This is a genomic window from Methylobacterium sp. R2-1, from assembly GCF_014191355.1.
Lineage (GTDB): Bacteria > Pseudomonadota > Alphaproteobacteria > Rhizobiales > Beijerinckiaceae > Methylobacterium.
Map to the genome: position 1 here is coordinate 113,764 of NZ_JACHWM010000010.1, position 56,551 is coordinate 170,314.

Annotated in this window: 52 protein-coding genes and 1 riboswitch (2 of these 53 running past the window's edge); of the genes, 25 read left to right on the forward strand and 27 right to left on the reverse strand. The window is 68.4% G+C overall.

Going from position 1 to position 56,551, the window contains the following annotated elements:
• From FHU13_RS15275 to urtA, 5 genes are all read left to right on the forward strand, one after another.
• A protein-coding gene (locus tag FHU13_RS15275) for an urease subunit gamma (RefSeq protein WP_183436714.1) crosses the window boundary here: on the forward strand, nt 1-659 show its 3' portion. It extends 37 nt beyond the left edge of the window; 659 of the gene's 696 nt are visible here — the last part of the coding sequence; its start codon lies beyond the left edge, outside the window; its stop codon occupies nt 657-659.
• A gap of 13 nt (nt 660-672) precedes the next feature.
• Nucleotides 673-2,385: an urease subunit alpha gene (gene ureC / locus FHU13_RS15280; protein ID WP_183436715.1), complete on the forward strand. Its 1,713-nt coding sequence runs from the start codon at nt 673-675 to the stop codon at nt 2,383-2,385.
• Nucleotides 2,382-3,032: an urease accessory protein UreG gene (ureG, locus tag FHU13_RS15285; protein WP_183436716.1), complete on the forward strand. Its 651-nt coding sequence runs from the start codon at nt 2,382-2,384 to the stop codon at nt 3,030-3,032. Before ureC ends, ureG begins: the two co-directional genes overlap by 4 nt.
• On the forward strand, nt 3,032-3,931 hold the full coding sequence (locus tag FHU13_RS15290; RefSeq protein WP_183436717.1) for an urease accessory protein UreD: 900 nt from the start codon (nt 3,032-3,034) through the stop codon (nt 3,929-3,931). The genes ureG and FHU13_RS15290 overlap by 1 nt, the downstream gene beginning before the upstream one ends.
• A gap of 186 nt (nt 3,932-4,117) precedes the next feature.
• Nucleotides 4,118-5,359, forward strand: coding sequence for an urea ABC transporter substrate-binding protein (urtA, locus tag FHU13_RS15295; RefSeq protein ID WP_183436718.1), 1,242 nt, complete (start codon nt 4,118-4,120; stop codon nt 5,357-5,359).
• Between the two features lie 16 nt (nt 5,360-5,375).
• Here the strand turns inward: urtA and FHU13_RS15300 are convergent, their stop codons facing one another.
• Complete coding sequence (locus tag FHU13_RS15300; RefSeq protein WP_183436719.1) at nt 5,376-6,542, reverse strand: DUF1624 domain-containing protein; 1,167 nt, start codon at nt 6,540-6,542, stop codon at nt 5,376-5,378.
• The gene (locus FHU13_RS15305) at nt 6,542-8,782 is read right to left on the reverse strand and encodes a TonB-dependent siderophore receptor (protein ID WP_409518504.1); all 2,241 of its coding nucleotides are present in this window, start codon (nt 8,780-8,782) and stop codon (nt 6,542-6,544) included. Before FHU13_RS15305 ends, FHU13_RS15300 begins: the two co-directional genes overlap by 1 nt.
• 105 nt (nt 8,783-8,887) lie before the next feature.
• Nucleotides 8,888-9,095: riboswitch (cobalamin riboswitch) on the reverse strand.
• Nucleotides 9,096-9,453: 358 nt separating this feature from the next.
• Here FHU13_RS15305 and FHU13_RS15310 point away from each other — a divergent pair.
• Nucleotides 9,454-10,614 carry a DUF2778 domain-containing protein gene (locus FHU13_RS15310; protein WP_183436720.1) on the forward strand — a complete coding sequence of 387 codons (1,161 nt, stop codon included), beginning with the start codon at nt 9,454-9,456 and terminating at the stop codon, nt 10,612-10,614.
• A 127-nt stretch (nt 10,615-10,741) separates the two neighbouring features.
• Here FHU13_RS15310 and FHU13_RS15315 read toward each other — a convergent pair whose 3' ends face one another.
• Together FHU13_RS15315 and FHU13_RS15320 are read right to left on the reverse strand one after the other, a co-directional pair.
• On the reverse strand, nt 10,742-11,125 hold the full coding sequence (locus FHU13_RS15315) for a YybH family protein (RefSeq protein WP_183436721.1): 384 nt from the start codon (nt 11,123-11,125) through the stop codon (nt 10,742-10,744).
• A gap of 32 nt (nt 11,126-11,157) precedes the next feature.
• Nucleotides 11,158-11,601: an OsmC family protein gene (locus tag FHU13_RS15320; RefSeq protein WP_183436722.1), complete on the reverse strand. Its 444-nt coding sequence runs from the start codon at nt 11,599-11,601 to the stop codon at nt 11,158-11,160.
• Nucleotides 11,602-11,867: 266 nt separating this feature from the next.
• Here FHU13_RS15320 and FHU13_RS15325 point away from each other — a divergent pair, with 266 nt between their 5' ends.
• The 4 genes from FHU13_RS15325 (at nt 11,868) to FHU13_RS28400 (ending at nt 15,190) form a co-directional block, all read left to right on the forward strand.
• Nucleotides 11,868-12,317: a PAS domain S-box protein gene (locus tag FHU13_RS15325; RefSeq protein WP_183436723.1), complete on the forward strand. Its 450-nt coding sequence runs from the start codon at nt 11,868-11,870 to the stop codon at nt 12,315-12,317.
• A 101-nt stretch (nt 12,318-12,418) separates the two neighbouring features.
• The gene (gene frc, locus FHU13_RS15330) at nt 12,419-13,669 is read left to right on the forward strand and encodes a formyl-CoA transferase (protein WP_183436724.1); all 1,251 of its coding nucleotides are present in this window, start codon (nt 12,419-12,421) and stop codon (nt 13,667-13,669) included.
• A gap of 313 nt (nt 13,670-13,982) precedes the next feature.
• Nucleotides 13,983-14,693: an HPP family protein gene (locus tag FHU13_RS28395; RefSeq protein WP_312889593.1), complete on the forward strand. Its 711-nt coding sequence runs from the start codon at nt 13,983-13,985 to the stop codon at nt 14,691-14,693.
• Nucleotides 14,690-15,190 (forward strand): CBS domain-containing protein, encoded by a 501-nt coding sequence (locus FHU13_RS28400; protein ID WP_312889594.1) that lies wholly within the window; start codon nt 14,690-14,692, stop codon nt 15,188-15,190. The genes FHU13_RS28395 and FHU13_RS28400 overlap by 4 nt, the downstream gene beginning before the upstream one ends.
• Nucleotides 15,191-15,256: 66 nt before the next feature.
• On the opposite strand, the gene FHU13_RS15340 is transcribed toward FHU13_RS28400, so the two are convergent.
• The 4 genes from FHU13_RS15340 to oxlT (FHU13_RS15355) form a co-directional block, all read right to left on the reverse strand.
• A complete protein-coding gene (locus FHU13_RS15340) occupies nt 15,257-15,976 on the reverse strand; it encodes an alpha/beta hydrolase (protein WP_183436725.1) in 720 nt (239 codons plus the stop codon).
• 268 nt (nt 15,977-16,244) lie between these two features.
• Entirely contained in the window at nt 16,245-17,999 is a 1,755-nt protein-coding gene (gene oxc, locus FHU13_RS15345) for an oxalyl-CoA decarboxylase (RefSeq protein ID WP_183436726.1), read from the reverse strand.
• Nucleotides 18,000-18,590: 591 nt separating this feature from the next.
• Entirely contained in the window at nt 18,591-19,916 is a 1,326-nt protein-coding gene (gene oxlT / locus FHU13_RS15350) for an oxalate/formate MFS antiporter (protein WP_183436727.1), read from the reverse strand.
• Between the two features lie 273 nt (nt 19,917-20,189).
• The gene (gene oxlT / locus FHU13_RS15355) at nt 20,190-21,485 is read right to left on the reverse strand and encodes an oxalate/formate MFS antiporter (protein ID WP_183436728.1); all 1,296 of its coding nucleotides are present in this window, start codon (nt 21,483-21,485) and stop codon (nt 20,190-20,192) included.
• Nucleotides 21,486-21,915: 430 nt separating this feature from the next.
• Here oxlT (FHU13_RS15355) and FHU13_RS15360 point away from each other — a divergent pair, with 430 nt between their 5' ends.
• From FHU13_RS15360 to FHU13_RS15375, 4 genes are all read left to right on the forward strand, one after another.
• On the forward strand, nt 21,916-22,359 hold the full coding sequence (locus FHU13_RS15360) for a cyclic nucleotide-binding/CBS domain-containing protein (RefSeq protein WP_183436729.1): 444 nt from the start codon (nt 21,916-21,918) through the stop codon (nt 22,357-22,359).
• A 163-nt stretch (nt 22,360-22,522) separates the two neighbouring features.
• Entirely contained in the window at nt 22,523-22,804 is a 282-nt protein-coding gene (locus FHU13_RS15365) for a hypothetical protein (protein ID WP_183436730.1), read from the forward strand.
• 37 nt (nt 22,805-22,841) lie between these two features.
• Nucleotides 22,842-24,689, forward strand: coding sequence for a hypothetical protein (locus FHU13_RS15370; RefSeq protein WP_183436731.1), 1,848 nt, complete (start codon nt 22,842-22,844; stop codon nt 24,687-24,689).
• Nucleotides 24,690-24,914: 225 nt separating this feature from the next.
• On the forward strand, nt 24,915-25,082 hold the full coding sequence (locus tag FHU13_RS15375) for a hypothetical protein (RefSeq protein WP_183436732.1): 168 nt from the start codon (nt 24,915-24,917) through the stop codon (nt 25,080-25,082).
• Here the strand turns inward: FHU13_RS15375 and FHU13_RS15380 are convergent.
• Nucleotides 25,064-25,279, reverse strand: a complete 216-nt coding sequence (locus FHU13_RS15380) for a hypothetical protein (protein WP_183436733.1) — start codon at nt 25,277-25,279, stop codon at nt 25,064-25,066. The genes FHU13_RS15375 and FHU13_RS15380 overlap by 19 nt on opposite strands.
• Before the next feature lie 139 nt (nt 25,280-25,418).
• Nucleotides 25,419-26,696 carry a formyl-CoA transferase gene (frc, locus tag FHU13_RS15385; RefSeq protein ID WP_183436734.1) on the reverse strand — a complete coding sequence of 426 codons (1,278 nt, stop codon included), beginning with the start codon at nt 26,694-26,696 and terminating at the stop codon, nt 25,419-25,421.
• Nucleotides 26,697-27,079: 383 nt separating this feature from the next.
• Between frc (FHU13_RS15385) and FHU13_RS15390 the strand changes: the two genes are divergently transcribed.
• The 4 genes from FHU13_RS15390 (at nt 27,080) to FHU13_RS15405 (ending at nt 31,466) form a co-directional block, all read left to right on the forward strand.
• Nucleotides 27,080-27,763, forward strand: coding sequence for a GntR family transcriptional regulator (locus FHU13_RS15390; RefSeq protein WP_183436735.1), 684 nt, complete (start codon nt 27,080-27,082; stop codon nt 27,761-27,763).
• A gap of 395 nt (nt 27,764-28,158) precedes the next feature.
• Nucleotides 28,159-29,253 carry a glycosyltransferase family 4 protein gene (locus FHU13_RS15395; protein WP_183436736.1) on the forward strand — a complete coding sequence of 365 codons (1,095 nt, stop codon included), beginning with the start codon at nt 28,159-28,161 and terminating at the stop codon, nt 29,251-29,253.
• Between the two features lie 5 nt (nt 29,254-29,258).
• Nucleotides 29,259-30,347 carry a glycosyltransferase family 2 protein gene (locus tag FHU13_RS15400; protein WP_183436737.1) on the forward strand — a complete coding sequence of 363 codons (1,089 nt, stop codon included), beginning with the start codon at nt 29,259-29,261 and terminating at the stop codon, nt 30,345-30,347.
• Nucleotides 30,348-30,416: 69 nt separating this feature from the next.
• The gene (locus FHU13_RS15405; protein WP_183436738.1) at nt 30,417-31,466 is read left to right on the forward strand and encodes a glycosyltransferase; all 1,050 of its coding nucleotides are present in this window, start codon (nt 30,417-30,419) and stop codon (nt 31,464-31,466) included.
• A gap of 54 nt (nt 31,467-31,520) precedes the next feature.
• Here FHU13_RS15405 and FHU13_RS15410 read toward each other — a convergent pair whose 3' ends face one another.
• The 8 genes from FHU13_RS15410 to queD form a co-directional block, all read right to left on the reverse strand.
• Nucleotides 31,521-31,805, reverse strand: coding sequence for a hypothetical protein (locus FHU13_RS15410; protein ID WP_183436739.1), 285 nt, complete (start codon nt 31,803-31,805; stop codon nt 31,521-31,523).
• Between the two features lie 28 nt (nt 31,806-31,833).
• A complete protein-coding gene (locus tag FHU13_RS15415; RefSeq protein WP_183436740.1) occupies nt 31,834-32,142 on the reverse strand; it encodes a hypothetical protein in 309 nt (102 codons plus the stop codon).
• 68 nt (nt 32,143-32,210) lie between these two features.
• Nucleotides 32,211-32,438, reverse strand: coding sequence for a hypothetical protein (locus tag FHU13_RS15420; RefSeq protein WP_183436741.1), 228 nt, complete (start codon nt 32,436-32,438; stop codon nt 32,211-32,213).
• Nucleotides 32,439-32,621, reverse strand: coding sequence for a hypothetical protein (locus FHU13_RS15425; protein WP_183436742.1), 183 nt, complete (start codon nt 32,619-32,621; stop codon nt 32,439-32,441). It lies immediately after the preceding gene.
• 594 nt (nt 32,622-33,215) lie between these two features.
• Nucleotides 33,216-34,079, reverse strand: coding sequence for a glycosyltransferase family 2 protein (locus FHU13_RS15430; protein WP_183436743.1), 864 nt, complete (start codon nt 34,077-34,079; stop codon nt 33,216-33,218).
• Between the two features lie 90 nt (nt 34,080-34,169).
• Complete coding sequence (locus tag FHU13_RS15435) at nt 34,170-34,907, reverse strand: PIG-L deacetylase family protein (protein WP_183436744.1); 738 nt, start codon at nt 34,905-34,907, stop codon at nt 34,170-34,172.
• A 10-nt stretch (nt 34,908-34,917) separates the two neighbouring features.
• Nucleotides 34,918-35,649: a 7-cyano-7-deazaguanine synthase QueC gene (gene queC, locus FHU13_RS15440; protein WP_183436745.1), complete on the reverse strand. Its 732-nt coding sequence runs from the start codon at nt 35,647-35,649 to the stop codon at nt 34,918-34,920.
• Between the two features lie 2 nt (nt 35,650-35,651).
• Complete coding sequence (gene queD, locus FHU13_RS15445) at nt 35,652-36,008, reverse strand: 6-carboxytetrahydropterin synthase QueD (RefSeq protein ID WP_183436746.1); 357 nt, start codon at nt 36,006-36,008, stop codon at nt 35,652-35,654.
• An 88-nt stretch (nt 36,009-36,096) separates the two neighbouring features.
• Between queD and FHU13_RS15450 the strand changes: the two genes are divergently transcribed.
• A complete protein-coding gene (locus FHU13_RS15450; protein WP_183436747.1) occupies nt 36,097-37,053 on the forward strand; it encodes a hypothetical protein in 957 nt (318 codons plus the stop codon).
• 4 nt (nt 37,054-37,057) lie between these two features.
• Here the strand turns inward: FHU13_RS15450 and queE are convergent, their stop codons facing one another.
• A complete protein-coding gene (queE, locus tag FHU13_RS15455) occupies nt 37,058-37,690 on the reverse strand; it encodes a 7-carboxy-7-deazaguanine synthase (RefSeq protein ID WP_183436748.1) in 633 nt (210 codons plus the stop codon).
• A gap of 271 nt (nt 37,691-37,961) precedes the next feature.
• On the opposite strand from queE, the gene FHU13_RS15460 reads away from it, so the two are divergent.
• Nucleotides 37,962-39,434 carry a D-alanyl-D-alanine carboxypeptidase family protein gene (locus FHU13_RS15460; RefSeq protein ID WP_183436749.1) on the forward strand — a complete coding sequence of 491 codons (1,473 nt, stop codon included), beginning with the start codon at nt 37,962-37,964 and terminating at the stop codon, nt 39,432-39,434.
• A 178-nt stretch (nt 39,435-39,612) separates the two neighbouring features.
• Nucleotides 39,613-40,737: a GTP-binding protein gene (locus FHU13_RS15465; protein ID WP_183436750.1), complete on the forward strand. Its 1,125-nt coding sequence runs from the start codon at nt 39,613-39,615 to the stop codon at nt 40,735-40,737.
• A gap of 4 nt (nt 40,738-40,741) precedes the next feature.
• On the opposite strand, the gene FHU13_RS15470 is transcribed toward FHU13_RS15465, so the two are convergent.
• The 5 genes from FHU13_RS15470 to FHU13_RS15490 form a co-directional block, all read right to left on the reverse strand.
• Nucleotides 40,742-41,065, reverse strand: a complete 324-nt coding sequence (locus FHU13_RS15470; protein ID WP_183436751.1) for an HPr family phosphocarrier protein — start codon at nt 41,063-41,065, stop codon at nt 40,742-40,744.
• Between the two features lie 132 nt (nt 41,066-41,197).
• On the reverse strand, nt 41,198-41,599 hold the full coding sequence (locus FHU13_RS15475) for a PTS sugar transporter subunit IIA (protein ID WP_003606016.1): 402 nt from the start codon (nt 41,597-41,599) through the stop codon (nt 41,198-41,200).
• Nucleotides 41,600-41,725: 126 nt separating this feature from the next.
• Entirely contained in the window at nt 41,726-42,265 is a 540-nt protein-coding gene (locus FHU13_RS15480) for an HPr kinase/phosphorylase (RefSeq protein WP_409518505.1), read from the reverse strand.
• Nucleotides 42,262-44,109: a stimulus-sensing domain-containing protein gene (locus tag FHU13_RS15485; protein ID WP_183436752.1), complete on the reverse strand. Its 1,848-nt coding sequence runs from the start codon at nt 44,107-44,109 to the stop codon at nt 42,262-42,264. The genes FHU13_RS15480 and FHU13_RS15485 overlap by 4 nt, the downstream gene beginning before the upstream one ends.
• A 28-nt stretch (nt 44,110-44,137) precedes the next feature.
• Nucleotides 44,138-44,851, reverse strand: coding sequence for a response regulator transcription factor (locus FHU13_RS15490; protein WP_183436753.1), 714 nt, complete (start codon nt 44,849-44,851; stop codon nt 44,138-44,140).
• A 305-nt stretch (nt 44,852-45,156) separates the two neighbouring features.
• On the opposite strand from FHU13_RS15490, the gene FHU13_RS15495 reads away from it, so the two are divergent.
• The 4 genes from FHU13_RS15495 (at nt 45,157) to FHU13_RS15510 (ending at nt 52,768) form a co-directional block, all read left to right on the forward strand.
• Entirely contained in the window at nt 45,157-45,972 is an 816-nt protein-coding gene (locus FHU13_RS15495) for a HugZ family protein (protein ID WP_183436754.1), read from the forward strand.
• 160 nt (nt 45,973-46,132) lie between these two features.
• Nucleotides 46,133-47,938: a translation elongation factor 4 gene (lepA, locus tag FHU13_RS15500; RefSeq protein ID WP_183436755.1), complete on the forward strand. Its 1,806-nt coding sequence runs from the start codon at nt 46,133-46,135 to the stop codon at nt 47,936-47,938.
• A 300-nt stretch (nt 47,939-48,238) separates the two neighbouring features.
• Complete coding sequence (locus FHU13_RS15505) at nt 48,239-49,498, forward strand: efflux RND transporter periplasmic adaptor subunit (protein WP_183436756.1); 1,260 nt, start codon at nt 48,239-48,241, stop codon at nt 49,496-49,498.
• Nucleotides 49,499-49,603: 105 nt separating this feature from the next.
• Nucleotides 49,604-52,768, forward strand: a complete 3,165-nt coding sequence (locus FHU13_RS15510; protein WP_183436757.1) for an efflux RND transporter permease subunit — start codon at nt 49,604-49,606, stop codon at nt 52,766-52,768.
• A gap of 16 nt (nt 52,769-52,784) precedes the next feature.
• Here FHU13_RS15510 and FHU13_RS15515 read toward each other — a convergent pair whose 3' ends face one another.
• From FHU13_RS15515 to FHU13_RS15525, 3 genes are all read right to left on the reverse strand, one after another.
• A complete protein-coding gene (locus tag FHU13_RS15515; protein WP_183436758.1) occupies nt 52,785-53,768 on the reverse strand; it encodes a LacI family DNA-binding transcriptional regulator in 984 nt (327 codons plus the stop codon).
• 739 nt (nt 53,769-54,507) lie between these two features.
• The gene (locus FHU13_RS15520) at nt 54,508-55,569 is read right to left on the reverse strand and encodes a hypothetical protein (RefSeq protein ID WP_183436759.1); all 1,062 of its coding nucleotides are present in this window, start codon (nt 55,567-55,569) and stop codon (nt 54,508-54,510) included.
• Nucleotides 55,570-55,618: 49 nt separating this feature from the next.
• Nucleotides 55,619-56,551, reverse strand: the 3' portion of a protein-coding gene (locus FHU13_RS15525; RefSeq protein ID WP_183436760.1) for a penicillin-binding protein 1A. Its footprint extends 2,106 nt past the window's final position; 933 of the gene's 3,039 nt are visible here — the last part of the coding sequence; its start codon lies beyond the right edge, outside the window — the gene reads right to left on this strand; the stop codon is at nt 55,619-55,621.

The window sequence follows — 56,551 nt, forward strand, 5'->3', positions numbered from 1 at the left end:
TCTTCACCGCCGCCGAACTCGCCCGCAAGCGGCGGGCGCGGGGGCTGAGGCTGAACTACCCGGAGGCGGTGGCGATCATCACCGACGAGATCCTGGAGGGCGCCCGTGACGGGCGCTCTGTTGCCGACCTGATTGGCTGGGGCTCGACCATCCTGACCACCGGCGACGTGATGCCAGGGGTGGCCTCCATGATGCCGATCCTGCAGGTCGAGTGCGTTTTCCCCGACGGCACCAAGCTCGTGACCGTGCACGAGCCGATCCGGCCCGCGGAAGGCGCGGAGCCCGATACGCTGGAGCCCGGCGCGATCCTGCCGGCGGAGGGCGAGATCGAGCTCGCCGCCGGGCGCCCGCGGGTGAGCCTCGATGTCGTCAACACCGGCGACCGCCCGGTGCAGATCGGCTCGCACTACCACTTCTTCGAGGTCAACCGGGCGCTCGACTTCGACCGCGGGCGGGCGCTCGGCTTCCGCCTCGACATCCCGGCGGGCACGGCGGTGCGGTTCGAGCCGGGCCAGCGCAAGACGGTGACGCTCACCGGCTTCGGCGGCGCCAAAGAACTCACCGGCCTCAACAACCTGACGCAGGGCACGCTCGACTCCGACGCGGCCCGCGCCGAGGCGCTGGCGCGCGCGAAGGCTCGCGGCTTCAAGGGCGCCTGAGGGAGACACGCACATGGTCACGATCCCTAGGCGCGATTACGCCGCCCTCTACGGCCCCACCACCGGCGACGGCGTGCGGCTTGCCGACACTTCCCTTGTCGCGGTGGTCGAGCACGACCATGCGGTCTACGGCGACGAGTGCCTGCATGGCGGCGGCAAGACCCTGCGCGACGGCATCGGCATGGCGCCGGGCGTCACGGCGGCGCAAGGCGCGCTCGATTTCCTGCTCTGCAACGTGCTCGTGATCGATCCCGTCCTCGGCATCGTGAAGGGCGACCTCGGCATCAAGGACGGGCGCATCGTCGGCCTTGGCAAGGCCGGCAACCCGGCGATCATGGACGGCGTCGATCCGCGCCTGATCGTGTCGGCTGGTACGACCGTGCGCGACTGCGAGGGGCTGATCGCGACGCCGGGCGCCATCGACGTCCACGTGCACTTCGATTCCGCTGGCCTGCCCGACCACGCCATCGCGTCCGGCATCACCACGCTGCTTGGCGGCTCGCTCGGGCCGATCACGGTGGGGATCGATTCCGGTGGACCGTTCAACACCGGAAAGATGCTCCAGGCGGCAGAAGCCTGGCCCGTCAATTTCGGCTTTCTGGGAAGAGGCAACACCCACAAGCCTGCGGCGCTCAAGGAGCAGCTCGAGACCGGCGTGCTCGGCCTGAAGATCCACGAGGATTGGGGGGCGATGCCGGCGGCGATCGATTCCTGTCTCGCCTTTGCCGACGAGCACGACTTCCAGGTCCAGCTCCACACCGACACGCTGAACGAGTCCGGCTTCGTGGAGGACACGCTCGCGGCGATCGGCGGCCGCACCATCCACATGTACCACACGGAAGGCGCCGGCGGCGGGCACGCGCCGGACATCATCCGCGTGGCGGGGCTGCCCCACTGCCTGCCCTCCTCGACGAACCCGACCAATCCCTACACGGTCAACACGTTCGACGAGCACCTCGACATGACCATGGTGTGCCACCACCTCAACCCGTCCCTGCCGGAGGACGTGGCCTTCGCCGAGAGCCGCATCCGGGCGCAGACCATCGCCGCCGAGGACGTGCTGCACGATATCGGCGCGATCTCGATGCTCGGCTCCGACAGCCAGGGCATGGGCCGCATCCACGAGGTGATCTGCCGGACATGGCAGCTCGCCTCCAAGATGAAGGACCAGCGCGGGAGCCTACCCGAGGAGCGGCCGGGCTTCGGCGACAACGCCCGGATCAAGCGCTACATCGCCAAGTACACGATCAACGCCGCGCGCACCTTCGGCATCGACGCCCATATCGGCTCGCTGGAGCCCGGCAAGATGGCCGACATCGTGATCTGGCGCCCGGCCTTCTTCGGCATCAAGCCGGAGCTGGTGATCAAGGGCGGCTTCATCGCCTGGGGCGCCATGGGCGATTCCGCGGCCTCCTTGATGACCTGCGAGCCGATCCTGATGCGCCCGCAATGGGGCGCCTTCGGGCTCGCCAAGCAGGGGCTGTCGGCCTGCTTCGTCCACCCGCTCGCGATTCAAGGCGGGCTTCGCGAGAGCCTGGGTCTTCGCAAAAGTCTGCTGCCGGCCAGCGGCACCCGCCGGCTCACCAAGGCCGACATGCTCTGGAACGATGCCTGCCCGGAGATCCGGGTCGATCCCCAGACCTTCGAGGTCTTCGTGGACGGCGAACTCGCCACCTGCGAGCCCGCGACCGTCCTCCCGCTCGCCCAACGCTACATGCTGCGATGACCGCTTCCGTCCTCCCCTCCCCCGCCATCCCCGAGTCCGTGACCGCCGCCCGTATCGGCATCGGCGGCCCCGTCGGTTCGGGCAAGACCGCGCTGATCGAGCGGCTGATCCCGGCGCTTCAGGCCCGCGGCGTCGATCTCGCCGTCGTCACCAACGACCTCGTCACCAAGGAGGATGCCGAGCGCCTGCGCCGCTCCGGGCTGATCGACCCGGCCCGGGTCGAGGCGGTGGAGGCCGGCGCCTGCCCGCACACGGTCATCCGCGAGGACCCGACCCTCAACATCGCCGCCGGCGACGATCTGGAGGCGAAGTTTCCGGGGCTCCAGCTCCTGATCTTCGAGTCCGGCGGCGACAATCTCGCCTCGACCTTCTCCCTCGATCTCGTCGATTGGTGGATCTTCGTGATCGACGTGGCGGGCGGTGACGACATCCCGCGCAAGCGCGGCCCCGGCGTGCTGCGTTGCGACCTCCTCGTCATCAACAAGACCGACCTCGCGCCCCATGTCGGCGTCGATCTGCCCGGCATGCTGGCAGAGGCCGCGCGAGTGCGTGGCACGAAACCGGTGGCCGCCACCAATGCCCGCTCCGGCGAGGGCGTCGAGGCGGTGGCCGACGCGATCTGCCGCGCCGTGCTGTTCGCGCCCTGATGGCCTTGTCGCTGGACGGCCTGCCCGAAGATCCCGGCCCGAAGACGTCCGTCCCGACCGAGGCGCCCTCCGCTCCGGTCGGGCGCCGGGTCCAGGCGTCCCTCGTCTTCGCCCGCGGCGGGGGCACCACCGTGCTGTCGCGGCAGGTGGTGCCCTACCCGTTCCACATCACCCGCGCCTTCCGGATGCATCCGGAGAGCCCCGACCTTGCAACCCTCTACCTGCAATCGGCCTCCGGCGGCCTCTACGCCGCCGACCACCTCACCCTCGACATCGCCGCACGGACGGGCGCGCGGGTCCACGTCACGACCCAAGCCGGTACGGTGGTGCATCGCGGCGGCCCCGAGCCCACACGCCAGGAGACGCGGCTGACCATCGCGGCGGACGCCTTCCTCGCAGTCAATCCCGATCCGCTGATCCTGTTTCCGGGCGCGCATCTCGCGGTCTCCACCGACATCACGGCCGAACCGGGCGCCCGCGCCATCGTCACCGAGAGCGTAGCCTGCCACGACCCTCTCGGCGAAGGTCGGCCGTTCGACCGGCTCGATCTCGGCCTGACGATCCGTGACCCCGAAGGCCGGGCGCTGGTGCGGGAGCGCGGCCGGATCGACGGAGCCGCGTTCATCGCACCGGCCTCGCCGATGGGACATCATCGCGCCTACGGCACGATGGTCGTACTCGGCGCCCCCGCCGATGATCGCTTGGCCGGCCTCCACCTGAGACAGGCGGCCGATGCGGCGGGTTGCTTGACCGGTGTGAGCCCGCTGCCCAACGGGGCGGGACTGGGCCTGCGCCTGCTCGCGCCGGACGGCGGCGCTCTCTCGGCCGGTATGGAGGCGGTGTTCCGGACCGTGTTCGAGGTGTTGAGCGGGTGCGAGCCGGGTCGACGCCGCAAGTAATATACTTCCAAAAGGCCAACGAGGCGGCACATCGCAAGGAATATGGGCAGGACGCCCAGCGAATATCCTTGATGCAGATCGATTTCCTGAGACGAAATACGGACGGGGGCACGGCCTCGTCTGGCGACCGGATGGCCGTCATTCGAGCCAATCTACCGGATGACGTTCGAAGGATTTCGAAGAGACATGCGCTCGCGTGACCGAAACGACGCCGACTTCCATCTCCGCCGCCGGCTTCTCCTGGGCCTCGCCGCCTCGCCGCTGCTGAGTGCCCTCCCTGGGCGCGCCTTCGCGGAGACCGGCGCCGGCGCGCTTGCCGTCACCGACAAGGAGGTGACTGTCGGCATTCTGCACTCGCTGACCGGCACCATGGCGATTTCCGAGACCGGAACGACGCAAGGCGAAAAGCTCGCCATCGAGCAGATCAACGCGGCCGGCGGCGTGCTCGGCCGGCAGATCAAGATCATCCAGGAGGACGGCGCCTCGGACTGGCCGACCTTCGCCGAGAAGGCGCGCAAGCTCGTCGTCAACGACCACTGCGCCGCCGTGTTCGGCTGCATGACGTCGGCTTCGCGTAAGGCGGTGCTTCCGGTCTTCGAGCAGTATAACGGCCTGCTCTACTATCCGACCTATTACGAGGGCCTGGAGCAGTCCAAGAACGTCATCTACACCGGCCAGGAGGCGACCCAGCAGACGCTGGCGGGTCTGGACTGGGTAGGCAAGGAGAAGGGCGCCAAGACCTTCTTCATGGTCGGGTCGGACTACATCTGGCCGCGCACCACCAACAAGATCGCCACCAAGCACATCACCAGCGTGCTGAAGGGCACGGTCTCGGGCGAGGAGTATTTCCCGCTCGGCCACACGCAGTTCAACTCAGTCATCAACAAGATCAAGCTCAAGAAACCGGACGTGATTTTCTCCACCGTCGTCGGTGGCTCGAACGTGGCCTTCTACAAGCAGCTCAAGGCCGCCGGCATCGACCTCAAGAAGCAGACGCTCGTCACCGTCTCGGTCACTGAGGATGAGGTGGACGGTATTGGTGGCGAGAACATCGCCGACGCCTATACCTGCATGAAATACTTCCAGTCGCTGAAGAACCCGGCCAACGAAAAATTCGTCGCCGACTTCAGGAAGCGCTGGGGCGAGAAGACCGTCATCGGCGACGCGACGCAGGCAGCTTACTTGAGCCCGTTCCTGTGGAAGGCGGCCGTCGAGAAGGCCGGCTCGTTCGAGATCGACAAGGTGATCGAAGCCTCCCCCGGCATCGAGATGAAGGATGCGCCGGAAGGCTCCGTGAAGATCCACGAGAACCATCACCTCTGGTCGAAGACCCGCGTGGCGCGGGCCCGGGCGGACGGCCAGTTCGACGTGGTGTACGAGAGTCCCGAACTGATTGAGCCGAACCCGTTCCCGAAGGGCTATCAGTAGGCGGCCAATAGCGGGGTTAGAGGTAGCTCAACCCCCGCCACCGGCCGCGCCGTTTCAGGCGCGCCATCCAGAGGCAGGCCGGGTAGAGGGCAAGCGCGAACACCGCCGCGATCAACCAGATCTGAAACGGCGCCCCGGCCTCGACCCGGCCGGAGGGGCCTGCGCGGTCGAGGACGGCGAGGCCGTCGTAGATCAGGCGCAAGGCCCACAGGTGCAGCAGGTAGAAGAACAGCGGCGCCCCGCCAAAGACGGTGAGCCAGCGTCGGTGTCGCTCCGGCAGGCGCTCGAACAGCGCGAGCAGCAGCAGGCCGGGGCCGAGGGTCGCGAGGAGGAAATCAGCCGAGGGCGGGTACTTGGTGAGGTTGATGAAGGACAGGGCGTCCGTGACGCCGTCCTTGCCCGCCTGCCAGGGATGCGGGTCGCCGTAGCCGTTGAGGCCGCGCAGGATCAGGAAGGCCGTCAGGCTCGCGAATCCGAGGGCGACGAGACGTCGGCGGCGCAGGGCCGGATCGGAACCGGGCGCGTAGAGCGGCCCCAGCGCGTAGCCCCCGGCGATGACGCCGAGCCAGGGCAGCACCGGGTAGGAGGTGCGCGCCGCGCCCCAGGGCAGCGGGATCATCCCACGCTGGTGCAGGATCGCCCACAATGCGTAGCCCGGCTGGTCGGGCGAGAGCACGATCCCGTCAAGGGCGTTGTGGCCGAGCATGATCGCCAGCGCCACCCCGATCAGAGCCGGACGCGGCAGCCAGAGCAGGACTGCGAGCGCCACCATGCTGAGCCCGATCGCCCAGATCACCTGGAGATAGAGGACTGGCGGCAACAGGCTGCGGGTCCAGGCAAGGTTCACCAGGGTCACTTCGAGGGCGATCAGGAACAGCCCGCGCTTCAACAGGAAGGCGGAGGTCGCCGCCCGGCTGCCGTGCTTCTGCCCGTAGAGGCTCGCCGAAAGGCCCGTCAGCAGCAGGAAGACCGGTGCGCAGAGATGCGAGGTGGCCCGCGTCAGGAACAGGCCCGGCGGCGTCGCCGCGAGATTGACCGGATCGCTCACCTGGGCGTGCAGGTAGAAGAACTCGCGCACATGATCGACGAGCATCAGCAACATCACCAGCCCGCGAAGGGCATCGATGGCGCCGATGCGGGCGCGCGGAACCGGTCCCGCTGCGGCCTCTTGCCGAGCCAACATCAGAACCGCACCGTCAGCGTGCCGGTGAAGCGGCGCGGCGCGCCGGGATAGACCCGGAAGCGGTTGAGCGAACTCTCGTAATATTCGGTATCGAATACGTTCTCGACGTTCAGCCCGAAGCGGAAGTTCTCGTAGCGGTAATAGGCGAGCATATCGACCGCGATGTAGGCCGGCAGGGCGAAGCTGTTGACCGCATCCGCCGCCCGCTCGCCGACGCCGCGCACGCCGCCGCCGAGGCCGAGCCCCTTCCACGGACCGGCCTGCACCTCGTGGACCGCGAGCAGGCTGCCCGAGTGGCGCGGCACGTTGATGAGGGGCGCGCCGACCGGCAGCACGTTGTCCTTGGTCACGACCGCGTCGGCGAAGACGTAGCCTGCCAGGAGCTTGATCTCCGGCGTGATCTGGCCGGCAGCCGTCAGCTCGAAGCCCTGGCTCCTCACCCCGCCCGCGGCGAGCGAGAAGGCCGTATTGTTGGGGTCGGGCGTCAGCACGTTCCTCCGGTCGACCCGGAAGGCCGTGCCGGTGAGCGCCAGGGCGCCCCCGTAAAGGTCGATCTTGGTCCCGACCTCGTAGCCGATGCCGGTCTCCGGCGGGAAAGGCCCGGAGAGCGCCACCGCGGCCGCGTCGGGCCCGATATTCGGCCGGAAACTGGTGCCGACATTGGCGAAGAGGGCGAGCTCCGGGGTCGGCTGGTAGACGAGGCCCGCCCGCGGGGTCGCCGCGAAATAGGTCTGATCGACCTGGGAGCGCGGGATGCGCTCGCGGAACGATTGCTCGAAGAAGTCGAAGCGCACGCCCAGCAGCGCCTTCCACTCGGGGCTGAGGCTGATCTGGTCCTGCGCATAGAGGGCGGTGTTGGTGATCCGCTCCAGGTTGTTGCGGAAGCGGTCGATCGGCGGCAGCGGCTGGCCGTAGCGCGGATCGTAGATGTCGATGGCAAAGGTCGAACCCGGTCGAATCGTCGAGCGGTTGTAGACCGTCCGGCTGTCGGTGCTCTCGCGCTCGAAGCCGAGCAGCATCGTGTGGCCGATGCCGGCGGTGTCGAAGCGTCCGACCACCTCCGCTTGGCCGATCGCCGTGTCCCAGCGGTAGTCGCGCACGTTGCGGTCGCGGGAGACAGTGCGGTTATCGGCGGCGATGGCGCGGATCTCGGCCGACTCGCCCTCCAGCGTGCCAGTGTTGAAGTGGGTAGCAAGCCGCATCTGCCAGTCGGCGTTGAAGCGGTGATCGACCCGTACCTGCATCGTGTTGTTGGTCTGATAGGTGCTCTGGCCCGGCTCGCCGAGGAAGCGCGAGATCGGCAGCAGGCCGAGCCGTCCGTTGATGGCGATGACGCCGCGGTCGAAGATGATGCGGTTGCGCAGGAATTCGGTCTCGACGGTGATCCGGGTGTCCGGCGTGATCTGCCAGCTCAGGACGGGCGCGACGAGGAGCCGGTCGCTGTCCACGAAATCGCGAAAACTGCCCTGACGGCCGGCGGCGAGGTTGAAGCGGTAGAGGAGCGTGCCCTCCTCATTGAGCGCGCCGCCGGAATCGACCGTGCCGCGGAACTGCCCGAACGAACCCCACAGGCCGCCCATCTCGACGAACCGTTCCGCGGTCGGCTGCTTGGTGATGATGTTGACGAGCCCGCCCGGATCGCTGCGCCCGAACAGGCCGCCGCCGGGACCTTTGAGCACCTCGATGCGCTCGACGTTCTGCGTGTCGGGCGGGGGTGGCGTGCCGCGATTTAAGGGAAAGCCGTTCTTGTAGAACTCGGAGGTGGTGACGCCGCGGATGGCGTAGCTGAACACCGAGAGGCCGCCGAAATTGTTCTGCTGCGCCACGCCCGGCGTGTAGTTGAAGACGCGATCCACGCGGGTGGCGGCGAGATCCGTGATGACCTCACGCGGGGCCACGGTGACAATTTGAGGCACGTCGCGCTGGGGCGTGTCGGTCTTCGTGCTGCTCACCGCCCGGTCGGCCCGGTAGCCCGGCGTCGGGCCGATCAGGCCGATCGTTCCGGCCGTCACCATCCGGCCATCGGGTGCGCCGTTGCCGGCGCCGCGGCCGGAGGCCTCGCCCTCGACGGCCAGTTCTTCCAGGACAACCGAATCCTGCGCCCGCGCCTCCGGGCCGGGCAGGCCGGCGCAGAGCAGCGCGGCCAGCATCCAGCGCGGGGGCCGGACCAGATCGCGTCCCCCGGCGCAGTGAACCGGTCTCACATCGATGACGGCGTTCAGGCTCGTCCGAACTCTCACTGGGCGTGCTCTGGCTGTACGGGCGCAGGCCCGAGCGGATGCCCGACCGCGAGCGCGTGGACACGCACTCGCCGCTCAGGCACGCCGCCGGAACACCCCGCCCGGGGGACATCGTCGCGCCAAGGCAGGTCTCCTGGCTCACGGGTCAGCGCCTTCGTCCCGGCCTTCCCGGTGCGGCGCACCAGTGACCATCCCCGACGGGGCTCGCCGTTCACAGTTGCGGGGACAGCTTCGGCTTCGCCCGGACGGGCTTACCGAATTCCCTCTTAGCCCCCGGCCTGTATCCGGCGGAACCTTGACCGCAGCACCTTCGCTGCGGTGCGGCGCAGCGTCAACACGCAGACCAATGAAATGTAACAACATCACACAGCTTGTGGCTTGCCGAGCACACTCTCCCTTAGCGGCATTGTGGAACGCGGGCGCTGCAGCGGCCTCGCCGTCGGCGCCAAGGCCGCAGCAGCTCCGTTCAGCTCTGAAAATCGTGATCGAGCGATTTTTAACGGATATGGCTGCGATTTAGGCAAGATTAACCAAGATCCCGTTCAATGACGAAGGCTTAAGGTTGATCATTCCCTAATCGGCCAAGCCATCTCGATCGTCATTCTGGCACAGATATGCCGGGAGCGACGCCGGGAGGCCGTGTGGGATCCGCGTTGTCGAGTACCGCCCGCATGGACATCGCCGAGCTCGTCCAGAGTCGCTCCGCCCGGCCCGTCGTCCGCCGTCGGCGCAGGCCGCCCCTCGCAGCGCTCGCGCTCACCGCCCTCGGCGGCCTTGCGCTGGCCGGAATGCTGCAACCGCAGGATACCGACGCGCTCTCGCCCGCGGAGACGGCGCAGGTCTCGGCTGAGACCGAACAGGCTGACACCGCACCGGCCGCGCCCGGCGCCCTGGCCTGGATGCTCGACCCCGCGCCGGTGCTCGACACCGCCACAAGCGGCTTCGTCCAACAGGCTCCGAAGGTTGCCGCCTTTCGGTCGCCGGCCGTCCCGGAGCCGAGCGCGACCCTTGCCGCCCTCCCCGCGGCTCAGGTTGCCGACGCGGCACCCGCCGTCACGCCGCGCCCGGCCGCGCCGATGGCCCGCGTCGCGCTCACCGTGCCGCTGCCGATGCGGCGCCCCGAGGAGTTCCGCTACGAGCCGCGGACGCAGACCGCGCGGGCTGCATCGGCTCGAGTCGCGGCAACCGCAACGGCGCGAGCCTCCACCGAACCAACCCGCAGCGTGTTCAGCGCCGCGGTCACCGACAACCGCAACTTCCTCGAGAAGATGTTCGACCTGCCCGGCTCCGGGACGGCCCCGTCGTCGGCGCCAGCCATGGCTTATGCGGGGCTCGACAGCAGCGCGGTCGATTCGGCCGCGCGGCGGCGGCTCGTACCGGGTCCGGTCTCCGAGCCGGGGGTCGCTGTCTACGACATCAGCGCCGCCACCGTGACGCTGCCGAGCGGCGAGGTGCTGGAGGCCCATTCCGGCCTCGGCGTCGCCCAGGACAACCCGGACTACGTCCATGTCCGGATGCGCGGCGCCACTCCGCCCGGCGTCTACGATCTGCGGGAGCGCGAGGCTCTGTTCCACGGGGTGCGGGCGATCCGCCTCAATCCGGTCGGCGGCTCGGCCGCCATTCACGGGCGCGACGGCATCCTCGCCCACACCTACATGCTGGGCCCGAGTGGCGCGTCCAACGGCTGCGTCGTGTTCAAGAACTATCCCCGCTTCCTGCAGGCCTACCTGCGTGGCGAGGTCCGGCGCCTGGTCGTCGTGCCCGGCACCGCTCCCGGCGTCTTCGCCAGCCGGCGCAACGCCACGCCGCGCCGGTCGGCCTCCGCGGATTGAGGGAGCCCAAAGGGATCCTCCCTTTGGCGGGGTGCCGGGGCAGAGCCCTGGCTCCCCTCAACCAGGGCTCCGCCCTGGACCCGCGAAACGATTCGTCCTTTCGAAACCTCGGACTTCAGCCGGCCCGTCAGCTCTTGGCGACGGGCTTGATCTTGAGCTGGTCGATCGCCCAGCGCCACGTCCCGTCCGATTGCCGGCGGGCCGATTCGACGGAGAGCGCGCCATTCGGCAGCCGCGCGAAGGTAAGCGCGAGGTCGCCGTTGCGGATCGCCGGCAGCGTCTCCGGCTCGGGGAAGTCCGACTTGCGGGCGAGCAGATCCGTGTAGAAGCGGCGGATCTCGTCGTGGCCCGTTGCCACGATGTCGCCCGCAGCGACCACGGCCTGCGGCTCGTAGAGGGCGACCAGCCCCTCGGCGTCGCCGGCATTGGCCCGCTCGTGGAAGAGACGGGCCAGATCCTCCGGCTCCCGCGCCACGTCCACCTGCGTCACGTCCCGGTGCGTCTCGCTCATCGCTCGTTCCTCCCTGTCTGGTTCGGGTGTGTCTATTTCAGGCGGTTGCCCTGCCCATCCCGCACAGCGACCGTCACCGGAACGCCGGCCTTGACGCTCTCGGACACGGTGCAGAACTGCTCGAACTGGCCCAGCACCCGGTCGAGTCGGTCCATCGACTCGGCGGGCGCACCGAGGGCGATGTCGACCTCGATTCCGACGAGGCGCAGGCGCCCTTCCGGGTTGCGGGCCACGCGCCCGATCGCCTCCGCGCTCACGCCACCGCCCTCCTGCCGGTACTTGCCGAGCGCGAAGGCAAGGCTCGCGCAAAGGCAGTTGCTGACGGCGGCGATCAGCACCTGCTCCGGCGAGGGCCCTGTGCCGCCACCGATCGGCTCCGGCTCATCCGTCAGAAGCGGAACGAAGGCTTCACCGAACTCGATCCGGAAGGCGTAGGCCTCGATCTGCCGGATCTTGATGCTGTGGTTGCCCGACATCGCGGCCTCCTCGCCTCCCTATCAACGGCCCTAGCGCCACCGCGTTCGAGCTGCGCGTTGCGCCTTGACCTGCCATTCGTATCTGGTATACCAGATGCCAATTGATGAGCCACCGGAAAGAGCGGCCTCGATCCGGGAGATCCAAGACCCGGGAAGCCAAGGAGGCAACGCCTGCCATGACCGAACGCGGCATCCTCGACAGCCATCGCGTCTCTCGACCTGCCGTGCGGCTTGTGGGCTAGGGGCAGCAAAAAGGGAGGCAGCGGATGGGCCAATCGCAGACCTTCGACACATCCGGGCTCGTCGCGGCGATCGGCGATGCGGTGGTGATCTCCGACGCGGACGGACGGATCGTCACCTGGAACCCGGCCGCGGAACGAATCTTCGGCTTCTCGGAAGCCGAGGCCCTCGGCGAGACCCTCGATCTGATCACCCCGGAGCGTCACCGTCGACGCCACTGGGACGGTTACGCCAAGACGATGCGCACGGGTGAGACCCGCTACGGCACGTCACTGCTCAAGGTGCCCGCCCTGCACAAGGATGGGCGGGCGCTCTCCATCGCCTTCACCGTGGCGCTGCTGCACGGCGCGAACGGCGAGGTCACCGGCATCGCCGCGATCATCCGCGACGAGACCGAGCGCTTCCAGGAAGAGCGCAACCTGCGCCGCCGCGTGGCGGAACTGGAGGAGGCTCTGGGCACCCTGGTCTGCGCCTGACGCAAGAGACCCAAGACATCCAGCGATATTACTGAAATATTATTTTCCGATTTTTCAACAACGACGACCCACAACGAAGTCGAAATAGGGAGAAAACCAAGATGACCCAGCCGCTCGACGGGATCAGAATCATCGATTTCACGCACGTCCAGGCGGGCCCCGCCTGCACCCAGCTCCTCGCGTGGTTCGGAGCGGACGTGATCAAGGTCGAGCGTCCGGGCTCCGGCGACGTGACGCGCAACCAGTTGCGCCACGTCGAGGACGCGGATGCCCTCTACTTCACGATGCTGAACTCCAACAAGCGTTCGCTGACGCTGGACACCAAGACGGCCCAGGGCAAGGAAGTCCTGGAGAAGCTGATCCGCGAGTCGGACGTGATGGTCGAGAATTTCGGCCCCGGCGCGCTCGACCGCATGGGCTTCACCTGGGCCCGCATCCAGGAGCTCAACCCGGGCATGATCCTCGCCTCGGTGAAGGGCTTCTCCGACGGCCACCACTACGAGGACCTGAAGGTCTACGAGAACGTGGCGCAGTGCGCGGGCGGTGCGGCCTCGACCACCGGCTTCTGGGACGGCCCCCCCACCGTGTCGGCGGCTGCGCTCGGTGACTCGAACACCGGCATGCATCTCGCCATCGGCATCCTCACGGCGCTCCACCAGAAGAACAAGACCGGCAAGGGCCAGAAGGTCGCCGTGTCGATGCAGGACTCGGTGATCAACCTCTGCCGCGTGAAGCTGCGCGACCAGCAGCGCCTCGACGCCATCGGTTACCTCGAGGAGTATCCGCAGTACCCGCATGGCGAGTTCTCGGACGTGGTGCCGCGTGGCGGCAATGCGGGCGGCGGCGGCCAGCCGGGCTGGGTGCTCAAGTGCAAGGGCTGGCAGACGGACCCGAACGCCTACATCTACTTCACGATCCAGGGCCATGCCTGGGCACCGATCTGCAAGGCGCTCGGCCGTGAGGAATGGATCGACGATCCGGCCTACAACACGCCGCGCGCCCGCCAGGACAAGATCTTCGAGATCTTCGCCATCATCGAGGATTGGCTGGCCGACAAGACCAAGTTCGAGGCCGTCGACATCCTGCGCAAGTTCGACATCCCCTGCTCGCCGGTTCTCTCCATGAAGGAGATCGCCGCCGATCCGTCGCTGCGCGCCAGCGGCACCATCGTCGAGGTGCCGCACCCGAAACTCGGTTCGTACCTGACCGTCGGAAGCCCGATCAAGTTCTCCGACATGAAGGTCGACATCAAGGCCTCGCCGCTTCTGGGCGAGCACACCGACGAGGTCCTCGCCGGCCTCGGCTACTCCCCCGAGCAGATCGCCGCGATGCACGAGGCCCGCGCGGTCTGACGGGTGACAGCGGGCAGCCCCCAACCCGGAGACTGCCCGCGCTGAATGGCCGGTCCCCTTCGGCCATGATTCTCCCGGGACGGGGCATCGCCCCGGGAGCGCTTGACCGGGCATGGCGCCCGGGTTTTTTCCTCCTCCGATGACTTTTCCCGGGCCGACCCTGTCGGTCCGGGTTTTCCGTTCGGAGCGCCGTGGCGAAAGGTGATTGCCGGCTTTCGGGAAAAGGCGACGCTGGAACGAAGTTTTGGCTCCCGCTGCCCCGGCGCGCCTCCCCTCGCCTCGAACCTTTGGTGCCCTGCCGGTGATGCGACCGGTGACTTCCCTCCTGCGCCGACTTCTGCCCGAGCAGGCGCCTGTCAGCCCTCGCGAGCGGGTACGCGCCGCCTGTGGCACCCTGGCCGGCCTTCTCGTCACGGGGCTCGTCGCCCGCGCTGCACTGGGCACGGGCGCCGAACTGCCTACGCTGATTGCGCCGATGGGTGCCTCGGCCGTTGTGCTCTTCGCCGTCCCGTCGAGCCCACTAGCGCAGTCCTGGTCGATCGTCGGCGGCAACCTCGTAGCCTCGCTCGTCGGCGTCACCACCGCGCGGTTCATCCACGATCCCCTGATGGCTGCGGCGCTCGCCGGGGCCGGCGCGATCGCGGTGATGATAGCCCTTCGCTGCCTGCACCCGCCGAGCGGCGCGGTGGCACTCACGGCCGTACCGGGCGGACCGGCGATCCACGATCTCGGCTACGGTTTCGTGCTGTGGCCGGTGGGCGTCAACACGGCCCTGATCCTCGGTGTGGCGATCCTGTTCAACAACCCGACAGGCCGCTCCTACCCGCATGTCGCGCAGGCTGCGGCCGCCGTTCCGACCCCGGCGGGCCGGTTCGGACTGAGCTCGGCCGACATCGACGCGGCGCTCGAGGATTACGATCAGGTGCTCGATATCGGCCGCAGCCATCTGGAGGCGCTGCTGCGGCGTGCCCAGCTCAGCGCCCTCATGCGCCGCGCGGGGCCGACGACCTGCGCCTCGACTTGACCCGCGACGTGATCGGCGTCGCCCCCGAAGCGCCCCTGCGGGAAGCCCTCGCCCTCTTGCGGCGCCACCACATCAGGATGCTGCCCGTCACCGACGAGCGCGCGCAGGTGATCGACGTTCTGACTCAGACCGACCTGGTGGACAAGGCGGAGTGGGACGGGCGCGGCCCCCGCCTCGGCCTCGCCCGGCGCTGGCAGCTCACCCTCGGCCGGGGCCGCGCCCGGCATGGCTGCGCCGCCGACATGATGACCACCGAGGTCGAGAGCCTGCGTCCGGAGATGTCGCTGGCCCAGGTCGCTGCGCGGATGGCGCAGAGCGGCCACCACCATCTGCCCGTGGTCGGACCGGAGGGCCGGCTGATGGGTGTGGTTTCGCAGAGCGACCTCGTGGCCGCGCTGCTGTCCGAAGCCGCCGCCCGCAATGACAATGCCCACGCGACGGCGCCGGCTGAGGGCGTGGAACGCCTGCCCGTAGGCCTCGCCGCCGGCATCGCCTGAGGGGCGGACGCGCAAGCATCGTCTTTGTCAGACAAGCCGAAAGCCACCTTTCGGGAGATGTTCCGGTCAGGCGAAGAAGTCGCCGAGGAAGAAATCGACGGCCTGCGCCACCACGCCCGGATTGTAGGCGTGCGGGCCGTCATACTCGACATAGGTCAGGTCGTAGCCCGCCCCCTCCAGCAGCCGGGCATGGGTGCGGGCGCTGCGGTCGATCCCGATCTGCTCGTCGCGTGTTCCGTGCGACAGGAAGATTTTTGGGGCGCCCGCCTGCACCTGCACGGACATGAAGCCGGCCGAAGAGACGATCAGGTGGCTGACCCGGTCGCCGTTGGTGAGCCCCAGCGAGAGCGCGTAGCTGCCCCCGTCCGAGTGACCTGCGAAGGCGAGATGGGCGGGATCGATCAGGAAACGGTCGGCGACCTCGGCGAGCGCCCGGTCGAGCCGCTCCCGGTCGGGGCCGTTGCCGACGATCACCAGATCCCAGGTCGGGTAAAGCGATTGCGGCGCGAGCAGAAGGAAGCCGCGCCTCTGCGCATGGTCCTCCAGCATCGGCAGGATCTTGTCCGCGCTGCCGCCCCCGCCGTGGAACAGCACGACGAGCGGAGTCGGCAGGCGCGCATCGATGTGCTCGGGCACGCGGATGAGCGCGTCGCGGGTTTCGAACAGGCCGAGCGCGTGGCGGCCGGGCGGAAGCGGCGGCTTCGTCGGGAGCCGCGGCAGGAAGGCAAGACGTCCGGCGAGACGCGGGTCGACGGGAACAGCCGGATCGAAGGCGGAGGAAGCCATGGGAAATCCCTTGGATGGAACCCGCCCCGCGCCCCTCATGCCGAGGTGCCCGCGACAGCGGGCCTCGAAGCACGGCTGCCCCGCTCTCCCGGACGCCCCGGCTCTGGGCAACCCGGAGCAGCCGCCCCGTATGTACTTCGAGGCTCCGCTTCGCTTCGCACCTCGGCATGAGGAGCGAGGGTGCTTGCCAGAACGACGAAAAGGACCGCGGCGCCCTTGAGCACCGCGATCCGGTTCAGAGGTCGGTTCGGGCCGAGCGGCCGTCGCCTTACTGCTTCTTTTTCAGCGTGCTCTGCGGGTTGAGGCTGCCGATATTGCCGCTCTCGCTGCCGGCGGCCGGATCGATCACCGCATTGATGAGGGTGGGCTTGCCGGAATCCATCGCAGCGTCCACCGCCCGCTTCAACTCGTCCGGCGTGGTGACGTTCACGCCGACACCGCCGAAGGCCTCCATCATCTTGTCGTAGCGGGAGTCCTTGACGAAGACCGTGGTGCCGGGGTCGCGGCCGGTCGGGTCGATGTCGGTGCCGCGATAGATGCCGTTGTTGTTGAAGATCACGATGCAGACCGGCAGCTCGTAGCGGCAGATGGTCTCCACCTCCATACCGGAGAAGCCGAAGGCCGAGTCGCCCTCCACCGCCAGCACCGGCTTGCCGGTCTCGACGGCCGCCGCGACGGCGAAGCCCATGCCGATGCCCATGACGCCCCAGGTGCCGACGTCCAGGCGCTTGCGTGGCTGGTACATGTCGATGATGCCGCGGGCGAGGTCGAGGGTGTTGGCACCCTCGTTGACGAGGATCGCGTCCGGCCGCTCCTTGATCACCGTGCGGAGTGCACCGAGAGCCGAGTGGAAGTCCATCGGCGCGGTGTTCTTCATCAGCTTCGGGGCCATCTTGGCGATGTTGGCCTCGCGCTTGGAGCGCAGCGTCTCCAGCCAGTTGGAGGGCGCGCCCTTCCAATCCTTGCGGATGCCGTCGAGCAGCGCCTCGACGCAGGAGCCGATATCGCCCACCACCGGCGCGACGATCTCGACGTTCGAGTCCATCTCGCGCGGCTCGATGTCGATCTGGATGAAGCGCTTCGAGCCGGGCTCACCCCAGGTCTTGCCCTTGCCGTGCGAGAGCAGCCAGTTGAGGCGGGCGCCGACCAGCAGCACCACGTCGGAATCCTTCAGCGCGGTGGAGCGCGCCGCGCCGGCCGAGAGCGGGTGGGTGTCGGGCAGGAGCCCCTTGGCCATGCTCATCGGCACGTAGGGGATGCCGCTCTCCTCGACCAGCGCGCGCACCGCCTCGTCGGCCTGGGCGTAGGCCGCGCCCTTGCCGAGGATGATGAGCGGACGCTCGGCCGACTTCAGCACGTCCAGCGCCCGGGCGATGGCGGCAGGCGCGGGGAGCTGGGCCGGAGCCGCGTCGATCACCTTGACCAGCGACTTCGCACCGACGCTCGCGTCGATGACCTGCGAGAACAGCTTGGCGGGCAGATCGAGATAGACGCCGCCGGGGCGGCCGGAGACGGCGGCGCGGATGGCACGGGCCACGCCGATGCCGATGTCGGCGGCGTGCAGCACGCGGAAAGCGGCCTTGCAGAGCGGCTTGGCGATGGCGAGCTGGTCCATCTCCTCGTAGTCGCCCTGCTGCAGATCGACGATCTCGCGCTCGGAGGAGCCGGAGATCAGGATCATCGGAAAGCAGTTGGTGGTCGCGTTGGCGAGTGCCGTCAGGCCGTTGAGGAAGCCCGGCGCCGAGACGGTGAGGCAGATGCCGGGCTTCTTGGTGAGGAAGCCGGCGATCGCCGCCGCGTTGCCTGCGTTCTGCTCGTGGCGGAAGGAGATGACGCGCATGCCCTCGGCCTGGGCGAGGCGCCCGAGATCGGTGATCGGGATGCCCGGCACGTTGTAGATCGTCTCGATGCCATTGAGCTTGAGCGCGTCGATAACGAGGTGGAAGCCGTCCGTCAGCTCCGCCTCCTCATGGGGCACGGCGCCCGCAGTGATCGCATCGATGTTCTGGGCCTGGACGGTCATGCGGCGTTCTCCCTGTTGTTTGGCTGTCGTGTCCCGCTCAGGACCCGATGGCGTCGGGCCGATGCGGCGCGGTGCCTGACGCGGCGCCACTCCCGGCGCGCGGACCGTGCGTCGAACGACCGGTCTTGCTTCAACAGATCTGGCATACCAAATACCAAATGGCCGGTCAAACGGAACCCGCGTCTTTCAGCCTGCGGGCGTCGGGTCTGTCGCCTTCGACAACGCTGTCCGTGGTGCTGCCGGCCGACGCGTTCCGGACGGCCGTCTCGTTGGTGCCCTACCGCTGGCCCTATCAGGCCACCGCTCCACACCATGAATGCAATGGAGAGGTGGATCTTCTCACGAAGCATCCGCGGGTCCGTGCGCGACCTTGCGCAACGCGGCAGGTTCAGTCGGCGACCTGAAAATAAGAGGCGAGACAGACGGCAGTATTCTCCGCCATCGAATGCAACCTGTCAGATTCATTTACCGCCTATCGGTGCCATCTCACCACGATGCAGGCGGAAAGCACGCTCCCCATGAAGAAACGCGCCGGGCGTCATCCGCCGCGGCGCGTGTCTCGTCAGTCGGGGCGTGTGGCCGCTCGTGCCCTCATGCGAGCTTGACCTGCCGAGCCTCGGCCGCCTCGGCGCTCTCGGCTTCCGCCGCAAGGTAGCGCCGCCGCATCGGCTTCAGGACGAAGACCGCGAGCGCGGCGGCCAGGATGTTCAGCCCGATGATGAGGCTGAACACCGCAGACCAGCCGTAGCTTGCCGACAGGACACTGGCGAAGGGAACGAGGAAGGCCGCGGTTCCCTTGGCGGTATAGAGCAGGCCGGCATTGCTGGCGGCATATTTTGAGCCGAAGGTGTCGCCGCAGGTCGCGGGGAACAGCGAATAGATCTCGCCGAATACCCCGAAATACATCGCCGTGCACAGCACGAAGATGATCGGGTTGCGACCATAGGCGAGCAGCAGGATGCAGGCTGTCGCGGCGATGGTGAAGGCGATGAACATCGTGTTCTCGCGGCCGATGTTGTCGGACACCCAGCCGAAGAACGGCCGACCGAACCCGTCGAAGATGCGGTCAAGCGAGATCGCCAGGGTCAGCGCGGCCATCTGCAGGCCGAACAGGTTCATCGTCACATCGGCGACTTTGAAGTCATGGGCGATCGGGGCGATCTGCGCCGCCGCCATCAGGCCGCCGGAGGCGACCATCACGAACATCGCGTACATCGTCCAGAAGACGGGCGTGCGCACCGCCTGTTTCGGGCTCCGGTCGACCTTGGTCTGGGGCAGACGCAGGTTCTTGCGCTTCATCGGCACCGCGACGGACGGCTTGCGCAGCAGGAGAGACAGGAGGAGAACGATGGCGCCCTGGCCAAGCCCGAACACGAGGAATGCCTTCTGGTAGCCGCTCGCGGCGATCATGTTGGCGATCGGGACCACGGTGATTGCTGCCCCCGCGCCGAAGCCCGCCGCGGTCGCGCCCGCCGCGAGGCCGCGCCGGTCGGGAAACCACTTCAGGGCGTTGCCGACGCAAGTGCCGTAAACCGAGCCCGCACCGATGCCGCCGATCACCGCCGCCGTGTAGAGCAGGAAGAGTGAGTCGGCGTAGGCATTGAGGGTCCAGGACAGGGCGATCATGAGGCCGCCGAAACCGACCACGACACTCGGGCCGTAGCGGTCCACGAACCACGTCTCGATCGGCACGAGCCAAGTCTCGGTGGCGACGAAGATCGTGAAGGCGAACTGGATCGCCGTACGCCCCCATTGGTGCTGCGCGTCGATCGGATCGACGAACAGGGTCCAGCCATATTGGAGATTGGCGATCATGGCCATGCAGAGCACGCCGAAGGCGAGTTGCCACCACTTGGCGGAGGGTGCGTCCGAAGGCGCTTCTGTACGCGCGTGCTGCTCTGCCGGTTGGTGAACCATCCGGTATCTCCCTAATGCGTGTCTCGTACTCCCCTGGCGCCGCATCACGCATAAGGATGCTAGGCATACTCGATACCAGGAAGTCGAAGATCCGAGTGCGATGATGCGGCAACCCAGCACATCCGCGGCGGTGAGCGCGCCGCTCCGATCGATTCCGGTGTCTGTGCGAGGTCAGGTTGGGGCGCGTCGGCGCAGGTTGGACGTCGTGGCCCAACGCGCGCCGACGATGGTCTCAAGGATCGGCCGGGCAGCGACCCGGCCGGCAGAGCCTCTTTAGTGGGCGGGGGCCGTCTCGGGCTTGGCCTCCAGGGCCGCCGCCTCCCGCGTGTAAGCCTGCCGCATCGGCTTGAGGACGAAGATCGCCATCAGAGCCGCGAGGATGTTGAGCGCAGCCGCCGCCAGGAACACCGCGTGCCAGCTCCCCGTCATCGTGGTGAGGATGCTGGTGTAAGGCACGATCAGCGCCGCCGTCCCCTTGGCGGTGTAGAGCAGGCCGGCATTGGTGGCAGCATACTTCGACCCGAAGGTGTCGCCGCAGGTCGCGGGGAACAGCGAGTAGATCTCGCCCCAGGCGAAGAACACGAGTCCGGTCAGGATCACGAACATGATCGGATCTTGGCCGAACTGGCTCAGCATGTAGATGCCGACACCTTCGATGCCGAAGGAGAGGAACATCGTGTTCTCACGGCCGATATGGTCGGAGATCCAGCCAAAGAGCGGGCGGGTCACGCCGTTGAGCACCCGGTCGATGGTGGCGGCGAAGGTCAATGCCGGCAGGGTGATGCCCAACAGGCTGACCGGCACGTCGGCGATGTGGAAGTCCTTGGCGATGGGGCCGAGCTGGGCGGTGGCCATCAGACCGCCCGCAGCCATCATCACGAACATCGCGTACATCACCCAGAAGATCGGGGTGCGAGCCATCTCGCCAGGCGTGAAGTCGCGCTTGCTCTGGCTAACGCGGGCGATCTCGGGCACCTGCCCCTTTTTCGGCGCGACCAGGAATAGGGCGATCAGCATCACGATCAGGCCCTGGCCGAGGCCGAACCAGAGGAAGGCCGCCTCGTAACCGTAATGGTGAATCACTGCCTGGATCGGCACCACCGTGAGCGCGGAGCCCGCACCGAAGCCCATCGCGGTAAGGCCGGCGGCAAGACCGCGACGGTCGGGGAACCACTTGAGCGAATTGCCAACGCAGGTGCCGTAGACCGCGCCCGCGCCGGTACCGCCGATCACGGCGCCGACATAGAGCAGAGTGAGCGAGTCGGCGTAGGCGTTGATCACCCAGGCGAGCCCGCACATCAGGCCGCCGGCAAGCGTCACGACCCGCGGGCCGTACTTGTCGACGAACCAGCCCTCGATCGGCACCAGCCAAGTCTCTGTGACGACGAAGAGGGTAAAGGCGACTTGGATCGCGGCGCGGTCCCAGCCGTGCCGCTCTTGGATCGGGTTGACGAAGAACGTCCACCCGTACTGCATGTTGGCGATCATGCACATGCAGATGATGCCGAACAGCAATTGCAGCCAACGGCTTGTAGGCGCTGAAGCGCCTGTCGTGGATAGATCGGTCATGGACGTATCTCCAGTGGACGCTCGATTTTCCGAGCTTTTTGGTCAGTTTTAGTTCAGTAATTTTTTCAATGAACAGCGGTATTATTGCTTAAGATAGGTAGATAACGCGGGCACACGGCCAGCGCTGCAATGACTTGATGGAACTTCCAAATGTTCCGGGTGACACCTCCGCCGACTGGCTCTGCCGAATCCTGGACGATGTGCGTGCGAGAACGAGGGCCGGGTGCTTTCTTGGACCCGGATTGGTAAGGCCGTGCTGCCGTCCGTATCGCCCTGACCCATGGCTTCAAGGTCCAGTGGCTCGATCTTGCCAATCGGCCCGGGCGCCGCGGCACCATAATTCAAAATGCCGGATTGACAATAGGTATGTTGTATACCAGCCTGGGTTCCAAGGCGGCCCCGTCGAGAGGCGTGCCGATGGAGGAGCGCCGTGTTCGCAACGTTGCGCCGTGAGCCGGACGCCGCGGGCGTCCGCACCATTCACAGAGACCGGTCGGTAGCCGAGGCGGCTCAGCTTCTTGCCGAACCGGGAACAGGCGCACTCGTCGTCGTCGAGGGCGAGTGCGACGAGACCGTGACGGGTCTTCTCACGCAGCGCGACATCTTCCGCGCAGTGGCGGCCGAGGGTCCAGAGATCTACAGCCGCAGCGTCTGGCTCATCACCGACCACGACTTTCCCGCCGTCGATGTTGGGGCTTCGGCACAGGAGCGCCTGAAGACCTTCTGCGAACGGAAGGTCGATCACATCGCCCTGATGGAATCCTGCCGCATCAGCGCGATCCTGAGCATCTGGGATTGTGCTGGCCAAGACATCGGCCATGATACCGGCCAAGCAAGAGCGGCGACAAATCCCCAGACATCACCACATACGTGATGGTGCACGGCTCCGCTTGCGCGCGATCGTCCCAGCGCAGGATGCATGAGGCCGTAGACCGCATTCGACGGAGCGGACACAATGCACCGGGCGTTGTGCGAGAACGAACCGGAACCGGTCGGACGGTAGCTCCGAAGAAAAGGCGCCCGCCATGGAAACCCCGATGAAACATCTGACTGTCGTCGAATGCCCGATCGTCTTCCCGGGCGAGAACGAATTCGGCACATCGAGCATCGACATGCTGCCGCGCCTCGGCATCGCAGGGGGGCTGGAGAGCCGTCACATCCGCGTTCTGGATGAGCGTATCATCGCCGTGTGCATCTGGCGCAGTTCGTTCTGCGCCAAGCTGTTCTTCGACACCGCGTGGCACGAGCGGGCGGCGACCCTCTGGGGCGAGGCCTACCAGATCCGGTTCGAGGCGATCGAGAACGCCTCCGCCGCCTGATCGGAACGAGCTGCTCGCAGCAAGGAGGGACAGCGCGATGGACACCACCGCGCCGCCCCTCACGAACAGCCCCCCCAGCGCGACGCCCGCGGACGCGCCGGCCTTCCACGCCTGGGATCCGGGCCTCGAGCCCGGCCTGCCGCGGGCGATGCGACCGCTCGCGACGCTGTTCCGGCCCGAGAACGTATCCCTCAGCTATCCTGAGATCCTCGAACTCTCCGACTTGAGCGGCCTGTCCGCGACCCAGATCGCGCCTTTCCGCGCCGAGCGCCTTGCCGTCCACGAGGTGCTGATCCGGGTGATGGCCGACATTTCGGTCCCTGTCGGTGAAGTCTACGCCGATCTCGGTCTGAACTTCCGGCGGATCGTCACCACTCTCCTGCGTGAGGGTGTGGCGCAGCGCCTCGACGCGGTCACGGCCACGCTCGATGCCGTCCGCGCCGAGGCTGACGCGGTCCTGGAACGCGAGTTGTCGGCCCTGCTCGACGAGACGCCCGCGCCAGCGCCCAAGCCGGCTTCCGGCTGGGGGCGGTGGCTCGCCCGCCTCGGCGCAGCCGAGCCGCCCTCCCCCCGGACCGTCTCTCGTACCGGCGAAGGCCAAGCCAGCCTCCTTGAGCGTCTCGACGCGCGGTGCGCCGCGGCCGACGAGTCGGACACCTTGGAAAGTGCTGCCCGCGAGGCCCTTCGCACGGTGTTCGGCCATATCATCGCCCGCCAGGGCATGTTGATCCGCGACCGGGCGCTGCTGCGACGGCTTGCCGGGATTCTCGTCACCAACCGCTGCGGCAGCGACCGGATCGGCGCGCTGATCGCGCCATGGATCGAAGCCGTCTCCGAGGCCCAGGGCTACCATCGCCCGGCGCCCCAAGCACAGCCGGTGGTGATGACCGTCAAGGGCGCATCGGCCTCGGGGAAGAGTACGATCCGACCCTACCAACGCGGCCTCGCCGGGCGGATCGGCGCCTCGTGGCAGGATTTCGCCGTCATCACCCCCGACGTCTGGCGCAAGTTCCTGCTCGATTACGACAGCTTAGGCGCGGCCCGCCGCTACGCTGGGCCTCTGACCGGCCACGAGGTGGAGATCGTCGATGCCAAGCTCGACCGTTACATCACCCGCAAGGCCGTGGGCGGCCGCCTCTCGCACTTGCTGATCGACCGCTTCCGCTTCGACAGCTTCTCGACGGAGGCCGGCAGCGACGGCGCCGGACAGCTCCTGACCCGGTTCGGTCACCGGATCTACCTGCAGTTCATGGTCACGCCGCCCGAGGAAACCGTGGAGCGAGCCTGGAAGCGGGGCGAGGAGTTCGGGCGCTACAAGGCAGTCGAGGATCTGCTCGCGCACAACGTCGAGGCCTATACCGGCATGCCGCGGCTGTTCTTCACTTGGGCCCTGCGCCAGGATCGGCCGGTCTTCTTCGAGTTCCTCGACAACAGCGTGCCTCAGGGGGCACGCCCGCTCACCATTGCCTTTGGCACGAACGACACGATGACGATCCTCGACGCGAAAGCCCTGCTGGCGATCGAGCGCTACCGGCGGATCGACATCCGGGCCCGCAGTGCAGCGGAGGTCTATCGTGGCGTCGCCGACGCGTCGGAGGCGGAGGCGGGCTTCCTGAGGGAGGTGCTGCGACGGCTTGCCGTCGTGCGCTTCGCCGAGCGGGAGACAGGGCAGGTCTTCGCACGATTCGAGCGGGGCCGCTTGCTCGGCCTGGACCGGGCGGGGCTCGCCGCAGCGCTTACCGATGCCGGGACCGCACGGGCCCTTGCGGCGGCAGGCCTGCCGAAGCAGACCGACAACGTGCCGCCGCTGAACGAAAAGCTGTGCCCGGCCGAGACATCGACGCTCGGCGCCTGGGGCCGGAGAACCGTTCAGACCGCCTGCTGAGCGCCGCTCATGCCGTGCCGCGTAATCCACGGATGCCAGTCACGCGCTCGTCTTCAACAGAGATTGCACGGACAGTTCCATCGGGTCAGACCATCACGCGGCGACCACATGCGCGTGACGCATGCCTTGATCTGGTATTTTGTACTTCATATTCCAAACGAGCAGGGCTATTTCATGTGCATCGCACCATAGCCCGTCCCGCCGCGCACATCGTCGGAGACCATCATGCTCGCCACTTGGCTCGCCGCGCTTCTCTTCTTCGTCGCCCTGCAGGCATTGCTCGTGGTCAGGGTGGCCGACCGTCTGACCGTCTCCGGCGCTGCTCATGATATTCCGGCTATCCGTAATACCGAGGCGCAGCAGACCGCCGACCGCTACGCCCGCGCAGCCTGAGCGAAGTCAAAGGCTTCACGCGAAGCGACACTGACGGAAGCCGGGCAGTCGAGCACGCCCCGATCGCTCGCCGGGACGGAGAGGCGGGCCCCTGCAGGCGGCATCACATCGAGGAAGGTCTGTAGCTCGGCTTCGGAAAAATAGCCGAACGCCTCCACGAGGTCGGCGAGGGCGTCGTCCAGAGCGTTTTCCGTCATCGCCGCATCCTCCGGATGCCGACCGCTTGATGACGGACTTCGCCATCCCGAGCCGGACATGTCGTATTGGTATTTGGCATACCAGCGTGTCGGAAATCAAGTTCCGGACGCCTCGCGTTCGGAGAAATAGTGCCGCCCCCTACTCCGCGGCGATGCGGTGGACGCCACCGACGGCACCCGAGCCAAGGATGTCGCTGACTTCAGCATCCGTGCAGCCGAGCACCTCGCGCAGGATCTCGTCGGTGTGCTCGCCGAGCAGCGGCGCGCGGGTCACCTCTGTCGGGCTCGCCGACAGCTTGATCGGATTGCCGACGGTCAGGTAGGCGCCCCGGGTCGGGTGCTCGACCTCGACCACCGTCCCGTTCGCCCGCAGCATCGGGTCCTCGGCGATCTCCTTCATCGACAGGATCGGCCCGCACGGGATTTCGTAGGCGTTGAGGATCTCCATCGCCTCGAACTTGTCGTGCTTCATCGTCCAGGCTTCGATCCGCGTGAAAATCTCGTTGAGATGCGGCAGCCGGGCCTTCGGCGTGGCGTAGGCGGGATCGGCCTTCCAATCCGGCTCACCGATGATGTCGCAGATCGAGCCCCAGACCGCGCCTTGCGTGATGAAGTAGATGTAGGCGTTGGGATCCTGCTCCCAGCCCTTGCACTTGAGGATGCGGCCGGGCTGCCCGCCGCCGGAATCGTTGCCCGCCCGCGGCACCGCCTCGCCGAAGGGCACGCCCTCGCCGTACTGGCTGTATTCCATGAGCGGACCGTGGCCGAGACGCTGCTGGTCGCGCAGCTTCACCCGGCAGAGGTTGAGCACCCCGTCCTGCATGGCGCAGTCGACCCGCTGACCCTGACCCGTCTGAGTGCGCTGGTAGAGGGCCGTGACGATGCCGAGCGCGAGGTGCAGGCCGGTGCCGGAATCGCCGATCTGCGCGCCCGAGACCATCGGCACGCCGTCGCGCCAGCCGGTGGTGGAGGCCGCCCCGCCGACGCATTGGGCGACGTTCTCGTAGACCTTGCAATCCTGGTAACGACCGGGGCCGAAGCCTTTGACAGAAGCCAGGATCAGTCCCGGATTGGCCACCTGGAGCCGCTCCCAGGTCAGCCCCATGCGGTCGAGCGCGCCGGGGGCGAAGTTCTCGACCAGCACGTCGCACTCGGCGATGAGCCGCCAGAGGATGGCGTTGCCCTTGGGGTTCTTGGCGTCGAGCGTGATCGAGCGCTTATTGTGGTTCAGCATCGTGAAGTAGAGGCTGTCCACGCCGGGAAGGTCCTGCAATTGCTGGCGCGTCGCGTCGCCCGCGCCCGGCCGCTCGACCTTGATCACGTCGGCTCCGAACCACGCGAGCAGTTGCGTGCAGGTCGGACCCGACTGGACGTGGGTGAAGTCGAGGATCCGAACGCCGTCGAGCGCCTTGCCCATCGCAGGTCTCCTCCCCAGGAGAGTGGCCGATTGTTCGCGCGTCCCGTCGGCCGATGGCGTCGGCCGGAGCGCACCGTCGAGAAGCCGTGCCGGTCTTGGACACCGCGCGCACTGGGGTCGTTCGAGGAAAGCTGCCCTGCACCCAGCGAATGCCAAAGGTATCGACTTCAAGGTTTCTTTCTGGCATACCAAATGCCAGACGTCAACATTTGCGGGCTCCGGGCGTTAGATCCGCGCGGGCTCGTGAGCAAAATCCTGAGGCATAAGCCGGGCGCATGCCTGCGATCGGCTTGTCTTCCCAGAGGCGAGGCGCCATGCTCGAACGGCTCGATGCCCAATCTCTGGGCACGCACTCCCATCGGCATCAAGGTCGATCCGAAGCGATGGAAAATCTCTCGATCAAGCCGATCGTTCCGGCGACGAGCCTGCGGACGCTGGCCTACGAGGCGCTGAAGTCCGCCATCACCAACATGGATATCTACGGCCAGTCCGGAGATGTGCGGCTCGATGAGCGCGGCCTGTCCCAGACGCTCGGCGTGAGCCGCACGCCGATCCGCGAGGCGCTGACGGTGCTGGAGCAGGAAGGCTTCGTCCGCAACGAGCCCCGACGCGGCGTGTTCGTCGTCAAGAAGACGAAGCGCGAGATCGTCGGCATGATCCAAGCCTGGGCCGCGCTCGAGAGCATGGCAGCGCGGCTCGCCTGCACCGCTGCCTCGGACGAGGATCTGGTCTGCCTGCGCCGCTCCTTCCCCGAGTTCTTCGACGGCAAGCCCTACGAGCACCTCGGCGAGTACTCGGAAGCCAATATCCGCTTCCACCAGAAGATCATCTCATTGGGGCACAGCGAGGTGATCAAGGATCTGACCAGCAACCTGCTGATGCACGTAAGGGGCATCCGCAACACGGCGCTCCGCCAGGGCGACCGCGCCTCGAAGTCGATCGAGGAGCATGTTCACATCATCGAGGCGCTGGAGGCCCGCGACGCGGAACGCGCCGAACGCCTCGTGCGCGACCACGGCCTCGGCCTCGCCGACCACGTCCAGCGCTACGGCGACCACCTCGACTGATGGCCCGGCGGGAGCGCTGCGGCACGAGGCCGGCGCCCACCGCTGCCTGCATTGTATCGTTGATGTTTGCGGTGGCGGGGCGGATGCATCCTCCCTGCCCATGCGAGACGTCAGGCGAAGCAATCCGCGAGTACGACGCCGGCTGACTAAAACTGTCACGAAGTCGCGATCGTCTTGTCAGCCGCCATTTGAACCCCGGCAGGGCTCCTCCTTTGCCGAACAAGGCTTCATCTTGGCGCGTCGACCGCCTGCGTCACTTTTATTCCTCTCCCTCTCCGTTTCCTGAAGGGTTCGTTCATCGGGCGTTCCTAGAGCACGAGCGATGGTGTGGGCGAAAGCCTAGCCGTTGGACTGCTTCCTCAAGTCCTCCACGCCGCCGACTTCGGACAACGCCCTTGAAGATCGCCGTCATCGCTCATCTCAAGTTCCCGATCGGACAGCCCTATCTGGGCGGCCTTGAGATGCACACGCATCATTTGGCCGGAGCGCTGCGGGCGCGGGGCCATCGAGTCATGCTGTTCGCCTCCGAAGGCTCGGATCCGGCGTTGGTGCCCAACCCCGTCTGCCCGCCGACCGGCGACGCCCTCGGGGACCCGGTGGCGTGCGAGCGGATCGAGCGGGCGGAACTCGCGGCCTACGAGCGCATCATGGAGGCGGTCGCCCGCGGCGGCTTCGACATCGTGCACAACAACAGCCTGCACGACCTGCCGCTGCGCGCGAGCAACACTCTCTCCGTGCCGATGACGACGGCGCTCCACACGCCGCCCTTCGAGTCGCTGTCCGAGGGTGTGCGGGCGGCCAAGCCCGGCATGATCTTCGCCGCCGTCTCGCCCTCGTTGGCGCAGGAATGGCACGGCCTCGTGCCGGATGCCCGCATCATCGGCAACGGCATCGATCTCTCGACCTTCGCCTTCAGCCCGTTCGCGGACCCGGCGGATTACGTGTTCTGGAGCGGTCGGATCGTGCCGGAAAAGGGCACACATCTGGCCATCGACGCGGCGCGCGAAGCCGGGGTGCACCTTCGCTTTGCCGGTCCGAAGCCGAACCCGCGCTACTGGGACGAGTGGATCGCCCCGCGGCTCGGGGAGGACGTGCGTTACGTCGGTCATCTCTCTCATCGCGAGCTGGCCCGCCAGCTCGGCGGCGCGCGGGCGGCCATCGTCTCGCCGCGCTGGGAGGAGCCGTTCGGCCTCGTCGTCGCCGAAGCCTTGGCCTGCGGCACGCCGGTCGCCGCCTTCGGACGCGGCGCGATCCCCGACATCGTCGATCGCCTTTCCGGCGCGCTTGCCCCCGCCGACGACGTGGCGGCCCTGGCCCGCGCGATCGAGCGCGCCGTCACCCTCGACCGCCGGGCCTGCCGTCGCCGGGCCGAGACGCTCTACGACGCCGACGTGATGACCGACGGCTACGAGGAGCTCTACCGCGAGGTGCTGGCCGGGGCGCCGGCCAACCGCGCCCGCGCCGCCGTCTTCGAACGCCCGGCAGCCTGAACGCCATGCCCGCGCTCCCCGGCCCGGCCGTCGTCTGCATCCCGGCCCGCAACGAGGCCGAGCGCCTGCCGCGCCTGCTGCGGGCGCTCGCTGCGCAGAACGGACTCTCGGCAGACGCGCCGCTCAAGGTCGTGATCGTCGTCAACAACTGCACCGACGGCACGGTCGAGGCGGTGCATGCCATCGAACGCTCCGGCGCGCTCGACACCCTGGCCCTGCATTTGATTGAGGCGACCTTCGCCGCCGCAGAGGCCCATGTCGGCACCGCACGCCGCCGCGCCCTCGATGCGGGCGCCGATTGGCTGGAGAGCGAGGGCGCGCCGGAAGGCGTTCTGCTCACCACCGATGCCGATGCACGGCTCAGCTCCGGCTGGGTCGCGGCAAACCTGCGTGCCCTCGAGAAGGCCGAGATCGTCGGCGGCCGGCTTGTGATCGACGACGAGGGCGCCGCAGATTCCGCACTCGCGGCCTTCCACGCCCGGGTCGAGCGCTACTGGTCGGGTGTGCGCGCTCTTGAAGATGCCCTCGATCCGCCGCCCCATGACCCCGCGCCACGCCACGGCGACCACACAGGCGGCAGCCTCGCGCTGCGAGCCTCGCTCTACCGTGCGGTGGGCGGCCTGCCCGCCCTGCCCCGCGGCGAGGACAACGCGCTGGTCGCCGCCGTCCAGCGGGCGGGCGGGCGACTGCGCCACTGCCCCGACGTATCGGTGCGCGTCTCCGCCCGCACCGCCGGCCGTGCCGAGGGCGGCATGGCGACCGAGATGCTGCGCCGCGCCCGCGTCGTGCGCGAGGGCGAAGCCTACCGCCTGCCGGTGGCGGCCCACTGGGAGCGGATCATCCTACGCCGGGCCGCGCTCCGCCGTGCCTATCGCGAGGGCACCGCACCGGCCGCCCTGCACGCGCTCGGACTCGATGCGGACGACCTTGCCGCCATCGACCTTGCGGCCTGCCCCAACGACATCGCCTTCGTGGAGCGCGCCCATGCCCGACTGGAGTCGCGGGACGGCCCCGCCCCGGAATGCGACCTCGACGAGGCGGTGGCAGCGCTCGACGCTCTCGTTGCGGCCCTGCGGCGCGACCGGGCGGCATGAGGCTGGCATTGAGGTCCGCTTGTCGGTGAGGCGGCCTCGACCTCGCGCTGCATTGTTCTCGGATCGCGCATGACTCGTCCGGTCGGCTACTACGTCCACCACCAGGGCGCCGGACACCTTCAGCGGGCAATCGCGCTGGCGCGGGCGCTCGACGCGCTGGGACGGCCCTGCACGCTGATGGGCAGCTTTTCCGGCCTCGACATCTCAGGCGCACCCGGACCGGTTCTCGATCTGCCCGACGACCGCCTGGACCGCAGCTTCGACGGGCAGGACGGCGCAGATCAGCGCCCCGAATGCTTCCACTTCGTGCCGCTGAATCATGCAGGCATCCGCGCGCGGATGGGCCGGATCGCGGCCTGGGCGGCGGAGAACGATCCGGCGCTGATCGTCGTCGACGTTTCGGCGGAAGTGGCGCTGCTCGCCCGGCTCCTGTCGGTGCCGAGCCTCGTCGTGCGCCTGTCCGGCACCCGCACCGACCAGCCGCACCTGGAGGCCTTCCGGGCCGCCTCGCGCCTGCTCGCTCCGTTCCCCGAAGCGCTCGACGGCGGCGACGTCCCGGCTTGGGTGCGCGAAAAAACCCTCTACGGCGGCTTCCTCGGGGGCGTACCTGCGCGGCTTGCGCCCGAGGAGGACGGCCGCATCGTCGTGGTGTTCGGCCGCGGCGGCGAGGGCGGGCGGCTGGAGGCGCTGATCGAGGCCGCTGAAGCGGTGCCGGACCGCGCCTGGCACGTGCTCGGGCCTGTCACCGGCACGGGATCGGCACCGGAAAACCTGAACCTGCACGGCTGGGTCACGGATGTGCGCCCCCACCTCGCCCCCGCCTCCCTCGTGGTCGGGGGTGCGGGCGACGGGCTCGTCACCGCGGTGGCGGCCCTGGGCAAGCGCTTCCTCTGCCTGCCCGAGCCGCGCGCCTACGACGAGCAGGAGGCCAAGGCGCAGGCGCTGGAGCGGCTCGGCGCGGCGGTCATCCACCGCGGCTGGCCGGAACCGGTCGCGTGGCCGCAACTCGTCGCCGCTGGCCTCAGTCTCGATCCGGGGATCGTCAGGCGCCTCGCCGAGCCCGATGCGCTGGCGCGCACGGCCGGCGCGATCGAGGCCCTGTGCCGGGATACGGGCTGACCGGCGTTCACGCCGGCCTCCCGTTCAGCGTAGCCCATGCGGGCCGACGCGTTCTCACTTGTCGTTCGTCGTGCCCGGCGCGGTTTCCCGCCCCGTGGTGCCGGGTCCCGACGCACCGTGCGTGCGCGGCTTGTCGGACAGCACCCCGGCACCGTCACGGGTGATACCGCCGCTGCCGGGATTCGGGTTGCTGCTCTTGGCCGTGCCGGTCTGATCGTTGACGCCGGCATTGCCGAAGCTGCCAGCCCGACCGGCGCCGCCGCCCGTCTCCTGGGCGGCACCCGGCAGGGGCGCGAGGGCCGCGATCCCGAGCATCACGGCGAGCCATCGTCCGTTCATCGCGGCTGTCCTCACGTGTTCGAGCCGGTCATCGCTTCGGGGTGAAACTCGGATCGCTGATGCGGCGCAGGTTCTCCGGCGGGGTCTCCGCCTCGGTAGCTTCCACCGACTCGACGCTCCCGCCCGCGATCGAGTCGCGCCGGTCGAAGTCGGAGGCGGTGCGCGCCACTTGAGCCTGCCAGCTCGGGTCCTCCTGCAGGGCGCGCTGGACGTCGGCGGGGCGGGCGACGTCGAGGGGGCTGTCCTGCCCGAAATCCTGCCCGTTGCGGTCGGCGTTGGCGTTGAAGTTGCGAAGGGAGTCACGATTGGAATCGTGCTTGCCGCGGCTCTCGTCCATGGCTTTTCTCCTGATGCGGGGGATGCGGAGCGGGTCGGACCGCTCGATGTCGGTCCGACGTACCGACGTCAGTGAGAGCGGTCGGTCCGGTCGGGGGCGTTGCCCATGGTGCTATGGGTGTGGTGCGCGTCGCGCTCGCCACCGCCCCCGGACACGCCGGACTTGGATTGGTTTGTCGGGCTGCCGGGTGTCGGCCCATGCTCGGGCTCGACAGAGGGCTTCGACCGGTCCTGATGGCTGCTGCCCGGCCCGCCGTGATGGCGATTGGTGTTGGGATGCTTCGAGGACGTGCTCATTCAGCGATCCTGCTGGTAGCCCTGATGGGTGGTGTTGACCTTCGAATTGCCCGCTTGGCCGATCTTGTCCGGATCCTTCGTCTGCGACGAGGCCTGTCCCTGAACGGTGGCGGTCTCGGGTGCGCTTCCCGGGCCCTTGTTGGACCGGTTGGCTGGCGGCACGGGTGGGGGCTTGGTGCTCATTGAAGCTCCGTGGTTCGCGTGTCGGCGACGCTACCTGAAGAACCGGCCGGGCCTCGAAGAGTTCGGATCGATTACCGAAACTTTCCAGCCAAGGTTCGCCTTATCACTCCGTTCCTTCAGAGATGGCAGCGATAGAGCGGCCGCATCATGCGCGTGCGCGACGCGGCAATGCTTTGAGATCCGGACAAATTTGCTTGGCAGAAGCGCCCCCTTCTGGAGGCTAGCGCCTTCAGAACTGCGAGACCGTGCTCGCTGTAACCAGCCTGGTTCCGGATTGTCATAGCGGGCTTGAACCACAGCCTGATCCGGTCGGTTTCGCCGCGAGGATGGAGGCGAGGATGACCATGACGCGAGAAGGCGAAGACCGGGCGGAGGGGTTTGCCGGCGAGAGCGTGGCCGGCAGTCCCGGACATCCGAGCCTGAGCAGCCCCGACCATGCGGAGGCCGGAGACGGTAGCCCGAGCCACCGCAGCCTGTCGGGGGGAACACCGCCGCGGCCCGGCACGGATGGCGAAATGTCCGGGAGTTGCGAGGCGGGCGGGAATGGATCGACCGATCGGCCGTCCAGCGGCCGGTGACGGTTCGACCTTCCGCTCAGAACGGCCGCTCCGGCGGCACGCGGGCGGCGGCGATCTCGTCCGGGCTCGGCCCACGGAGCAAGGTGATGTCGGGCTCGCGGCTCTCGCCGATCAGGCCGAGCCGTGCAAACGCGTCGAGCCAACCGTCCATCGGCCAGAGCCCGTGCCGGGCCCGGAAGCGGCGGGCGTTGCGGACGATGTCGGCGAAGTGCTGCAGCGGCGGGTCGCAGGAGAGATGGTGCTGGTGGAAGGCGGGCGGCGCGCCCGCCAGCAGCACCGGTACGCCGATCTCGGCGGCGCGGAAGGCGAGGTCGGTGTCCTCGGCGCCGTAGCCGTCATACTCCTCGTCGAAACCGCCGAGCCGGTCATAGGTCTTGGCCCGCACCGCGAAGGCGAGCGACCAGAACAGGCCGGGATTTCGGGTCTCCTTCACGCCGCTCTGCGGAAAATCCCGGGCCGGGTGGAGGATGCCGGCCCGCAGCAGGTCGGCCTCCCGCCAGCCATCCTTTACCGCGCCCGCGGGCAGGTAGCGGATCGGGCCGCAGACGAGACCGTCATGCGCCGCCGCCGCGGCGGCGAGCGTCGGAACGAGGCCGGCGGAGGGAATGCAATCGACGTCGAGGAAGACGAGGATGTCGCCGCTCGCCGCCGCCCGGCCGGCATTGCGCGCAGCGGCGAGCGGCAGGCCGGCGCTCGGGAAATCGACCTGCCGCAAGGGGAACCGCGTCGTCGGCAGCGGCTCGGGGGCGGGGCCCATCTGGACCACGACGCATTCGGCCGGAGCTTCGCCCAGGGCTACCCCGCGGGCGAGCCCCTCGATCAGGCGCGCAAGATGGGCATCGCGGCCCTTGTTGAGCGTGACGACGCTGGTGGTGCTCACGGGGATTCCAGTCCGGGCCAAGCTGTGCGGTCGCACCCGTCCTGCCAGCCTCAACCTGAAACGCGGATGAAGGGGATCGGCGGACGGGGATCAGCGAAGGGCGATGTACCACTCGTGCGGGCCGCAGAGCCGGTCGATCATCGCCGGCTCCAGTTGGAAGCCGGAAGGATCATCCTCGATCAGCCCGGAGACCTGCGAGGCGTGCGCCTCCACCGCCCGCCGCTTGGCCGCGCGCTCGTCCTCCACCGCGAGGCGGAAGCCGACCGGCGCCGGCCCGACCTCGCGCTCCGGCGGCAGGGTCCAACCCCAGACCGGGTAGGCGTAGGCCGCGACACCGGGGAGCCGGGCGCGGGCGAGATCGACGATGGCAGCCGAGGCCGTGTGGTCGCAGTGGGGATCGTGCCGCCACGTCACGAACAGGGCGCTCGCCCCGGTTGCGCGAGCGATCTCGGCGATCCGGTCCGCCGCCGCCTCGGCCCCCGCGCCCTCGCTCGGCACGCCGCCATCGGTCAGGCGCAGGAAGTGGACATGCTCGGCGCTCAGCCCGAGTTCGGCCATCGCCGTCACGGTCTCCGCCTCGCGCAGATCTCGCAGGCGATCATGCGGATAGGCTTTGGAGTTCGGGTGCGAGCCGCAGCCATTGCTGACGATGACGACGCGCACGGCGCGCCCCTCTCTCACCGCCTGCGCGATGAGCCCGCCACAGCCGAGGCTCTCGTCGTCCGGATGCGGCGCGACCACGACGAGGCCGCCTCCGTCCGGCACGAGGGTGGCCAGATCGGTGACGGGCAGGGCCTTCACGGCCTCGAGGAAGGCGTCGGCACGCATGGGAAGCCTCCTACTCCGCTCGCGCGGCGAGATAGCGCGAAAATCCCTTGGCGCGCAGGTCGCAGGCCGGGCAGGTGCCGCAGCCGTAGCCCCAATCGTGGCGCGTCCCGCGCTCGCCAAGATAGCAGGTATGGCTCTCCTCGACGACGAGATCCACGAGGGTCTGCCCGCCCAAGGTTTCCGCGAGCGCCCAGGTCTGCGCCTTGTCGATCCACATCAGGGGCGTGTGCAGCACGAAGCGGCGCTCCATCCCGAGATTGAGCGCGACCTGCAGCGCCTTGATCGTGTCGTCGCGGCAATCGGGATAGCCCGAGTAGTCGGTCTCGCACATGCCGCCGACGATGTGGCGCAGGCCCCGACGGTAGGCGAGTGCGGCGGCGAAGGTGAGGAAGGCGAGATTGCGGCCGGGCACGAAGGTGTTGGGCAGCCCGTCGCGGGCGAACGCGATCGCGCTGTCGCGGGTTAGCGCCGTGTCCGAAATCTCGCCCAGCGCCGCGAGGGCCAGCGTGTGATCCGGCCCGAGCCGGCGTCCCCAGTCCGGATCGAGGGCGCTCAGGCCCTGCCGCAAAGCCGCGCGCCGGTCGAGTTCGACCCGGTGGCGCTGGCCGTAATCGAAGCCGAGCGTCTCGACATGCGGGAAGCGATCGAGCGCCCAGGCGAGGCAGGTCGCCGAATCCTGGCCACCGGAGAACAGCACCAGCGCACCGGCCTCGCCGCCCGCCTCGGCCGCTTCGTCCCGCATGGTCAGCCGCCCTCGTACTCGGCCCAGGAATAGGGCGTCTCGAAGATCCGCACGCTGGCGAGCCCCGGGATCGACGGCTTGGCGCGATGCCAGATCCAGGCCGCGATATGCTCGGCCGTGGGATTCTCCAGCCCCTCGATCTCGTTGAGGCAATGATGGTCGAGCCGCTCCAGGAGCGGCGCGAAGGCGCTCTCGATGTCGTAGAAATCGACCACCCAACCGCTCGTCGGGTCGACCGCACCCGCCACCGTCAGCTCCACGCGGTAGGAATGCCCGTGCATGCGGTGGCAGCGGTGGGTCTCGGGCACGTTCGGCAGGCGGTGGGCCGCCTCGAAGGTGAAGGCCTGGGTGATCTTCATCGCGTGATCTTCACGGAGTCTGGAACGGTCCCGCCGCGGAAACAGCGGCGGGTTGACGGCGGCCGGCGGGCGCACCGAGATCGTGGATATGTCACCGCCTTCGATGAAATGCACCCTCTATCCGGTCTTCGCGGCCGCGAGCCCGCTCGCGGTGATCTACCGCCGCGGCCCCTCGAACCAGACCTGCCTCATCGCCTGGGACCGCTCGGACGATTCGTTCGAGATCGGGCAATGGTTCAAGGGGGCAGTGAAGCCGTCCTGGGGCGGGCTGTCGCCGAACGGCGAATGGCTCGTGAGCTTCCTCGGAAAGTACAGGGGGCCGTTCGCGACCTGGACGGTGCTGTCGCGCCCGCCCTTCCTCACCGCTCTGGCGCTCTGGCCGAAGGGCGACACCTGGAACGGCGGGGGCTTCTTCCTCTCGGACGATACCCTCGTGCTGACCCATGGCGAGGGCCCCTACGAGGCCGCACCCGGCTTTTCCGCGCCGCCGGGGCTCACGGTGCTGCCCTTCACGCGCGCGAACGCGCCGGGGCTGACGGAACGGGCGGAGACCGCCCCGTCTGTGGGCCGCTGGCGGCCGGATCCGGGCCGATCGGGCGGCTGGATCCTCGCCGCTCCGCAGGGGCATGCCTGCATTACGACGACCAGCGAGATCACGGCCGATCCGCGCCGCTCGCTGCCCGAGAGCGTCCGGCACAGCCTGTGCGCCGGGGGCGGCCCGCCCGTGCCGTTGCCGGTCTCCGGCTGGGCCGCCTTCGACGGCAACGGCGACCTGCTGTTCTCGCGCGGCGGCGCGCTGTTCCGGCTGGCGGCCGCGGATATGGCCGGCATGGGATCGACGGAAGACCTCCTCGCCCGCACCCGCTGCCTCGCCGATTTCTCCGACCTGCGTTTCCGGCCGCTCACCGCCCCTTACGCCACGCCGGAGGCGGAGGACGGCTTCGCCCCCACCCTCGACCGGGCGAGTCGCGAGGACCGGCAGCGACGCCGGCAGATGCGCAAGTCCCATGAGGCGATGCGGCGTGCGGCCGACCGCTCCAGGTGAGCGCTCACGGAATCCCGATGATCTTGTGCGTCTGCAACGACAGCCGCCAGCGGGCATCCGAGCGGCAATAGGCGACCGCTGCGGCGGTGTTGGCGGCGGCCTCCGGCCCGTCCATGGGCTGGAGGAAGCGGTGGCGGAAAGGGAGATCCGCGAAGAGCTCGGGGGGGGCCTCGGATTGCGGGAAGACGAGCTTCAGCTCGTCGCCGGAGGTCTGGACCAGCCTGTTTCCAGCCTTCGGACTCACGCAGATCCAGTCGATGCCGGACGGGGCGGCCAGCGTCCCGTTGGTCTCCACCGCGACCTCGAAGCCGCGGGCATGGACGGCCGTGATCAACGCCTCGTCGAGCTGGAGCAGGGGCTCGCCGCCGGTGAACACGACGTAGCGGTTGGCCGCGCCCCCGCTCCAGGTCGCAGCGATCGCGTCTGCCAGTGACTCGGCGGAGGCGAAGCGCCCGCCGCCCTCGCCGTCCATGCCGATGAAATCGGTGTCGCAGAAGCGGCAGGCGGCGCCCGCTCGGTCCTCTTCGCGACCGGACCAGAGATTGCAGCCGGCAAACCGGCAGAACACCGCCGCGCGCCCCGCCTGGGCGCCCTCACCCTGAAGTGTGTGGAACAGTTCCTTGACCGCGTAGGACATCGTCGCGCTTTTCTGCCAGGACCTGCCCTTACCCCCGCGAGGCGTGGAAGACCAAGCGCTGCACGATTTCCGGGAACGCAACCCCGATCGGCAGCGTAACCGTGGGCAAAACGCCCTGGTCTGCCATGCTCTCGCCACGGAGGGCACGTTGATGAACGGATCTCCTCGATCCGACGCTTTCCGGACGCATTCCTCGCAAACGTCCGGGGTCGGCAACGGAATCCCTGCTCCGTGGCGTTCCGCGCCCTCACACCCTTTCGAGATTGGCCCGATGGTGAACCGTGTTTGGGGACGGCTGATCGGCTCGCTCACCGCGCTCGGCCTGATGGCCGGGGCGGCCTCGGCGGTGACGGCGCCGATCCTCGTCGTCGATGCCGAGTCCGGCAAGGTGCTCTACAGCCAGGGCGCGACCGACCCCTGGTATCCGGCCTCGATCACCAAGCTGATGACCACCTACGTCGCGCTCGACATGGTGCGCCAGGGCAAGGTCTCTCTCGACACGCTGCTCACGATCTCACCCGCCGCCGCCGCCGAGCCGCCCTCGAAGATGGGCTTCAAGCCAGGCACGCAGATCACCCTCGACAACGCTCTCAAGATCATCATGGTCAAGTCGGCCAACGACGTGTCCTGGGCGATCGGCGAGGGTCTCGGCGGTTCCGTCGAGGGCTTCGCCGACATGATGAACGAGACCGCGCACCGGATCGGCATGCGCGAGAGCCGCTGGTACAACCCCAACGGCCTGCCCGAGCCGCGGCAGTGGACGAGCGCCCGCGACATGGCGATTCTCGCCCGCGCGCTGATGCGCGACTTCCCCAACCAGCAGGGCCTGTTCTCGATCTCGGCGATTCAGTACGGCAAGGCGGTAATGGCCAACCATAACGGCCTGCTCGGGCGCTATCCGGGGGCCGACGGCATGAAGACCGGCTTCATCTGCTCGGGCGGCTTCAACGTGGTGGCGACCGCGACCCGCGGGGGCCGGCGCATCATCACCGTGGTGATGGGCCAGCCGAGCGCGCGCGAGCGCGACATCAAGGCCGCCGACCTGTTCGATTACGGCTTCGGCCAGTCGGCGGGCTGGACCGCACCGACCCTGGAATCGCTGCCGCCCTCCAGCGTCGGCGCCCCGCCGGACATGCGGCCCTATATCTGCGACAAGCGCAAGCCGATGCCGGTCGACGAGGGCCCCGGTGCCCTGACCGCGAGCGGCCCCGGCGCTGACAGCGTCACGACGCAGCTCCTCGGCTCGGCCACGCCCGACGCCTCCAATCTCGCCTTCGCCGCGCTCAGCAATGCCAATGTCCGCGGCCGCACCCTGCCGCCGCGGGCGCCGCTGCAGCCGGTCCCGGTCTGGATCGGCAGCAGCCCCACCGAGGGCGCGATGGCGCTGGCCCGCGAGGAGCAGGAGGCGCAGGCCGCCAAGCAGGCGGCCAAGCAAGCCGCTCTGGAGGCCGCCCAGCGCAAGCGCGCCGAGGCCAAGGTGGCCAAGGATGCGGCCAAGCAGGCTGCCTCCGAGAAGGCCGCAAAAGCCCGCGCTGCCGCCGTGACGGCACCGAAGCCGGCCACGAAGACCGCCGGCAAGGACAAGGGAATGCCGGCCGCAACCAGCGCCTACACCGCTGTCGAGGCCGCGCCGAAGGCGGCGGCAAAGCCGGCGGCGCACAAGCCGGCCGCGAAGAAGCCCGAGGTGAAGCCCGCCGCCAAGAAGGCGGACAAGCCGGCCAAGGCGAAGAACGACGAGTCGTAAGGGGTTTTCGCGGGCGCCCGGCACGCTCATATCGCAGCCGAGACACACTGCGACGTCCGACGCGCCCCTCTCCCTGCTTGCGGGTCGAGGGCTTCATAGCCTTCTGACCGGAGCATGAAGCGAGGCTTTCGCCGAGGGTGAGGGGCGTGGTGGATCAGACTTCGAAAGCCGTCCCGCCATGTCCCACTCCGAAAAGCACGGCCGCCCCGACCCGATTCCGCTTACCCTGCTCACGGGCTTCCTCGGTGCGGGCAAGACCACACTGCTGAACCGCCTGCTCGGCGATCCGGCGCTGGCTGACACGGTGGTGATCGTCAACGAGTTCGGTGAGGTCGGGCTCGACCACCTGCTGATCGAGACGGTCGATGAGGGGATGATCCTGCTCGGCGCGGGATGCCTCTGCTGCACCGTGCGCGGCGACCTGATCTCGACGCTCGAAGACCTTCTGCGCCGCCGCGACAACGGCCGCATCAACCCGTTCCGCCGGGTCGTGATCGAGACCACGGGACTGGCCGACCCGGCGCCCATCCTCCACGCGCTGATCTACCACCCCTATCTCGCGATCCGCTTCCAGTTGCAGGGCGTGGTGACGGTGGTCGATGCGGTCAACGGCGCCGGCACCCTCGACGCGCATGGCGAGGCCCTGCGGCAGGCGGCGGTGGCCGACCATCTCGTGGTGACCAAGGCCGACCTGCCCGGCGCCGAGACGGACGCGCTGACCCGCCGGCTCGCCGCCCTCAATCCGGGCGCGCAGATCCACGGACCCGACGTGCCGGCCGAGCGCCTGCTCGGCGGCCTGTTCGGCCTCGACGGCCGGGGGGCGAGCAAGGGCGAGGATGTGCGCGCGTGGCTCGGCGCGGAGACTCACGATCACGGCACGGACCACGATCATCACCATGACCACGGCCACCATCATCACGATGTGAACCGGCACGACGCGGCGATCCGCGCCTTTCATCTCACCAGCGACGCACCGGTGCCGCGCCCGGCCTTCGAGATGTTCCTCGACCTGCTGCGCTCGGCCCACGGGCCGAAGCTCCTGCGCCTCAAGGGTCTCGTGGCGCTCGCCGACGATCCCGAACGGCCGGTCGTGGTGCACGGGGTGCAGCATGTCGTCCACGCGCCGGTAACTCTGCCGGCCTGGCCCGACGCGGACCACCGCTCACGGCTGGTGCTGATCGTGCGCGACCTCGACCCGGCCTTCGTCCGCCGGATCTGGGATGCCTTTCTGGGCAAGCCGGCCTTGGACACGCCGGACCGGGCGGCGCTCACGGAGAATCCGCTGGCGATTCCGGGGGGATAGGCTCCTACTCGTCCTCGCCGAACTTGTCGGCGAGCAACGCCTCGATCGCGTCGAGGGCGGCGGTCGCATCGTCGCCCACGGCGACCACGGCGATGGTGGTGCCCTTGGCCGCGCCCAGCGTCAGCAGGCCCATGATCGATCGTCCGCCGACGGTCTCGCCGCCGCGGGTCACTGTTACGGCGGCGGCAAAGCGCTCCACCGTCTGCACGAACTTGGCCGAGGCGCGGGCATGCAGGCCGCGACGGTTGATGATCGGCAGGATCCGGACGAGGCCGCCCTCGGGCACCTCCGGCTGCGGCTCGACCTCGCCGTCCACGCTCTCGCTCATCGCTCCTGGCACTCCCTCCCCCGCCGCTCCGGTGCGGACCGGCGACGCGTCAGGGGGCGCCGCTCAGCTTCGGGAGGACGTGGTTAAGCCGGGAGCGGGGCGAAGAAAAGGCCGTGCGGCGGTGAGACCGGGCTACTTGCCCGCAAGAACCCGCGAGGCGACGTTGATATACTTGCGGCCCGCTTCCTGAGCGTGGAGGACGGCATCGCCGAGGCTTTCGGCCTCGCGAACGCTGGCGAGCTTGATCAGCATCGGCAGATTGATTCCGGCGACCACCTCGACCTGGCCGCCGTTCATACAGGACAGGGCGAGGTTCGACGGCGTACCGCCGAACATGTCGGTGAGAACCACGACGCCCTGACCGGAGTTGACCCGACCGACGGCGGACATGATGTCGCCGCGGCGCAGCTCCATATCGTCCTCTGGGCCGATCGTGATCGTCTCGACCTGCTTCTGAGGGCCGACGACATGCTCCAGAGCGGCCTTGAACTCGGTCGCCAACAGCCCGTGGGTGACGAGCACCATTCCAATCATCGAAGCGTGTTCCAACGCCCTGTGAGCGGAGACGCCATCTTGTGCAGCGCAAGGTGAAGCGCAAGCGGGTCGCGTCGCTTTTGACTAACGCGACGTCACTACCATGACATGGGCGCGGCAGCCGCGCTACACATCGGGGGCGTCGCCGGGCACGAGAGCCGCCGGGTGCGTCCGCATTACCACGCCGGTCTCAAGCGCCTCGCGAATCAGGTATTCGCGTGGATGGCGCGGTTCAAGGGCGAGGCGCGGTACTGCGACGCCGAGGAGCAGGGCGGTCTCAAGCGTCTCGGGCAGGCGCTCGGCCTCCGCCACAAGATCGACCACGAGGCGCAACACCGCGGCCGGCGCGTGGGTCGCGAGACGGCGGATGCCGAGTCCGCGGATCTCGATCAGGCCGGCGAGCGCCGGGTGAGGCCGGGCGACGAGGCGGCCGTGATGCGCCTCGAGCCGGATGCGGTCGTCGCCGACGAGGCGGCTGTGGCGCCCTTCCAGGAAGAAGCGGTCGAGGAGCGAGAGGCAGAGCGCGGACTTGCCCGATCCGGACGGGCCACGGATCAGCACCCCGGCCTCGTCGAGGAGCACGCAGCTCGCGTGCACCGTCCCTTGCACCGTTCCCGCGACCGACTCCCGTGTCGCGTCCCGTTCGGAGGCACCCGCCCCGCTCACGCGGCGAGGTCGTCGCCGTAGCGGTCGGCCCGGGGGGCCACGGGCAGGCGCACGATGAAGCGGGCGCCGCGCACGGTCGGATGCCCCTCCTCGTCGGCCGGGCCGGGGCGGTTCTCGGCGCGGATCGTGCCGCGATGGGCTTGGATGATCTGGCGGGAGATCGACAGGCCGAGCCCGGAATTCTGGCCGAAGCCCTGTTCCGGCCGGTCGGTGTAGAAGCGCTCGAAGATCCGCTCCAGGGCGTGCTCGGGAATGCCGGGCCCCTCGTCCTCGACCACGAACTCGACCTCGTTCTTGAGGCGGCGGAGCGCCACCCGCACCTTGGCGCCGGGCGGCGAGAACGAGCGGGCGTTGTCGAGCAGGTTGTTGACGACCTGCCCCAAGCGGCTGTCGTGGCCGATGATGCGGAACGGATCCTCGATCTCGGCACCAGGCCGCTCGATGTCGAACTGGATCACCGCAGCGTTGGCCCGGCGCCGCTCGTTGGCGACCGAGGTCACGGTGGTGAGGAGCTTGCCGAGATCGACGCGGCGCGCCTCGGCGCGGGCGAGCTCCGCATCGAGGCGCGAGGCGTCGGAGATGTCCGAGATCAGCCGGTCGAGGCGCCTCACGTCGTGCTGGATGATCTGCATCAGCCGGCTGCGCGACTCGTCGGTCTTGGCCAGCGGCAGGGTCTCGACCGCGCTGCGCAAGGATGTCAGCGGGTTCTTCAGCTCGTGGCTGACATCGGCGGCAAAACTCTCGATGGCATCGAGGCGACGGTAGAGCGCCTGGGTCATGTCACGCAGCGCCCCCGAGAGATGGCCGATCTCGTCGGTGCGGTTGGTGAAGTCGGGGATCTCTTGGCGCGACTTGATGCCCCGGCGCACCCGCTCGGCGGCGTCGGCCAGCCGGCGCACCGGCCCGGCGATGGCGCCCGCGAGCAGGATCGACAGCACCAGCATCACGGCGGCCGCGACGAGGAAGACCTGGAGCAGGCCGAATCGCTCGGAAGCGATCACCCGGTCGATGTCGCCGCCCTGCGTCGAGACCATCAGCACGCCGCGCACCGAGCCCGCCCGCTGGATCGGCACCGCCACCGAGACGATGGTCTCGCCGCGCTCGTTGCGCCGGGAGATCGTCCCGCGCGAGCCCTTGAGCGCCGCCTGGACCTCGCGGAAGGCGCGCCCGTCCTGCGGACCCGCGTCCTCCTGGGCCGAGCGCTCGCTGACGACGAGGCCGAGGATGCGGGTGCCGACGAAGTCCCAGATCCGCTCCAGCACATTGGGCTTGGGCGGCTTCACCACGGTGTCACTGCGGGCGATGTCGCCGCGGGCGTAGAGCGAGCGGGTGTCGAACAGCAGGCTGCCCTCCCGGTCGTAGACCCGGGCACGGTTGCCGGTCGGCGTCACGAGGCGGCGCAGCAGGGGCGCGACCTTCTCGGGGTTGAGCGAGAAGGCGAGCGAGGCGGGGTCATCGTCGAGATCCCGGCCCTCGCCGGCCTGCTGCTGCAAAAGCTTGTCGGGATCGACACGGATCGTGTCGGTATCGACGGAGGCCTGGGCGGCGATGGCACCGGCGATGATGTCGCCCTGGATCAGCAGGCTCTGCACCCGGGCCTGGATCAGCCCCTGGCGGAACTGGTTCAGGTAGAGGAAGCCGAACAGGAGGACGATCAAGCCGACGAGGTTGAGCACCACGATGCGGCGCGTCAGGCTCGACGAGGCGCGCTGGCCGACCGCGTTCCAGAGGTCGCGCGGCCAGGTCAGCGGCGGGCGGATGAGGGAGCCCACGAGCCGGGCGAGGACGCCGCGGCGGGGGTGGGCCTCATCGGAATCGGGCTGGCGGGAGAGCGGGGCGAGCATCGACGGGCGGGACCGCGGGAAAATCGCCTCAACCCTCCTTGAACCGGTAGCCGACACCGTAGAGCGTCTCGATCATATCGAAGCTCTGGTCCGTCACCTTGAACTTCTTGCGCAATCGCTTGATGTGGCTGTCGATGGTGCGGTCGTCGACGTAGACCTGATCGTCGTAGGCCGCGTCCATCAGGGCGTTTCGGCTCTTCACGACGCCGGGGCGCTGGGCCAGCGCCTGGAGGATCAGGAACTCCGTGACGGTGAGCGTCACCGGCTCGCCCTTCCAGGTGCAGGTGTGGCGCTCGGGGTCCATCATGAGTTGGCCGCGTTCGAGCGATCGGGCAGCGGCGTCGGCCTCGCGGGCGGCAGCGCCCGGCGAGGCGTCCTTCGGTGCGAAGCGGCGCAGCACCGCCTTGACCCGCTCCACCAGCAGGCGCTGCGAGAACGGCTTATGGATGAAGTCGTCCGCGCCCATCTTGAGGCCGAACAGCTCGTCGATCTCCTCGTCCTTCGAGGTGAGGAAGATCACGGGAAGGTCCGATTTCTGCCGCAGGCGTCTGAGAAGCTCCATTCCGTCCATGCGCGGCATCTTGATGTCGAAGATGGCGAGATCGGGCGGGGAGTGACGCAGACCGTCGAGCGCCGAGGCGCCGTCGGTGTAGGTCTGGATGCGGTAGCCCTCGGTCTCCAGCGCGATCGAGACGGAGGTCAGGATGTTGCGGTCGTCGTCGACGAGGGCGATCGTGGGCATGCAGTTTCCCTGACTTGACGGCGCGCGCGCCGCCCCTGGCGCGTCGTTTTGCGGGCCCGCAACGGCCGTGCAGCGCCCCGCAAATCGGGGACCGCCGGCCGTGCGGTGGGTCTCGTCCTTTACGACCATCGTTCGAAAAAAGCGAGCGGCAGTCTAAGCTTGGCCGTGTCGACCGGCTCGGCGGAGAGGCTCTGGGGGAGGAAATAGGGTGGACAACGCGCCGCGCCCGGCCGTGCCTCCGGCTCTTCTGTGCAGACCACGCACCGCGCTATGCTCGTCTCCGAAATCCGAAGAGGATCGTTTTAATGGCCAACGACGCGATGCCGCCCGAGCAGGAACGGCGCGGACCGGCCGAGCCGCTGCCCGCATCCGAGGCGCCCTTCGACGCGATCGGGCTCGCCCGGCAGTTGCTCCGCAGCGTGCGCTCGGGCGCACTCGCCACGATCGATGCGGCCGACGGCACCCCCTTCGCTTCTCTCGTCACCCTCGCCACCGACAGCGATGGCACGCCCTTGATGCTGCTCTCGCGGCTCTCGGCGCATACGCGCAACCTGGACAAGGACCCGCGCGCCTCGCTGCTGTTCTCGGTCGGCGGCAAGGGCGATCCGCTGGCCCATCCGCGCCTGACCGTGACCGGCCACGCCGCGCGGACGGACGAACCGCGGGTCCGCGGGCGCTTCCTGGCACGCCATCCCAAGGCGAAGCTCTACGCCGATTTTCCCGATTTCGGCTTCTTCGCTCTCACGCCCACCGCCGGCCACCTCAACGGCGGCTTCGCCAAGGCGGCAACCCTGACGCCGCAGGAACTGCTCCTCGATATGGCCGGTGCCGAAGCGATCGTCGCGGGCGAGCGCGGCGCCGTCGAGCACATGAACGCGGATCACGCTGACGCGCTTGCCCTCTATGCCGCGGGCGCCGGCGAACCTGGCACCGGCTGGCGGCTCACCGGGCTCGACCCGGAAGGGCTCGACCTGATGTCCGGCGAGCGCACGGCGCGGGTGCCCTATCCCGAGCCGGTGCGCGACATGGGGAGCCTGCGAAAGAGCCTCGTGGCGATGGCGGCCGCGGCGCGGATCGGCTCCGCGGCCGAGGCCGCACCTGAACCCGACCGGCAGGCCTGAACCCGTCCGGCAGGCACGCGGCGCAAACAACGGAAGCGCCCGCGGCGCCCCCCGCCTTGGCGTGCGTGCCCGCCGCTGCTATCTCCGGCCCGGACAATCCCGACAAACCTGCCGTGCGCCGCGTCAGTCCCGCGACGGGACCGCCGTGCCGGAGACCCCGATGACCACCCGCACCATCGACAACATCCGCAACTTCTCCATCGTCGCGCATATCGACCACGGCAAGTCGACGCTCGCCGACCGGCTGATCCAGACCACCGGCACCGTGGCGCTCCGCGACATGAGCGAGCAGATGCTCGACTCGATGGACATCGAGAAGGAGCGCGGCATCACCATCAAGGCCCAGACCGTACGGCTGGAATACCGCGCGGAGGACGGCAAGGACTACATCCTCAACCTGATGGACACGCCCGGCCACGTCGACTTCGCCTACGAGGTGTCTCGGAGTCTCGCGGCCTGTGAAGGTTCTCTCCTGGTCGTCGATGCCAGCCAGGGCGTGGAAGCGCAGACCCTGGCCAACGTCTACCAGGCGCTCGACGCCAACCACGAGATCGTACCCGTCCTCAACAAGGTCGATCTGCCGGCCGCCGAGCCGGACCGGGTGAAGGAGCAGATCGAGGAAGTGATCGGCCTCGATGCGTCCGAGGCCGTGCCGATCTCGGCCAAGACCGGCCTGAACATCGAGGCGGTGCTGGAAGCCATCGTCAAGCGCCTGCCCGCCCCGAAGGGCGACCGCGAGGCGCCGCTGAAGGCGCTGCTGGTTGATAGCTGGTACGACGTCTATCTCGGCGTTGTCGTGCTCGTGCGCATCGTCGATGGTGTGCTGAAGAAGGGCATGACCATCCGCATGATGGGCGCGGACGCCGCCTACGGCGTCGATCGCATCGGCGTGTTCCGGCCGAAGATGGCCGATATCGGCGAGCTCGGCCCCGGCGAGGTCGGCTTCTTCACCGGCTCGATCAAGGAGGTGGCCGACACCCGCGTCGGCGACACCATCACCGAGGACAAGCGCCAGACCACCGAGATGCTCGCGGGCTTCAAGGAGGTTCAGGCCGTCGTGTTTTGCGGCCTGTTCCCCGTGGACGCCGCGGACTTCGAGAACCTTCGCGGGGCCATGGGCAAGCTGCGCCTGAACGACGCCAGCTTCTCCTACGAGATGGAGACCTCGGCCGCCCTCGGCTTCGGCTTCCGCTGCGGCTTCCTCGGGCTCTTGCACCTCGAGATCATTCAGGAGCGTCTGGAGCGCGAGTTCAACCTCGACCTGATCTCGACCGCGCCATCGGTCGTCTACCGCCTGCTGATGCGCGACGGCGAGCTCAAGGAGCTGCACAACCCGGCCGACATGCCCGATCCGATGAAGATCGAAACGGTCGAGGAGCCGTGGATCCGCGCCACGATCCTCACGCCCGACGAGTATCTCGGCGGCGTGCTGAAGCTGTGCCAGGACCGGCGCGGCATCCAGATCGACCTCAACTACGTCGGCAAGCGCGCCATGGTCGTCTACGACCTGCCGCTCAATGAGGTGGTGTTCGATTTCTACGACCGGCTGAAGTCGATCTCGAAGGGCTACGCGAGCTTCGACTACCACGTCTCCGACTACCGCGAGGGCGACCTCGTGAAGATGTCGATCCTGGTCAATGCCGAGCCGGTCGATGCCCTCTCCATGCTCGTCCACCGCACCCGCGCCGAGAGCCGCGGCCGGGCGATGTGCGAGAAGCTGAAGGACCTGATTCCGCGCCACCTGTTCCAGATCCCGGTCCAGGCGGCGATCGGCGGCAAGATCATCGCCCGCGAGACCATCCGGGCGCTGTCCAAGGACGTGACCGCCAAGTGCTACGGCGGCGACATCTCGCGCAAGCGCAAGCTCCTGGACAAGCAGAAGGAAGGCAAGAAGCGCATGCGCCAGTTCGGCCGCGTCGAGATCCCGCAGGAGGCGTTCATCGCCGCCCTGAAGATGGACGACTGATCAAGGCAACTCAGCGCATCGCCATCCCCGAAAAGCGCGCGAAGCGGCTCGTTTCGCATCCGCTCGCGATGCCGGCGAGCGAGCAGCACGAACAGCTCTCGAAAAAAATCCCGGAATTGCTCACGGCCGACGCCCTTATTTCATTTGTGAGAAACCGCTCCCGTCATACCCCCGTCAAGCCGCCACGGTAACGGCGCAATTCGAGAGCTTCGGTTGCGCACAAGCGATAGCCGAATCAACCGGCACGCGGCGCGCCCGTCGTGAAATCGAGGCGCTGGGTCGAAGCGGGATCGGACGACGATGGGCGGGGCGCACGACGAGAACCTGACGCCGCGGACGATGCGGTTGCGCACGCAACTGCTCGTCGCCTGCGTGCTGGGAGCGGGGGCGTCCGCTGCCCTGTGGTACGGACGGCCCAAGGAGGTCGATGCCGCGGTGCCGACGCCGGCCGCGGTCACTGCCGCCGCACCGGGGGCGGGGCGCTTCGTGCTCACGGACGGTCAGCTCGCCACGGTGACGACCGTGCCGGTCGAGCAGCGCCTGTTCTACGAAGACATCGCCACCGAGGGGAAGATCAGCGTCGACGAGTACCGCGCGACGCCCGTGTTCTCGCCCTATGCGGGGCGGGTCATCACCATCTTCGCCCGCTCCGGCGAGCGGGTGAAACAGGGCGACAAGCTGTTCTCGCTCCAGGCCAACGAGATGGTCCAGGCGCAGAACGACTTCCTCGCGGCGCTGAATGTGCTCAACAAGTCGCGCTCGCAGCTCTCCTACGCCACCAACACCGAGAAGCGCCTGCACGACCTCTACGATTCCCGCGTCACCACGCTGAAGGAATTGCAGACGGCACAGAACGACCTCGCGACCGCGCAGAACGACGCCAAGACGGCGGAGGTCGGCCTGGAGGCGGTACGCAACCGCCTGCGCATCCTCGGGCTCGCCGACGACGACATGAAGGCCCTCCAGACCAAGGGCGCGATCAACCCCGAGACGACGATCTACGCGCCGCTCTCCGGCACCGTGATCCAGCGCAAGATCGGCCCGGGCCAGTACATCAACACCGGCGGCTCCGATCCCTCCTACGTGATCGGCGATCTCGGCCGGGTCTGGATCGTGGCGCAGCTGCGCGAGACCGATGCGGCCAAGGTCGATCTCGGCGAGCGCATCCGCTTCCGGGTGCTCGCCTACCCGAACCAGATGTTCGAGAGCCGGATCAACTACATCGGTGCCTCGGTCGACCCCGCCACCCGGCGCATCGTGGTGCGGGCCGAAGTCGACAATCCCAAGGGGCTCCTGAAGCCCGAGATGTATGCCAGCGTCCACATCATCAACGAGCGCGAGACCGTCTCCCGCGCCGTGCCGCGGCAGGCGGTAATCTTCGAGGGCGACAAGGCGCGGGTCTGGGTGCTCGGCGCCGGCAACGCCGTCGAGAGCCGCGCGGTCAAGACCGGCTTCCTCGACGGCAACGACATCGAGATCACGGAAGGGCTCGCGCTCGGCGAGCGGGTGATCTCGAAGGGCGCTCTGTTCATCGACGGTATGACCGACCAGCCCGGCTGAGAGCCCGGCCCACCGTTTCCCGCGAAAACAAGCATTCCGAGCCGGGGCCGTCCCCGGCCGCGCCCGACGGCGCGAGGTTGGAACCGACCCCATGAGCGGCCTTCTATGAACGGCATCGTCGCGCTCGCGCTCCGGCAGCGCCCCCTCGTCATCCTCGCCTTCGTGCTGTTCGTGGTCGGGGGGCTGGCCGCCTTCCAGAACCTCAACATCGAGGCCTATCCCGACCCGACCCCGCCGATGGTCGATGTCGTGACCCAGACCGACGGCCTCTCGGCGGAGGAAATCGAGCGCTACGTCACGATCCCGATCGAGCGCATCACGTCGGGCATGCCGAACCTCAAGCAGGTCCGCACGATCTCGCTCTACGGCCTGTCCGATGTGAAGCTGCAATTCGGCTTCGAGTTCGATTATCTCCAGGCCGAGCAGCAGGTCCTGAACCGTCTGCAGCAGCTCGATCCGCTTCCGGCCGGCGCCAAGCCCACCATCTCGCCGATCAGCCCGATCGGCGAGATCTTCCGCTACAAGCTCACGGCGCCGCCCGGCTACAGCGTGCTCGATCTGCGCACGCTCCAGGAATGGATGCTCAAGAAGCGCTTCCGCGCGGTGCCGGGCGTGATCGACGCCGTTGGCTGGGGCGGCAAGACCAAGACCATCGAGCTGTCGGTCGATCTCGATCGGCTGATGGCTTACGGCCTGACGCTCTCCAACGTCGTCAAGACCCTCAACGACAGCAATCTCAACGTCGGCGGCAACCGCGTCGCCATCGGCGGCCAATCGGCGGTGGTGCGCGCGGTCGGCCTGATCCGCGACGTGGACGACATCAACGGAACCGTGCTGACCCAGGTCGGCGGCGCGCCGGTGCTCGTGAAGGACATCGCCACCGTCACCATCGGCCACCAGCCCCGGCTCGGCATCGCCGGCATGAACGACGAGGACGACATCGTCCAGGGCATCGTCCTGATGCGCCGCGGCGAGAAGAGCACGCCCTCGATCGAGGCGGTGAAGGCGGAGGTCGCCAAGATCGAGGCGGCGGGCATCCTGCCGCCGGGCGTGAAGATCGAGCGCATCTACGACCGCGCCGACCTGATCGCGGTGACGACCCACACCGTGCTGCACAACATGGTGGTCGGCATCCTGCTGATCCTCGTGATCCAGTGGCTGTTTCTCGGCAATCTCCGCTCGGCGCTGATCGTCGTGGCGACGATTCCCTTCGCCCTGTTCTTCGCCGTCGTCATCCTCGTGGCGCGCGACGAATCCGCCAACCTGCTCTCCGTCGGCGCACTCGATTTCGGTCTCATCGTCGACGGCACCGTCATCATGGTCGAGGCGATCTTCCGGCGCCTGTCGGGCCACGGCATTCCTGGCTACCCGCCGCCGGGGCTCGACGCCAAGTCGGGGCGCATCGCGCTCGCCGCGGGCGATGTCAGCCGCTCGATCTTCTTTGCGGCGGCGATCATCGTCACCGGCTTCCTACCGCTCTTCACGCTGACCGGCGTCGAGGGCCACATCTTCGGGCCGATGGCGACGACCTATGCCTACGCCCTGCTCGGCGGCCTCATCGCCACCTTCACGGTGACGCCCGCGCTCGCCGCCTATCTTCTTCCCGCGCATATCGAGGAGAAGGAGACGATCCTCGTGCGTGTCCTCGACCGGCTCTACCGCCCGGCGGTGCGTGCCGCGATCGGCGCCCGGCTCGTGACGGTGGCTTGCGTCGCGCTGATCGCGGTCGGCGTGGGGCTCGCGGCGCGCAATCTCGGCTCGGAGTTCCTGCCCAAGCTCGAAGAGGGCAACCTCTGGGTTCGCGCCACCATGCCGGCGACGATCTCGCTCAGGGAAAGCAACGGCTACGTCAACGACATGCGCAAGATCATCGCCTCGCTTCCAGAGGTCGAGCGCGTGGTCTCGCAGCACGGGCGCCCGGACGACGGTACCGATGCAGCCGGCTTCTTCAACGCCGAGTTCTTCGCGCCGATGAAGCCACTCGATCAGTGGCGGCCCGGCGTGGACAAGGAGAAGCTGACCGAGGAGATGCTGCACAAGCTCCAGGCAGCCTTCCCCGGTGTCGATTTCAACCTGTCGCAATACCTTCAGGACAACGTCGCCGAGGCGGTCTCCGGCATCAAGGGCGAGAACTCGTTCAAGATCTTCGGCAACGACCTGCAGAAACTCACCGACACCGCGAAACAGGTGCAGCGCGTGCTCTCGACGATCCACGGCGTCGAGGATCTGGCCGTGTTCCAGTCGCTCGGCCAGCCGACCATCGAGATCGACGTCGACCGGGTGCGCGCCGCCCGCTACGGCCTGACGCCGGGCGACATCAACACCACCGTGCGCACCGCCATCGGCGGCGATTCGGCCGGTGATCTCTACGATCCCGGCTCCGAGCGGCACTACCCGATCATGGTGCGCCTCCAACCCCAGTTCCGCCAGAGCATCGAGGCGATCGCCAACCTGCGCATCGCCGGCCAGAGCCCGGCCAACGGTGCCCCCGTACAATTCCCCTTGAGCGCGGTGGCGCGGGTCGAACTCGTCTCCGGGCCTGCCTACATCTATCGCGAGGCGCAGGAGCGTTACCTGCCGGTGAAGTTCTCCGTGCGTGGGCGCGACCTCGGCAGCACCATCGAGGAGGCGCGCGCCCGCGTCGCCGACGAGGTGAAGCTGCCACCGGGCTACCGACTGGAGCTGGTCGGCGAATTCAACAACATGAAGGGCGCGATCGCCCGCCTCTCCGTGACCGTGCCGATCGCGGTCGGCATCATCGCGATCCTGCTGTTCATGAACTTCTCGTCGGTGGTCGATTCGGCTCTGGCGCTGAGCGTGATCCCGATGGCGATGGCCGGCGGCATCTTGGCCCTGTCCCTCACCGGCACCTCGTTCAGCGTCTCGGCGGCAATCGGCTTCATCGCGCTGCTCGGCATCGCCGTGATGGACGGCATCATCGTGCTCTCGTCCTACAACGGCCTGCTGGCCGCGGGCGTGGAGCGCGTGCCGGCGATGCTGCGCACCTGCTACACGCAGATGCGGCCGGTGGTGATGACCTGCGTCGTGGCCGGCGTCGGCCTGCTGCCCGCGGCCTTCTCCACCGGCGTCGGCTCGCAGGTGCAGAAGCCGCTGGCGCTGGTGGTGGTCGGCGGCATGGCGCTCGCGCCCCTGCTGATCCTGCTGGTGCTGCCGGTGCTGATCCTGACCTTCTCGCGCCGCAAGCCCGCCGCGCATTCGGAGGCCTCGGACCGGGTTGCGGCCGCCCAGGCGCATGCCGGGGCGCAGTGAGGGGCGGCAGCGCTCCTCACACCTGCCGCGTCGACCCCCGCAGCACTACCCGCCCGCTGAGCGTCACCTTGCGCACCGGCTGACCCGGATGCTCGATGCGCTCGAACAGCAGGCGCATCGCCTGGGTGCCGATCTCGGCCACCGGCTGCTCGATCACGGTGAGGCCGGGCTCGACCAGATCGGTCCAGGGCTCGTTGTCGAAGCCCGCGAGCGCCAGGTCCTTCGGCACGGCGAGCCCGAGGGTCCGCGCCGCACGCACCGTCCCCATCAGCATCAGGCCATCGGAGAGGATCAGGGCCTCGGGCCGCTCGGGCTGTGACAGCCAGCGTGCGGCCGCCGTTTCCGCGGCGGCCGCGTTCGGCGCCACGGAGCGGGCGAGTGGCGCGAGGTCGTAGCGGATCATCGCCGCCGCATAGCCGGCCTGACGCTCCCGCGCCGTCGAAGGGGTGGAGCCAAACAGGCCTCCGATGCGCGTGTAGCCCTGCGCGACGAGGTGATCGACCAGGGAAGACGCGGCCGACGCGTTGTCGAGCACCACGCTGTCATGGGCACCGGGTAGCCCCGAGCGGTCGATGAACACGGTGGGGAAGGACAGGCTGTCGGCCTTGAGCCCGTCCGCCGTCACCTTCGTCGGCGCGAAGATCACGCCGGTGACGCGCTCCTCCTCCATCAGGCGCAGATACTTCGCCTCGCGGTCCGGATCCTCGTCGGTGTTGCACAGGATCACCCGCATCCCGGCGGCGTAGGCCGCATCCTCCACCGCCCGGCTCACTGCCGTGAAGAACGGGTTGCGGATGTCGGCCACGATCAGGCCGATGGTCTGCGCTGCCTTCGAGCGCAGGCGCCGCGCCGAGAGGTTCGGCCGGTAGCCGGTGGCGCGCACCGCCGCCTCGACCTTCCCGCGCACGGCGTCGCTCACCGGGCCGCGCCCGAGTGCCCGCGACACCGTCGCCGTCGAGACGCCCGCCACGCGGGCCACGTCGCGGATTCCGACGCTCATCGTGAAGGAAACGTTTTCATGAGCATAAAACGACTCTGCCATCCTGCGCAGAGCGCTGCAAGCACCGGTCCTGCACTTTGCCGCAGGCCGGAAATTGGCCTCATTCCGAAAACGTTTTCATGGAAAACAGCAGGTCAGGCCCGGATGACCGCGGGCGACCGACGCACCCGCGAACCGATTGGACGTCCGCCAGGTCGAGGAGAACACGCCATGCTCGCACGGACGCCGACATTCTCGCCCCAACGCACCGGACCGCGGCTGTTGGTCCGCCCCGGTGCCCCCCGGCGAGCAAGGAAGCCGCGATCCGCGAGGCCGCTACCGCCGCCGGCGGCATCGCGTGGCACGACGGCCAGACGGCCCACGTCGTGGTCGCTATCGCGGCGCAGTCGGATACGCACATCACCCCGCCGGATCTGGGGCGGGGCGCGCCTCGAACAGCTCCGCACAACCGGGAGCGAGGCCGACATCGTCGCCGCGCCAGCCCCGCCACGGATCTGCGCCAGCGCTTCGACTGGGCCGTCGATTGTCCGACCTAGCTCGGGGCTCGGGGAGTTCCTGAGGCAGTAACTCAACAAAAAGCGGCGCGCCTATAAGGGCGCGCCGGCTGAGGTGACTCGCGGTCTCAGGAACGAGTCGTCGTACTTTATCCAATATACCAGCACATGTCTGTGCCTTTCCGGCGACAGCTACCCTCTTGCTCACAGTTTTGTGAGGAGTGGATGACACTGACGGACGTGGGTCACCGCCTCGCCAGGGCATCGGCGAGGGCGACGATGCGGTTGCGGGCGTAGGTCGGCACGCCCGCACTGATCGAGGTGCCGGTGTTGAATGAGGAATTGCCCATCAGCACCTGCACCGGCAGCAGGTTCTTGAGCACCGGCACGCGGGCATATTCCTGCTTGCGCTCCAGCACGTCGGCCTTGATGGCCAGCGCCATGTAGGTCGTCACCACGGTCCGGTTCGGGTCGTCCGGGGCCGGCTGCATCACCGCGAGGAACTTGCCGAAGCGCAGGATCTGGTTGACCCAGAAGATCGTCTGTTCGAGCCCGCCGGCCACGGGGGTGTCGATCTTCGTGAGCGCGGCGAGGCCCGCGGCCTCGGCCGGCGGCAGCACGCGCAACTCGCTCTGGAACGAGACGAACTCCGCGACCTTCTTCGAGGTGCCGAGTTCGAGCTTATTGGCGAGTTTCACGCCCAGCGGCAGCTTGCCCTCGAGATCGTAGCGCGACTCGATGCAAACCCCGCCCGCCGCGCACCAGGGTCGGTCGGGGCGCTTCGCGAAGGCGGCGGCCGGGTCCTTGGTCGGTGTCACTTCCGCCGGGTCGAGCCGCTTGTGGCGGATCACCGGGTCCATCTTGGCTAGGAAGTCGAGATTGGCGAAGGCCGACAGGTCGATGGCCGATGCCGGCTTGGCCACGACGAAGCGGCCTTCCGCGACATAGACCTTCAGGGTTTCGTGGCGCGGCTTGGCGACCCCGTTCACGGTCTGGGTGTATTCGGGCTCGGTGTAGCCGGGCCAGGGGCTCAGCGCCGCGGCCTCCTGCGGCCGGCTCTTCCGCCACGCGTCGAAAGCGATCAGCCCGCTCTCCGGGTTGGTCGAGGCCGGCTCACGGTGATCGCTGAACAGGACCGTGCCCGGCTTGAGGCTCGCGGCATCGCCCGGAGTCAGGGCCGGCACGTCCTTGACCCGGTCCGAGACCAGGGCGGCGGGCTTCGGAAGATCTTTCGCCGCTTCCTGCGCCTGGACCGGCACGGCCAGCGCAAGCGCGACGAAGAGGACGGCCGGAAACTGCCTGGGCAAAGCGGACCTCGGAGGAGTCGATGAGGGAAAGGCGTCGAAGCGTGCGGCCTCAGTAGCCGGGGTCGTCGCCGAACAGATAGTCGGGATCGCGGCGGCGCTGGCGGGTGCGGGTATCGCCTTCGTCGTCGAAGGGCGAGCCGAACGGCACCGGGTTGACCTGCCCGTAGCGGTCGCGGCCGGGCCAGGTCTGCGGTTCCTCCCGCCGGTCGCGGCGCAGGCCCCAAGGATCGGCATTCCGGTCGGGATCCGTTTCGGCGCTGCGGCGCTGAGCGAAGGGATCGTCGGTGCTCCGGCGCCCGCCCGGCAGGCTGCCGAAGAGGTCGCCCGCGACATCCGCCCCGTCCTCGGCATTGCCGTAATCGCCGTCCTCCGCGTCCGGGCGCAGGGCGTAGAGCGTGTCGCGCGGCACCAGCGCGTACTGCGTGTCGGCGACCTGCCCCCCCTTGAGGCGGAAATGCTCGATGAAGCCGCCGCCCGCGACGCGCTGGCCGCTGCGCGGATCGATCGGCAGGTCGGCGATCAATGCCTTCGCCTCCGGCGAGGGCGGCGCGAGGGGGGTGCGCGGCACTCCGTTGGCCCAGGCCGCCTGGAAGATGGCTCTGGCGATCGGTACCGAGACGTGACCACCCGTCTGGCCCCGGCCGAGCGTGCGGCGCACGCCGTCGGCGTTGTCGTAGCCGGCCCAGACCACCACCGTGATTTCGTTCGAGAAGCCGGCAAACCACGCGTCGTTCTCGTTTTCCGAGGTCCCGGTCTTGCCCGCGACGTATGGCGAGATGCCAGCGAGTGCCGCGGCCGTGCCGTGCTGGGTCACTCCCTGGAGCATGGTCTTGAGCTGGTAGAAGGCGACGCGGTCGGCCGAGCCGATCCGCACCGGCGCCTTGTCGGGGTGGCCGTAGACCGGCTTGCCGTCGCGCTCGACCGCTTCCAGCGCGTAGGCGCTCGGGCGCGCGCCCTCGTTGGCGATGGCGGCGTAGAAGCT

What these genes read in the sequence shown, in the direction of transcription:
- ureC (WP_183436715.1), top strand. Translation starts at nt 673, where the DNA reads ATGGTCACGATCCCTAGGCGCGATTACGCCGCCCTCTACGGCCCCACC.
- lepA (WP_183436755.1), top strand. Translation starts at nt 46,133, where the DNA reads ATGACCACCCGCACCATCGACAACATCCGCAACTTCTCCATCGTCGCG.
- FHU13_RS15420 (WP_183436741.1), bottom strand. Translation starts at nt 32,438, where the DNA reads ATGAGCACGTCCTCGAAGCATCCCAACACCAATCGCCATCACGGCGGG.
- FHU13_RS15515 (WP_183436758.1), bottom strand. Translation starts at nt 53,768, where the DNA reads ATGAGCGTCGGAATCCGCGACGTGGCCCGCGTGGCGGGCGTCTCGACG.
- FHU13_RS15380 (WP_183436733.1), bottom strand. Translation starts at nt 25,279, where the DNA reads ATGACGGAAAACGCTCTGGACGACGCCCTCGCCGACCTCGTGGAGGCG.
- FHU13_RS15415 (WP_183436740.1), bottom strand. Translation starts at nt 32,142, where the DNA reads ATGGACGAGAGCCGCGGCAAGCACGATTCCAATCGTGACTCCCTTCGC.
- FHU13_RS15465 (WP_183436750.1), top strand. Translation starts at nt 39,613, where the DNA reads ATGTCCCACTCCGAAAAGCACGGCCGCCCCGACCCGATTCCGCTTACC.
- FHU13_RS15390 (WP_183436735.1), top strand. Translation starts at nt 27,080, where the DNA reads ATGGAAAATCTCTCGATCAAGCCGATCGTTCCGGCGACGAGCCTGCGG.
- FHU13_RS15470 (WP_183436751.1), bottom strand. Translation starts at nt 41,065, where the DNA reads ATGAGCGAGAGCGTGGACGGCGAGGTCGAGCCGCAGCCGGAGGTGCCC.
- FHU13_RS15320 (WP_183436722.1), bottom strand. Translation starts at nt 11,601, where the DNA reads ATGTCGGGCAACCACAGCATCAAGATCCGGCAGATCGAGGCCTACGCC.
- queE (WP_183436748.1), bottom strand. Translation starts at nt 37,690, where the DNA reads ATGTCCTACGCGGTCAAGGAACTGTTCCACACACTTCAGGGTGAGGGC.
- FHU13_RS15300 (WP_183436719.1), bottom strand. Translation starts at nt 6,542, where the DNA reads ATGTTGGCTCGGCAAGAGGCCGCAGCGGGACCGGTTCCGCGCGCCCGC.
- FHU13_RS15370 (WP_183436731.1), top strand. Translation starts at nt 22,842, where the DNA reads ATGGACACCACCGCGCCGCCCCTCACGAACAGCCCCCCCAGCGCGACG.
- FHU13_RS15405 (WP_183436738.1), top strand. Translation starts at nt 30,417, where the DNA reads ATGACTCGTCCGGTCGGCTACTACGTCCACCACCAGGGCGCCGGACAC.
- FHU13_RS15460 (WP_183436749.1), top strand. Translation starts at nt 37,962, where the DNA reads ATGGTGAACCGTGTTTGGGGACGGCTGATCGGCTCGCTCACCGCGCTC.
- FHU13_RS15325 (WP_183436723.1), top strand. Translation starts at nt 11,868, where the DNA reads ATGGGCCAATCGCAGACCTTCGACACATCCGGGCTCGTCGCGGCGATC.
- FHU13_RS15485 (WP_183436752.1), bottom strand. Translation starts at nt 44,109, where the DNA reads ATGCTCGCCCCGCTCTCCCGCCAGCCCGATTCCGATGAGGCCCACCCC.
- urtA (WP_183436718.1), top strand. Translation starts at nt 4,118, where the DNA reads ATGCGCTCGCGTGACCGAAACGACGCCGACTTCCATCTCCGCCGCCGG.
- oxlT (WP_183436728.1), bottom strand. Translation starts at nt 21,485, where the DNA reads ATGACCGATCTATCCACGACAGGCGCTTCAGCGCCTACAAGCCGTTGG.
- FHU13_RS15510 (WP_183436757.1), top strand. Translation starts at nt 49,604, where the DNA reads ATGAACGGCATCGTCGCGCTCGCGCTCCGGCAGCGCCCCCTCGTCATC.
- FHU13_RS15290 (WP_183436717.1), top strand. Translation starts at nt 3,032, where the DNA reads ATGGCCTTGTCGCTGGACGGCCTGCCCGAAGATCCCGGCCCGAAGACG.
- FHU13_RS15315 (WP_183436721.1), bottom strand. Translation starts at nt 11,125, where the DNA reads ATGAGCGAGACGCACCGGGACGTGACGCAGGTGGACGTGGCGCGGGAG.
- FHU13_RS15310 (WP_183436720.1), top strand. Translation starts at nt 9,454, where the DNA reads ATGGACATCGCCGAGCTCGTCCAGAGTCGCTCCGCCCGGCCCGTCGTC.
- frc (WP_183436734.1), bottom strand. Translation starts at nt 26,696, where the DNA reads ATGGGCAAGGCGCTCGACGGCGTTCGGATCCTCGACTTCACCCACGTC.
- FHU13_RS15435 (WP_183436744.1), bottom strand. Translation starts at nt 34,907, where the DNA reads ATGCGTGCCGACGCCTTCCTCGAGGCCGTGAAGGCCCTGCCCGTCACC.
- queC (WP_183436745.1), bottom strand. Translation starts at nt 35,649, where the DNA reads ATGCGGGACGAAGCGGCCGAGGCGGGCGGCGAGGCCGGTGCGCTGGTG.
- FHU13_RS15495 (WP_183436754.1), top strand. Translation starts at nt 45,157, where the DNA reads ATGGCCAACGACGCGATGCCGCCCGAGCAGGAACGGCGCGGACCGGCC.
- FHU13_RS15410 (WP_183436739.1), bottom strand. Translation starts at nt 31,805, where the DNA reads ATGAACGGACGATGGCTCGCCGTGATGCTCGGGATCGCGGCCCTCGCG.
- FHU13_RS15375 (WP_183436732.1), top strand. Translation starts at nt 24,915, where the DNA reads ATGCTCGCCACTTGGCTCGCCGCGCTTCTCTTCTTCGTCGCCCTGCAG.
- FHU13_RS15475 (WP_003606016.1), bottom strand. Translation starts at nt 41,599, where the DNA reads ATGATTGGAATGGTGCTCGTCACCCACGGGCTGTTGGCGACCGAGTTC.
- oxc (WP_183436726.1), bottom strand. Translation starts at nt 17,999, where the DNA reads ATGACCGTCCAGGCCCAGAACATCGATGCGATCACTGCGGGCGCCGTG.
- FHU13_RS15490 (WP_183436753.1), bottom strand. Translation starts at nt 44,851, where the DNA reads ATGCCCACGATCGCCCTCGTCGACGACGACCGCAACATCCTGACCTCC.
- FHU13_RS15450 (WP_183436747.1), top strand. Translation starts at nt 36,097, where the DNA reads ATGTCACCGCCTTCGATGAAATGCACCCTCTATCCGGTCTTCGCGGCC.
- ureG (WP_183436716.1), top strand. Translation starts at nt 2,382, where the DNA reads ATGACCGCTTCCGTCCTCCCCTCCCCCGCCATCCCCGAGTCCGTGACC.
- FHU13_RS15425 (WP_183436742.1), bottom strand. Translation starts at nt 32,621, where the DNA reads ATGAGCACCAAGCCCCCACCCGTGCCGCCAGCCAACCGGTCCAACAAG.
- frc (WP_183436724.1), top strand. Translation starts at nt 12,419, where the DNA reads ATGACCCAGCCGCTCGACGGGATCAGAATCATCGATTTCACGCACGTC.
- oxlT (WP_183436727.1), bottom strand. Translation starts at nt 19,916, where the DNA reads ATGGTTCACCAACCGGCAGAGCAGCACGCGCGTACAGAAGCGCCTTCG.
- queD (WP_183436746.1), bottom strand. Translation starts at nt 36,008, where the DNA reads ATGAAGATCACCCAGGCCTTCACCTTCGAGGCGGCCCACCGCCTGCCG.
- FHU13_RS15340 (WP_183436725.1), bottom strand. Translation starts at nt 15,976, where the DNA reads ATGGCTTCCTCCGCCTTCGATCCGGCTGTTCCCGTCGACCCGCGTCTC.
- FHU13_RS15400 (WP_183436737.1), top strand. Translation starts at nt 29,259, where the DNA reads ATGCCCGCGCTCCCCGGCCCGGCCGTCGTCTGCATCCCGGCCCGCAAC.
- FHU13_RS15365 (WP_183436730.1), top strand. Translation starts at nt 22,523, where the DNA reads ATGAAACATCTGACTGTCGTCGAATGCCCGATCGTCTTCCCGGGCGAG.
- FHU13_RS15505 (WP_183436756.1), top strand. Translation starts at nt 48,239, where the DNA reads ATGGGCGGGGCGCACGACGAGAACCTGACGCCGCGGACGATGCGGTTG.